General features: G+C 62.0%; 57 protein-coding genes (2 of these 57 running past the window's edge). 42 read left to right on the forward strand and 15 right to left on the reverse strand.

Going from position 1 to position 56,455, the window contains the following annotated elements:
* The 3 genes from QEO92_RS29825 to QEO92_RS29835 form a co-directional block, all read left to right on the forward strand.
* Positions 1 to 813, forward strand: the 3' portion of a protein-coding gene (locus QEO92_RS29825) for a helix-turn-helix domain-containing protein (protein ID WP_227705699.1). It extends 87 nt beyond the left edge of the window; the window shows 813 of its 900 coding nt (coding positions 88–900); its start codon lies beyond the left edge, outside the window; the stop codon is at positions 811 to 813.
* A gap of 141 nt (positions 814 to 954) precedes the next feature.
* The gene (locus tag QEO92_RS29830; RefSeq protein ID WP_037145272.1) at positions 955 to 1,488 is read left to right on the forward strand and encodes a DUF992 domain-containing protein; all 534 of its coding nucleotides are present in this window, start codon (positions 955 to 957) and stop codon (positions 1,486 to 1,488) included.
* Between the two features lie 166 nt (positions 1,489 to 1,654).
* Positions 1,655 to 2,560 carry a S1C family serine protease gene (locus tag QEO92_RS29835; RefSeq protein ID WP_227705700.1) on the forward strand — a complete coding sequence of 302 codons (906 nt, stop codon included), beginning with the start codon at positions 1,655 to 1,657 and terminating at the stop codon, positions 2,558 to 2,560.
* Between the two features lie 59 nt (positions 2,561 to 2,619).
* Here QEO92_RS29835 and QEO92_RS29840 read toward each other — a convergent pair whose 3' ends face one another.
* Positions 2,620 to 3,876, reverse strand: coding sequence for a glycerate kinase type-2 family protein (locus QEO92_RS29840; protein WP_227705701.1), 1,257 nt, complete (start codon positions 3,874 to 3,876; stop codon positions 2,620 to 2,622).
* A gap of 152 nt (positions 3,877 to 4,028) precedes the next feature.
* On the opposite strand from QEO92_RS29840, the gene QEO92_RS29845 reads away from it, so the two are divergent.
* A complete protein-coding gene (locus tag QEO92_RS29845) occupies positions 4,029 to 4,361 on the forward strand; it encodes a hypothetical protein (RefSeq protein WP_227705702.1) in 333 nt (110 codons plus the stop codon).
* An 8-nt stretch (positions 4,362 to 4,369) separates the two neighbouring features.
* On the opposite strand, the gene pcaQ is transcribed toward QEO92_RS29845, so the two are convergent.
* The gene (gene pcaQ, locus QEO92_RS29850; protein ID WP_227705703.1) at positions 4,370 to 5,296 is read right to left on the reverse strand and encodes a pca operon transcription factor PcaQ; all 927 of its coding nucleotides are present in this window, start codon (positions 5,294 to 5,296) and stop codon (positions 4,370 to 4,372) included.
* 94 nt (positions 5,297 to 5,390) lie between these two features.
* On the opposite strand from pcaQ, the gene pcaD reads away from it, so the two are divergent.
* The 11 genes from pcaD (at position 5,391) to QEO92_RS29905 (ending at position 14,655) form a co-directional block, all read left to right on the forward strand.
* Entirely contained in the window at positions 5,391 to 6,188 is a 798-nt protein-coding gene (gene pcaD / locus QEO92_RS29855; RefSeq protein WP_037145278.1) for a 3-oxoadipate enol-lactonase, read from the forward strand.
* A 2-nt stretch (positions 6,189 to 6,190) separates the two neighbouring features.
* The gene (gene pcaC, locus QEO92_RS29860; protein WP_037145980.1) at positions 6,191 to 6,607 is read left to right on the forward strand and encodes a 4-carboxymuconolactone decarboxylase; all 417 of its coding nucleotides are present in this window, start codon (positions 6,191 to 6,193) and stop codon (positions 6,605 to 6,607) included.
* Positions 6,604 to 7,344, forward strand: coding sequence for a protocatechuate 3,4-dioxygenase subunit beta (gene pcaH / locus QEO92_RS29865; protein WP_227705704.1), 741 nt, complete (start codon positions 6,604 to 6,606; stop codon positions 7,342 to 7,344). Before pcaC ends, pcaH begins: the two co-directional genes overlap by 4 nt.
* Before the next feature lie 3 nt (positions 7,345 to 7,347).
* Entirely contained in the window at positions 7,348 to 7,965 is a 618-nt protein-coding gene (pcaG, locus tag QEO92_RS29870; protein ID WP_037145282.1) for a protocatechuate 3,4-dioxygenase subunit alpha, read from the forward strand.
* A gap of 22 nt (positions 7,966 to 7,987) precedes the next feature.
* Positions 7,988 to 9,043, forward strand: a complete 1,056-nt coding sequence (locus tag QEO92_RS29875; RefSeq protein ID WP_227705705.1) for a 3-carboxy-cis,cis-muconate cycloisomerase — start codon at positions 7,988 to 7,990, stop codon at positions 9,041 to 9,043.
* Between the two features lie 153 nt (positions 9,044 to 9,196).
* Complete coding sequence (locus tag QEO92_RS29880) at positions 9,197 to 10,372, forward strand: ABC transporter substrate-binding protein (RefSeq protein ID WP_227705706.1); 1,176 nt, start codon at positions 9,197 to 9,199, stop codon at positions 10,370 to 10,372.
* 203 nt (positions 10,373 to 10,575) lie between these two features.
* Entirely contained in the window at positions 10,576 to 11,439 is an 864-nt protein-coding gene (locus QEO92_RS29885; protein ID WP_227705707.1) for a branched-chain amino acid ABC transporter permease, read from the forward strand.
* Positions 11,436 to 12,446, forward strand: a complete 1,011-nt coding sequence (locus tag QEO92_RS29890; protein WP_227705708.1) for a branched-chain amino acid ABC transporter permease — start codon at positions 11,436 to 11,438, stop codon at positions 12,444 to 12,446. The genes QEO92_RS29885 and QEO92_RS29890 overlap by 4 nt, the downstream gene beginning before the upstream one ends.
* On the forward strand, positions 12,443 to 13,207 hold the full coding sequence (locus tag QEO92_RS29895) for an ABC transporter ATP-binding protein (RefSeq protein ID WP_037145289.1): 765 nt from the start codon (positions 12,443 to 12,445) through the stop codon (positions 13,205 to 13,207). The genes QEO92_RS29890 and QEO92_RS29895 overlap by 4 nt, the downstream gene beginning before the upstream one ends.
* Entirely contained in the window at positions 13,188 to 13,904 is a 717-nt protein-coding gene (locus tag QEO92_RS29900; RefSeq protein WP_037145291.1) for an ABC transporter ATP-binding protein, read from the forward strand. The genes QEO92_RS29895 and QEO92_RS29900 overlap by 20 nt, the downstream gene beginning before the upstream one ends.
* A 118-nt stretch (positions 13,905 to 14,022) precedes the next feature.
* Entirely contained in the window at positions 14,023 to 14,655 is a 633-nt protein-coding gene (locus QEO92_RS29905) for a LysE family translocator (RefSeq protein WP_227705709.1), read from the forward strand.
* A 40-nt stretch (positions 14,656 to 14,695) separates the two neighbouring features.
* On the opposite strand, the gene QEO92_RS29910 is transcribed toward QEO92_RS29905, so the two are convergent.
* Positions 14,696 to 15,514: an alpha/beta fold hydrolase gene (locus QEO92_RS29910; RefSeq protein ID WP_227705710.1), complete on the reverse strand. Its 819-nt coding sequence runs from the start codon at positions 15,512 to 15,514 to the stop codon at positions 14,696 to 14,698.
* A 118-nt stretch (positions 15,515 to 15,632) separates the two neighbouring features.
* Positions 15,633 to 16,577, reverse strand: coding sequence for a LysR family transcriptional regulator (locus QEO92_RS29915; RefSeq protein ID WP_227705711.1), 945 nt, complete (start codon positions 16,575 to 16,577; stop codon positions 15,633 to 15,635).
* 264 nt (positions 16,578 to 16,841) lie between these two features.
* On the opposite strand from QEO92_RS29915, the gene QEO92_RS29920 reads away from it, so the two are divergent.
* From QEO92_RS29920 to QEO92_RS29935, 4 genes are all read left to right on the forward strand, one after another.
* Entirely contained in the window at positions 16,842 to 18,917 is a 2,076-nt protein-coding gene (locus tag QEO92_RS29920; protein WP_227705712.1) for a tripartite tricarboxylate transporter permease, read from the forward strand.
* A gap of 139 nt (positions 18,918 to 19,056) precedes the next feature.
* On the forward strand, positions 19,057 to 19,380 hold the full coding sequence (locus tag QEO92_RS29925) for an ArsR/SmtB family transcription factor (RefSeq protein ID WP_037145302.1): 324 nt from the start codon (positions 19,057 to 19,059) through the stop codon (positions 19,378 to 19,380).
* Positions 19,377 to 19,787 (forward strand): SRPBCC family protein, encoded by a 411-nt coding sequence (locus tag QEO92_RS29930; RefSeq protein WP_037145303.1) that lies wholly within the window; start codon positions 19,377 to 19,379, stop codon positions 19,785 to 19,787. Before QEO92_RS29925 ends, QEO92_RS29930 begins: the two co-directional genes overlap by 4 nt.
* A 40-nt stretch (positions 19,788 to 19,827) precedes the next feature.
* Positions 19,828 to 20,097, forward strand: a complete 270-nt coding sequence (locus QEO92_RS29935) for a hypothetical protein (protein WP_227705713.1) — start codon at positions 19,828 to 19,830, stop codon at positions 20,095 to 20,097.
* Between the two features lie 105 nt (positions 20,098 to 20,202).
* On the opposite strand, the gene QEO92_RS29940 is transcribed toward QEO92_RS29935, so the two are convergent.
* Both QEO92_RS29940 and QEO92_RS29945 read right to left on the reverse strand, forming a co-directional pair.
* Entirely contained in the window at positions 20,203 to 21,972 is a 1,770-nt protein-coding gene (locus tag QEO92_RS29940) for a thiamine pyrophosphate-binding protein (protein WP_227705714.1), read from the reverse strand.
* Positions 21,973 to 22,056: 84 nt separating this feature from the next.
* Positions 22,057 to 23,100: a Bug family tripartite tricarboxylate transporter substrate binding protein gene (locus tag QEO92_RS29945; protein WP_037145305.1), complete on the reverse strand. Its 1,044-nt coding sequence runs from the start codon at positions 23,098 to 23,100 to the stop codon at positions 22,057 to 22,059.
* A 238-nt stretch (positions 23,101 to 23,338) separates the two neighbouring features.
* Here QEO92_RS29945 and QEO92_RS29950 point away from each other — a divergent pair, with 238 nt between their 5' ends.
* Entirely contained in the window at positions 23,339 to 23,836 is a 498-nt protein-coding gene (locus QEO92_RS29950; RefSeq protein WP_227705715.1) for a TIGR02444 family protein, read from the forward strand.
* A 34-nt stretch (positions 23,837 to 23,870) separates the two neighbouring features.
* Here QEO92_RS29950 and QEO92_RS29955 read toward each other — a convergent pair whose 3' ends face one another.
* From QEO92_RS29955 to QEO92_RS29970, 4 genes are all read right to left on the reverse strand, one after another.
* Positions 23,871 to 24,455: a UbiX family flavin prenyltransferase gene (locus QEO92_RS29955; RefSeq protein WP_227705716.1), complete on the reverse strand. Its 585-nt coding sequence runs from the start codon at positions 24,453 to 24,455 to the stop codon at positions 23,871 to 23,873.
* Between the two features lie 21 nt (positions 24,456 to 24,476).
* On the reverse strand, positions 24,477 to 25,160 hold the full coding sequence (locus QEO92_RS29960; RefSeq protein WP_227705717.1) for a GntR family transcriptional regulator: 684 nt from the start codon (positions 25,158 to 25,160) through the stop codon (positions 24,477 to 24,479).
* Between the two features lie 128 nt (positions 25,161 to 25,288).
* Positions 25,289 to 27,589 carry a xanthine dehydrogenase family protein molybdopterin-binding subunit gene (locus tag QEO92_RS29965; protein WP_227705718.1) on the reverse strand — a complete coding sequence of 767 codons (2,301 nt, stop codon included), beginning with the start codon at positions 27,587 to 27,589 and terminating at the stop codon, positions 25,289 to 25,291.
* 102 nt (positions 27,590 to 27,691) lie between these two features.
* Positions 27,692 to 29,341 (reverse strand): UbiD family decarboxylase, encoded by a 1,650-nt coding sequence (locus QEO92_RS29970; protein WP_227705719.1) that lies wholly within the window; start codon positions 29,339 to 29,341, stop codon positions 27,692 to 27,694.
* Positions 29,342 to 29,600: 259 nt separating this feature from the next.
* Between QEO92_RS29970 and QEO92_RS29975 the strand changes: the two genes are divergently transcribed.
* From QEO92_RS29975 to QEO92_RS29995, 5 genes are read left to right on the forward strand one after another with little or no spacing between them, the layout of a single operon-like run.
* Positions 29,601 to 32,033 carry a xanthine dehydrogenase family protein molybdopterin-binding subunit gene (locus QEO92_RS29975; protein WP_227705720.1) on the forward strand — a complete coding sequence of 811 codons (2,433 nt, stop codon included), beginning with the start codon at positions 29,601 to 29,603 and terminating at the stop codon, positions 32,031 to 32,033.
* Positions 32,034 to 32,048: 15 nt separating this feature from the next.
* Positions 32,049 to 32,984 (forward strand): ABC transporter substrate-binding protein, encoded by a 936-nt coding sequence (locus tag QEO92_RS29980; protein ID WP_227705721.1) that lies wholly within the window; start codon positions 32,049 to 32,051, stop codon positions 32,982 to 32,984.
* Positions 32,985 to 33,005: 21 nt separating this feature from the next.
* Positions 33,006 to 33,674, forward strand: a complete 669-nt coding sequence (locus tag QEO92_RS29985) for an SRPBCC family protein (protein ID WP_227705722.1) — start codon at positions 33,006 to 33,008, stop codon at positions 33,672 to 33,674.
* 22 nt (positions 33,675 to 33,696) lie between these two features.
* Positions 33,697 to 34,188, forward strand: a complete 492-nt coding sequence (locus QEO92_RS29990) for a (2Fe-2S)-binding protein (RefSeq protein ID WP_227705723.1) — start codon at positions 33,697 to 33,699, stop codon at positions 34,186 to 34,188.
* Positions 34,189 to 34,206: 18 nt separating this feature from the next.
* Positions 34,207 to 35,022 (forward strand): FAD binding domain-containing protein, encoded by an 816-nt coding sequence (locus tag QEO92_RS29995; protein ID WP_227705724.1) that lies wholly within the window; start codon positions 34,207 to 34,209, stop codon positions 35,020 to 35,022.
* 124 nt (positions 35,023 to 35,146) lie between these two features.
* Here QEO92_RS29995 and QEO92_RS30000 read toward each other — a convergent pair whose 3' ends face one another.
* Together QEO92_RS30000 and QEO92_RS30005 are read right to left on the reverse strand one after the other, a co-directional pair.
* On the reverse strand, positions 35,147 to 35,644 hold the full coding sequence (locus QEO92_RS30000; RefSeq protein WP_227705725.1) for a MarR family winged helix-turn-helix transcriptional regulator: 498 nt from the start codon (positions 35,642 to 35,644) through the stop codon (positions 35,147 to 35,149).
* A 74-nt stretch (positions 35,645 to 35,718) separates the two neighbouring features.
* Positions 35,719 to 35,964 carry a hypothetical protein gene (locus QEO92_RS30005; RefSeq protein WP_052182566.1) on the reverse strand — a complete coding sequence of 82 codons (246 nt, stop codon included), beginning with the start codon at positions 35,962 to 35,964 and terminating at the stop codon, positions 35,719 to 35,721.
* Between the two features lie 206 nt (positions 35,965 to 36,170).
* Between QEO92_RS30005 and ggt the strand changes: the two genes are divergently transcribed.
* The 4 genes from ggt (at position 36,171) to modC (ending at position 40,552) form a co-directional block, all read left to right on the forward strand.
* Positions 36,171 to 37,763, forward strand: coding sequence for a gamma-glutamyltransferase (gene ggt, locus QEO92_RS30010; protein WP_227705726.1), 1,593 nt, complete (start codon positions 36,171 to 36,173; stop codon positions 37,761 to 37,763).
* 167 nt (positions 37,764 to 37,930) lie between these two features.
* Positions 37,931 to 38,725, forward strand: coding sequence for a molybdate ABC transporter substrate-binding protein (gene modA / locus QEO92_RS30015; protein ID WP_227705727.1), 795 nt, complete (start codon positions 37,931 to 37,933; stop codon positions 38,723 to 38,725).
* A gap of 58 nt (positions 38,726 to 38,783) precedes the next feature.
* A complete protein-coding gene (modB, locus tag QEO92_RS30020; protein ID WP_227705728.1) occupies positions 38,784 to 39,485 on the forward strand; it encodes a molybdate ABC transporter permease subunit in 702 nt (233 codons plus the stop codon).
* A complete protein-coding gene (gene modC, locus QEO92_RS30025) occupies positions 39,482 to 40,552 on the forward strand; it encodes a molybdenum ABC transporter ATP-binding protein (RefSeq protein ID WP_227705729.1) in 1,071 nt (356 codons plus the stop codon). Before modB ends, modC begins: the two co-directional genes overlap by 4 nt.
* Before the next feature lie 93 nt (positions 40,553 to 40,645).
* Here modC and QEO92_RS30030 read toward each other — a convergent pair whose 3' ends face one another.
* Positions 40,646 to 42,109 carry a sulfatase family protein gene (locus tag QEO92_RS30030; RefSeq protein ID WP_227705730.1) on the reverse strand — a complete coding sequence of 488 codons (1,464 nt, stop codon included), beginning with the start codon at positions 42,107 to 42,109 and terminating at the stop codon, positions 40,646 to 40,648.
* 16 nt (positions 42,110 to 42,125) lie between these two features.
* Positions 42,126 to 43,079, reverse strand: coding sequence for a dihydrodipicolinate synthase family protein (locus tag QEO92_RS30035; RefSeq protein WP_227705731.1), 954 nt, complete (start codon positions 43,077 to 43,079; stop codon positions 42,126 to 42,128).
* 166 nt (positions 43,080 to 43,245) lie between these two features.
* On the opposite strand from QEO92_RS30035, the gene QEO92_RS30040 reads away from it, so the two are divergent.
* The 13 genes from QEO92_RS30040 (at position 43,246) to QEO92_RS30100 (ending at position 56,394) form a co-directional block, all read left to right on the forward strand.
* The gene (locus tag QEO92_RS30040) at positions 43,246 to 43,974 is read left to right on the forward strand and encodes a FadR/GntR family transcriptional regulator (protein WP_227705732.1); all 729 of its coding nucleotides are present in this window, start codon (positions 43,246 to 43,248) and stop codon (positions 43,972 to 43,974) included.
* A 25-nt stretch (positions 43,975 to 43,999) separates the two neighbouring features.
* On the forward strand, positions 44,000 to 45,586 hold the full coding sequence (locus QEO92_RS30045) for an ABC transporter substrate-binding protein (protein WP_227705733.1): 1,587 nt from the start codon (positions 44,000 to 44,002) through the stop codon (positions 45,584 to 45,586).
* Between the two features lie 72 nt (positions 45,587 to 45,658).
* On the forward strand, positions 45,659 to 46,618 hold the full coding sequence (locus tag QEO92_RS30050; protein ID WP_227705734.1) for an ABC transporter permease: 960 nt from the start codon (positions 45,659 to 45,661) through the stop codon (positions 46,616 to 46,618).
* Positions 46,584 to 47,495: an ABC transporter permease gene (locus tag QEO92_RS30055; RefSeq protein WP_227705735.1), complete on the forward strand. Its 912-nt coding sequence runs from the start codon at positions 46,584 to 46,586 to the stop codon at positions 47,493 to 47,495. Before QEO92_RS30050 ends, QEO92_RS30055 begins: the two co-directional genes overlap by 35 nt.
* A gap of 10 nt (positions 47,496 to 47,505) precedes the next feature.
* Complete coding sequence (locus tag QEO92_RS30060; protein ID WP_037145329.1) at positions 47,506 to 48,423, forward strand: dihydrodipicolinate synthase family protein; 918 nt, start codon at positions 47,506 to 47,508, stop codon at positions 48,421 to 48,423.
* Positions 48,424 to 48,425: 2 nt separating this feature from the next.
* Positions 48,426 to 49,436 carry an ABC transporter ATP-binding protein gene (locus tag QEO92_RS30065; RefSeq protein ID WP_227705736.1) on the forward strand — a complete coding sequence of 337 codons (1,011 nt, stop codon included), beginning with the start codon at positions 48,426 to 48,428 and terminating at the stop codon, positions 49,434 to 49,436.
* A gap of 3 nt (positions 49,437 to 49,439) precedes the next feature.
* Positions 49,440 to 50,408, forward strand: coding sequence for an ABC transporter ATP-binding protein (locus QEO92_RS30070; RefSeq protein WP_227705737.1), 969 nt, complete (start codon positions 49,440 to 49,442; stop codon positions 50,406 to 50,408).
* Between the two features lie 287 nt (positions 50,409 to 50,695).
* Positions 50,696 to 51,718 carry a LacI family DNA-binding transcriptional regulator gene (locus QEO92_RS30075; protein ID WP_227705738.1) on the forward strand — a complete coding sequence of 341 codons (1,023 nt, stop codon included), beginning with the start codon at positions 50,696 to 50,698 and terminating at the stop codon, positions 51,716 to 51,718.
* A 35-nt stretch (positions 51,719 to 51,753) separates the two neighbouring features.
* Complete coding sequence (locus QEO92_RS30080) at positions 51,754 to 52,704, forward strand: substrate-binding domain-containing protein (RefSeq protein WP_227705739.1); 951 nt, start codon at positions 51,754 to 51,756, stop codon at positions 52,702 to 52,704.
* Complete coding sequence (locus QEO92_RS30085) at positions 52,701 to 53,519, forward strand: ATP-binding cassette domain-containing protein (protein WP_037145339.1); 819 nt, start codon at positions 52,701 to 52,703, stop codon at positions 53,517 to 53,519. Before QEO92_RS30080 ends, QEO92_RS30085 begins: the two co-directional genes overlap by 4 nt.
* Positions 53,516 to 54,517 carry an ABC transporter permease gene (locus QEO92_RS30090; RefSeq protein WP_227705740.1) on the forward strand — a complete coding sequence of 334 codons (1,002 nt, stop codon included), beginning with the start codon at positions 53,516 to 53,518 and terminating at the stop codon, positions 54,515 to 54,517. Before QEO92_RS30085 ends, QEO92_RS30090 begins: the two co-directional genes overlap by 4 nt.
* Before the next feature lie 10 nt (positions 54,518 to 54,527).
* Positions 54,528 to 55,607 (forward strand): phosphotriesterase family protein, encoded by a 1,080-nt coding sequence (locus tag QEO92_RS30095; RefSeq protein WP_407722188.1) that lies wholly within the window; start codon positions 54,528 to 54,530, stop codon positions 55,605 to 55,607.
* Between the two features lie 16 nt (positions 55,608 to 55,623).
* Positions 55,624 to 56,394 carry a glutamine amidotransferase gene (locus tag QEO92_RS30100; protein WP_037145344.1) on the forward strand — a complete coding sequence of 257 codons (771 nt, stop codon included), beginning with the start codon at positions 55,624 to 55,626 and terminating at the stop codon, positions 56,392 to 56,394.
* Positions 56,395 to 56,418: 24 nt separating this feature from the next.
* On the opposite strand, the gene QEO92_RS30105 is transcribed toward QEO92_RS30100, so the two are convergent.
* Positions 56,419 to 56,455, reverse strand: partial view of a PfkB family carbohydrate kinase gene (locus QEO92_RS30105; protein ID WP_227705891.1) — the 3' portion only. Its footprint extends 860 nt past the window's final position; 37 of the gene's 897 nt are visible here — the last part of the coding sequence; its start codon lies beyond the right edge, outside the window; the stop codon is at positions 56,419 to 56,421.

The raw sequence follows: 56,455 nt of genomic DNA on the forward strand, positions 1-56,455 counted from the left end.
TCGCGCAGCAGCGCGCACCAGTGGGAAATCGGCCGCCATCGCCACGAGAGCTTCCAGCAATTCCTGTACATTCGGAACGGATCTGGCGATGCAATCCTCAGCGCCTCGACCGTCACGCTCGTTCCCCCCTGCGTCGTTGCCGTACCGCCGGGCGTCAGCCACGGCTTCCGCTTCTCCCGCGACATCGACGGAATGGTGATCACTCTGGTCGCAGAGCGGTTGCGGCTGACCGCCGGACTTGCCAAACGGCCCGGCGACTGGCTGTCGACCCCTAGGATGATACCGCTGCCGGCTGGCGAGGATGCAGACTATCTCGACGAGACTTTCTCACGCCTGTTTGCCGAATTCGAGGCACAGCGCGCGAGCCGCAACGATCTCGTCGAAGCCTATCTGACGGCGGCGATCCTCATCCTCGGCCGGCTGGCCGGCGCCGATAGCAGTGGCGCTGCGGGCGACGTCAATCTCGCACGCGTCGAGGCGCTGAAGGACCTGATCGGCCGGCATTTCCGTGATCAGCTTCCGGCGGAGGCCTATGCGAAACTCCTGAACCTTTCCCCGACGCATCTGAACCGCGTGGTGCGTGAGGTGACCGGCATGAGCGTTCACGATCTCATCATGGCGCGCGTGGTCGACGAGGCCCGCCGCGCGCTCGTCTTCACCACGGCGAGCGTTCAGGCGATCGCCGATGGACTCGGCTTTTCCGACGCGGCCTATTTCTCCCGCTGCTTCAGGAAACGCACCGGCCAGACACCACGCCAATATCGCGAAGCGGAGCGTGCGAGCCTGCGGCAGGTGGAGAGCCTGGTTGAATAAGCTCACATTCCACGCGCGCCTGTGACAATTTGTGTGCTGCAACACGGGATCATTCTTCCGCCACATGCGTTGCCCATCGCTAGCTGGCCGGCTCGACCGAATCGCGATGGCCGGACCGCGAATAATTGAAGGAGTACAGGGATGAAAAGATTTACTGCCGTGGCGCTTGCCGCTCTTCCGGTTCTGACGAGCGCGGGAACGGCCTTTTCCGCCGACGTGATTTCCCGTCGGGACCAGGTTCCGGTCTATGAAGAGCCCGACCAGCGCGGTGGCGTGCGCATAGGCTATCTCGATTGCTCGATCGGCGGCGGTGTCGGTTATGTCCTTGGCTCCGCCAAGGAAGCCGATTGCGTCTTCACCTCTGCGATCGGCAGCGAACCGCTTGACCACTATACCGGAGTCGTCCGCAAGATGGGCGTCGACCTTGGTTTCACGACGCGCTCGCGCCTGATCTGGGCTGTCTTCGCCCCGACCGCCGGTTACCATCATGGTTCGCTCGGCGGTCTCTACCAGGGTGCCACAGCGGAAGCGACCGTCGGTGCGGGCATCGGTGCCAATATTCTCGTCGGCGGCACCTCGGGCTCCATTCACCTGCAGACGGTGAGCGTCACCGGCCAGCTTGGCCTGAACGTCGCCGCCACCGGAACGTCGGTGACTTTGACACCGGCAAGCTGAAGCTTGCAGGGACGCCGCTCTCCCTGAAAGGGGAGGACGGCGGGATATCCTGATAGGCGGAGGCCTTGCGTCATGCCGGTCACATTCATACCTTAGATAAGGTACGGTTCGGCCCTGCAGGCCCTTATGGGTTTCGGGTCGTCTTTCGCCCATCAGGAATTGCATCATGGATATCGAGAAAATTTTGCGGTCGGTCGTGGCCGTGCGCGCCTCAATTCCGGATAATGCCTTCACGGCAAATACGCTCGGCACCCGTCGGGAAGGAAACGGCGTCGTGATCCGCGACAACGGACTGGTGCTGACGATCGGCTATCTCATCACCGAGGCCGAGGAGGTCTGGTTGACGCGTCGTGACGGGCGCGTGGTGCCCGCCCATGCGCTCGCCTACGACCAGGAAAGCGGTTTTGGCCTCGTGCAGGCGCTTAGCCCGCTTGACCTTCCGGCGCTGGAAATGGGCGACTCCGACAGCGCGCAGGTCGGCGATCCGATCGTCTTTGCCGATGGTGAGGGTGAATATGTCCGCGGCAATATCGTCGCCAAGCAGGAATTCGCCGGCTACTGGGAATATCTTCTCGATGAAGCGATCTTCATCGCACCCGCGCATCCCTCCTGGGGCGGCGCAGCGTTGATCGATGCGGAAGGCAAGCTCATCGGCATCGGATCGCTGCGTCTGCAGATGAGCAAAGGCGGCGAAGTCGCCGACATCAACATGGCCGTGCCGATCAACCTGCTTCGTCCGATCCTCGACGATGTGCTGAACCGCGGCGAAATCAACAGGCAGCCGCGACCATGGCTCGGAGCCTTCTCAGCCGAGAGCAATGGCGAGGTCATTGTCATGAGCGTTACCGAGAACGGACCAGCCGCAAAGGCGGGATTGAAGCGCGGCGACGTGATTTCGGAGATCCGCGACGGCGAAGTCGACGGGCTTGCCGACTTCTACCGAAAGGTCTGGGAAAGCGGCCCTCCGGGATCGGAAATCCCCATGCGCATCCTGCGCGACGGCCGTGAAGCCTGGCTGCGGGTAAAGTCTGCGGACCGCAACGATTTCCTGCACAAGCCACAATTGCAGTAGCGGCTTGAGGCACGTCACCCTTTCCCGCGTGTGGCTTGCCCTGCCACAAGGAACAGGTATTACCTCACCAATATTGCCCGGAAATCGTTGACATTCGTGCCGGTCGGGCCGGTGGAAAACAGGTCGTCGATGGCGGAGAAACCGGAAAAGCTGTCATTGCCGTCGAGCAGCTTTCTGCCGTCCAGGCCCGCAATCCGCAGGCGACGCGTGCTCGTGCCGTCGGCAAAGGCGCCCGCATTGGTCTCCGATCCATCGATCCCGTCCGTATCGGCGGCAAGCGCAGTGATGTGGTGACCGTCGATCGCCAGCGCAAAGGCCAGGGCAAATTCGCCATTGCGGCCGCCCTTGCCCCCTTTGCTCCTGAGCGTAACCGTCGTCTCGCCGCCGGAAAGCAGCACGGCAGGCTTGGTGAAGGGCCGGTCGCGCAGCGCCACCTCGCGGGCGAGCGCCGCATGCACCAGCGCCACATCGCGGGATTCGCCTTCGACGGAATCGGAAAGAATGTGAGGCGTGACGCCGTGGGAGCGGGCGACCGCTGCCGCTGCTTCCAGCGATACGCCGGCAGAGGCGATGACATAATGTTCGTGGCGGGCAAAGACCGGATCATCCGGCTTCGGAGCGTCGGCCGCCGGCGAGTTCAGATGTGCGATCATTTTTTCCGACAGCATCAGCCGATACTGCTCGATAATCGCCAGCGCTTCCTGCCTCGTCGTGGCATCCGGAATGGTCGGACCCGACGCGACGAAGGCCGGATTGTCACCCGGAATATCCGAGACGATCAGGCTGACGACGCGGGCCTTCGTGGCTGCGGCGAGACGGCCGCCCTTGATGGTTGAAAGGTGTTTTCTGACCACGTTCATTGCGGAGATCGGCGCACCGGAGGCAAGCAGCGCCTCGTTGAGGGTGATCTCATCTTCAAGCGTCAAGCCTTCCGGCGGCGCGGGCAGCAGGGCCGACCCGCCGCCGCAGATCAGCGCGATGACGAGATCATTCTCGGAAAGGCCCGAGATCGCCCCGACAAGCCGCTTCGCACCGGCAAGGCCTGCCGCATCGGGCACAGGGTGCGAGGCTTCGAGGATCTCGATCGACTTCGTTTCGCAGCCATAGCCGTAGCGGGTCACGACGACGCCGGAGAGCGGGCCTGGCCATACGCTCTCGAGGGCAGCAGCCATTTGTGCCGCTCCCTTGCCGGCGCCGATGACGACGGTGCGACCGCTTTTCGGCGGGGAGGGCAGGTATTTTCTGATGCCGGTCAGGGGATCGGCGGCCTTCACCGCAGCGTCAAACAGCGCCTCCAGCAACTCCCGATCCTTCATCGCCTCTTTTCTCCTCTTTTCATCGCTCGGCCTTTTCGATCACGGTGGTTGACAGCCGTCAACCAGGCTTGATCGCCATGAGCCTTTCCGCCCGGAACAAAGCAGGTGGGTGTCGGTTGTCCTCAAGGCTCATCGAACGAAAGGAGCGAAGCATGACCGAGCATTTGAAGGAAGCAGGTTATTCCGGCCAGATCGATATCGGCGGCAGCCGGTCGCCCGTAACCTACAAGCTCAAGGCCTGCAGGGAGGATGACGGGGCTTTCCATGTCGCGGTGAGTCTGACGACGTCGCGCGACTGGCTGCTGAAACACGGCTTCCGCCGGCAGGCGACGCTGGTTCGCCAAGGCGGATATCAGATGCCGGTACATTTCGAGGAGACCCTGAACGTCGCCGACAATATTTCCGTCACGCTTCGCGCCGACGATGCGGTGATTGCATCGTTGGACGAACTGAAGAGGAAATTCCCCGAACTGCAGGCGGGCTGAGGTCGCACCTAGCGCCCCGGCATGATCTCGACAGCCGCCTGGCGAATCGTCTGCATGAGGATGGAAAGCGGTGCCGAAGGATTGGAATCGGCCCGTATGGTGAGGCCGACCGGTCCGCGGGTCTCGCTGGTATCGATCGGTAGTGGCGCGAGCGTGCCGTCAGCGACGTCCCCTGCGACGACGCCCGCTGAAATGATCCAGACCGCTTCGCTTGAGCGCACGAAAACTCTGCCGAAAGCATCGGAGATTGTTTCCACCTGGACGGGCAGGGTGGCAACGCCATTGGCAATGAGGAACTGTTCCACGGACGGCCGGATGATCGAGCCACGCGTCGGCATCAGCACCGGATAATCCGCCAGGCCCTCGAAGATCGAACGCCTTCCGTCGAGCAGGGGATGGCCAGGCCGGACGATGAAGACCACCTGCTCGGAATAGAGATGCTCGAAGGAAAGGCCTGCCATTTTCTCCGGCGAAGCCAATCGTCCGACGACCAGATCGAGATCTCCCACCCTGAGCTGTTCCATCAAAACGGCATTATCTCCCGTTACGATCTTTACCCGGCTGCCCGTCTTTTCCGCAAGGAAGAGCATCATCGCCCGTGGCATGATCCGGGTGGAGACGGTGGGCAATGCGCCGATGCGTACGGGCGGCGCGGAATCGAAGAGTTCCTGCGAGACGGAATCCATGCCCTGCCTGAGTGCCGTCAGTGCCGCGCCCGCATGCCGCAGGAAGACTTCACCGTAGCGAGTAATGCGGATGCCGCGCCCCTCGCGCTCGAAAACGGCGACACCCAGTGCCTCTTCCAGTTCGCGGATCGTCTTGGTCACAGCGGGCTGACTGACATTGAGGATTTCGGCCGCCCTGACGACGCTCTTCTGTCGGGCGACCTCGATGAATGTATACAGGTGTCGAAACTTGATTCGCGAATTGATCAAAATCAAATAACCTTGCGGTTAAGGAAACATGTTATAAATATCATTTTACTTAACCGAAAACTAGTGCAATCTATCAACGTGAGAGGAGGAGCAGATGCAATTTGTACACATTAATGACATTGCTATCCATTATGACATTCTGCGTGCGGGTGATGATAGGCCAGTCATCGTCTTCATCAATTCGCTCGGAACCGACAGCCGCATCTGGCATCACGTGCTGCCGAAGCTGGCTGAGGACTATACAATCCTCACTTATGACAAGCGCGGCCATGGTCTTTCCGGACTCGGCAACCCCCCGTATTCGATTGCCGATCATGCGGCCGATCTTGCCGGTCTGCTCGATCACCTGCAATTGTCGCAGGTCGTCGTGTGCGGCCTTTCGGTGGGCGGACTGATCGCCCAGGGTCTGTATGCCGCCCGGCCGGACCTCGTGAAGGCGCTGGTGCTTTCCAACACGGCGCACAAGATCGGTACCGCCGAAATGTGGGCGGCGCGTATCGCCACCGTCGAGGAAAAAGGCATCGGCAGCATTCTCGACGCGATCATGGAGCGCTGGTTTACCGAACCCTTCCGCAAGCCGGAGAATGCCGCCTACCAGGGCTATTGTCACATGCTGGTGCGGCAGCCGACCTTCGGCTACAGCGGCACCTGCGCGGCGATCCGCGATGCAGATTTTACCGAAGCCGCAAGCAAGATCACCGTGCCGGTGCTCTGCATCGTCGGCCGCGAGGACGGTTCGACACCGCCGGAGGTCGTCAAGTCGCTTGCCGATCTGATTCCCGGCTCCCGCTACGAGATCATCGAGGGAGCGGCGCATATTCCGTGCGTTGAAACACCTGCCGCCCACGCCGCGCTGATCCGCGGCTTCATTGAACAACTGGATAAGGAATGAATATGGCCGAGACTTCTACGCCGTCGGAACGCTATGCGCAGGGCATGAAGACGCGCCGCTCCGTGCTCGGCGATGCTTATGTCGACCGTGCCCAGGCAAACAGGACGCCGTTCGACCAGCCGTTTCAGGAGCTCATCACCGAAAGCGCCTGGGGTACCGTCTGGTCGCGCCCGCACTGGACCAAGCGCGAACGTTCGATGGTGACGATCGCGCTGCTTGCAGCGCTGGGCCACTATGACGAGGTGGCCATGCATATCCGCGCAACCGCCAATACCGGTGCGACAAAAGACGATATCTGCGAGGCCCTGATGCATGTGGCAATTTATGCCGGCGTTCCGGCCGCCAATCATGCCTTCAAGATTGCAAAAGCCACTTACGCTGAAATGGACGCGGAAAAGGCCGCGGGAGAGAGAAGATGAGAAACGCACCGCCTGAAACGACACCTTTCTTCCCTCGTGACAGGGAATGGCATCCACCGGCATTCACACCGGGTTACAAGACTTCCGTGTTACGCTCGCCGCAACGCGCGCTGATTTCGCTGGAAGGCACCAAGAGCGAGGTCACCGGTCCGGTCTTCGGCCACAACATCCTCGGCGAGTTCGACAACGACCTGATCGTCAACTACGCCAAGCCCGGCGAAATGGCGATCGGCGAACGCATCCTCGTCTACGGTCGCGTGCTGGATGAACGGGGCGTCGGCATTCCCGGCGCGCTGGTGGAGTTCTGGCAGGCGAACGCCGGCGGGCGCTACCGCCACAAGAAGGAAACCTACCTCGCACCGCTCGACCCGAACTTCGGCGGCTGCGGCCGCACCATCACCGACGAGAACGGCGGCTACGTCTTCAAGACGATCAAGCCCGGCCCCTATCCGTGGCCGAATGGCGTCAACGACTGGCGCCCGGCGCATATCCACTTCTCGGTCTTCGGCCACGGCTTCGCGCAGCGTCTGATCACCCAGATGTATTTCGAAGGCGATCCGATGATCTGGATTTGTCCCATCGTGAAGACGATCCCGGACGAGAACGCCATCAAGGGCCTGATCGCAGCCCTAGACATGAACAACACAATTCCTCATGACATGAGAGCTTACAAGTTCGACATCATCTTGCGCGGCCGTCGCTCGACATTCTTCGAGAACCGCAAGGAAGGTAACTGATCCATGGTCCAGCCGCTCACCTACTTCAAGGAATCTGCATCCCAGACGGCAGGTCCGTACGTTCACATCGGCTGTACGCCGAACTTTTCCGGCATCACCGGTGTCTACGAGACCGATCTCGGCTCCGGTCCGATGGTCAACGACAAGACCCGCGGCGAACGCATCACCATTCGCGGTTTCGTCTATGACGGCGCCATGACGCCGCTCAAGGACGCGTTGATCGAGATCTGGCAGGCGGACGCTGACGGCTTCTACAACAGCCCCTCGGAGACGCGCGGCAAGGCCGATCCGAATTTCCTCGGCTGGGCTCGCTGCCCTGGCGACATGCAGACCGGGGAATTCGTGTTCGAGACGATCAAGCCCGGCCGCGTGCCGTTCCGCGACGGTCGGCTGATGGCGCCGCACGTGACCTTCTGGATCGTCGCCCGCGGCATCAATCTCGGTCTCAACACGCGCATGTATTTCTCCGACGAGGAGCAGGCGAATGCCGAAGACCCGATCCTGTCGCGCATCGAGCACCGTGTCCGCGTGCCCACCCTGATCGGCAAGCGTGAAGGCGATACCGTCACCTTCAACATCTATCTTCAGGGTGAAAACGAGACCATATTCTTCGACATCTGAGATCGAAGAATCAGGGGCCCGTATGAGCGTTTCGGCTTTCGAACACCCGTTCCTGTCCGGTCTCGTTGGTGACGACGAGACCGGAAAGCTGTTTTCGGCGGAAGCCGAGATCGAAGCCATGCTTGCCTTCGAGGCGGCGCTCGCCAAGGCGGAGGCGGGTGCCGGCGTCATTCCCATGGATGCGGCGGAGCGCATCTTAACTGTCTGCGGCTCATTCAAGCCGGACATGGCAGGGCTTCACAAAGGTACCGGCCGCGATGGCATCGTTGTCGCCGAGTTCGTCAAGCAGCTCCGCGCGGCCGCCGGCGGCGAGGCGGCACAATACGTGCACTTCGGCGCAACCAGCCAGGATGTCATCGATACGGCACTGGTGATCCGCCTGAAGCAGGTCCGCGGCCTGTTCGATCAACGCCTTTCGGCTCTCGAAAAGGCCTTCGTGGCTATCGATCGGAATTTCGGCGCCCGCACGCTGATGGGCCATACCCGCATGCAGGCGGCAGTCCCGATCACCGTTTCCGACCGCATCCGCGCGTGGTGTGAACCGCTCGTCCGCCACCGCCGGCGGCTGGATGCCTTTTCCGAGCACGGTTTTGCAGTGCAGTTCGGCGGTGCCGCCGGCACGCTCGACAAACTGGGCGCCAAGGCGGCTGGTGTGCGCCAATCGCTTGCTTTCGAATTGTTGCTTGCCGATGCTCCGCAATGGCAGAGCCAACGGGATCGCCTGGCGGAATTCGCCGGAATCCTGGCATTGATCTCCGGCTCGCTCGGCAAGTTCGGCCAGGACGTGGCGCTGCTTGCGGAAATGGGCGGCGAGATGGAGCTTGCCGGCGGTGGCGGTTCCTCTGCCATGGCGCACAAGCAGAATCCGGTAGCGGCCGAGGTGCTGGTCTCGCTTGCCCGCTTCAATGCGGTGCAGCTTTCCGGCATGCAGCAGGCCATGGTGCATGAACAGGAGCGCTCAGGCGCCGCCTGGACCCTCGAATGGCTGATCTTGCCGCCGATGGTGATGGCGACGGGTGCGTCGCTGCGTCTTGCGGCAGAACTTGTCGATAACATACGCTCCCTCGGAAAGGGTTGAGGCGGCGGCGACACGGCTGTAAGCACGTGCATCAATAACTTTTCATGACTGACGTGCCTCGTGTTATTCTGGGTCGCCGTTAGGATAAGCAGGCATCCTGGCGTTGCGGCACCTGTCAAACGCAATCGAGGATGAGGTTTTAGGGAGGGCTTTATGAAGAGACTCATCATGACCGCATTCGCGATCGCCATTTTATCGAGTGCCGCATACGCCGATACGATCAAGATCGGCGTCATCGGTCCGTTCTCGGGGCCTTTTGCGTTGCAAGGCAAGAACTTCAAGGCGGGTATCGATGCCTGGCTCGCCGTCAATGGCAACGAGATCGGCGGCAACGATATCCAGATCGTCTATCGCGACGTGCCGCAGGCCGATCCGGCGCAGTCGAAATCGCTGGCACAGGAACTCATTGTGCGCGAGGGCGTGCAGTATCTCGCCGGCTTTTACTTCACCCCTGACGCCATGGCCGCAACGCCACTGCTGCAGCAGGGCAACGTGCCGATGGTCGTGATGAATGCCGCGACGTCCTCGATCGTTACCGCGAGCCCCTATGTGGTGCGGACGTCCTTCACCATGTGGCAGAATACGACGCCGATCGCGAAAGTGGCGAAGGACCAGGGCGTCACGAAGGTCATCACGCTGGTTTCCGATTACGGCCCGGGCATCGACGCGGAAAACGCCTTCAAGACCGCCTTCGAGAAAGAAGGCGGCCAGGTGGTCGAAGCGATCCGCATGCCGCTTTCCACCAACGATTTCGCTCCGCTGATGCAGCGCGTAAAGGATTCGGGCGCCGAAGCGCTCTTCAGCTTCCTGCCGTCCGGCCCACCGACGCTTGCCTTCGTCAAGGCCTATAACGACAACGGCCTGAAGGCGGCCGGCATCAAGTTCTTCGCGACCGGCGACCTGACGCCTGAATCCGACCTGCCGGCGCTCGGTGACGCAGCCCTCGGGCTGACGACGACCTATCATTATGCCGTGTCGCATGATTCTCCGGAGAACAAGGCATTCGTCGCGGCAGCCGAGAAGGCGATCGGCAACCCCGCAGAGCTTACCTTCCCGGCGGTCGGCGCTTATGACGGCATGTATGTTATCTCCAGGATGATCGAAGCGACCGGCGGCAAGAAAGACGCCAAGAAGGCCATCGAAGCCGTGAAGGGCCTTGCCTGGACAAGCCCGCGCGGACCAGTCGCCATCGATCCGGAGAGCCGCCATATCACGCAGAACGTGTACCTGCGTGAAGTCGCCAGGGACGAGAGCGGCAAATACATCAACAAGGAAATTCAGACGTTCGAGAAACAGGGCGATCCAGGCCTGGCTTTCGTGAAGAAGTAAGTTTGATTTCCAGCTCATCGCCCCTCATCCGGCTGCCGCCACCTTCTCCCCGCTCGCGGGGAGAAGGACTTGTGACGCACCGCTTTCCCGATCGAAGGCGCTGCTCGGGGGCACGTCCCCTCTCCCCGTGAACGGGGAGAGGGGTAGGGTAAGGGGCGTTTAGCCGCCAGAGAAATTTCGGCCGAATAAGGACACAACCACCCATGCAGACCGTGTTCAGCATAGCCGTCGATGCGCTGGCCTACGGCATGGTGCTGTTCGTGATCTCGATCGGGCTTTCCGTAACGATGGGACTGATGCGCGTGGTGAACCTTGCGCATGGGGCGTTCGCGATGATCGGCGGTTACCTTGCCTCCTATGCAGCGCGTGACCTGGGGCTCGGTTATGCAGCCGGTATCCTGATTGCCGTCGTCGGGACGGTCATCATCGCCATCCCCATCGAGCGCCTCCTCTACCGCCGCCTTTATGGCGCGACGGAACTGACCCAGGTGTTGATGACGATCGGCATCACCTTCTGCGTCATCGGGATTACCAACTTCATCTTCGGGCCGACGCTGAAGACCATCCCGTTGCCGCCGGCGCTGCAGGGTTCCGTCGATCTCGGCTTCCGCTCGATCGCCGCGCACCGGCTTTTCGCGATCGTCTGCGGGCTGATTGTCGCGACGGCTCTGTGGTTCCTGATCGAGCGGACCGCCTTCGGCATCCGGTTGCGTGCGGCGGTGGACAATGCCGTTATGGCCGCGGCTCTCGGGGTGCGCACCGAGATCGTCTACGCGGTGAGCTTTGCTGTGGCAATCGGGCTTGCCGCGCTCGGCGGCGTGCTTGGGGCCGAACTTCTTCCCGTCGAGCCTTATTACGCGCTGCGCTACATGGTGACCTTCCTCGTTGTGGTCTCGGTCGGCGGCGCGGGCTCCATTCCCGGCGCGCTTCTCGCCTGCCTGTTGCTCGGCACGATCGATACGACCGGCCGCTATCTCGCGCCGGAATACGGAGAATTCTTCTTCTATCTCGCAGTCATCGTGATCGTGACCCTCTTTCCGCGCGGGCTTCTGGGGCGGTCGAAATGACAGCGGCTTCCACGGATCACAGCTCTGCTGCCAACCCCTCAATCGCCCGGCGGCTTGCCGATGGCGGGTTGATCGGCACACTCTTGATCATCGTGATCGGGATGATCGGCTACTATCTCTTTCCGAACAATCTGGCGCTGCTGACGCGGATGACGGCGATTGCGCTCCTGGTCCTGTCGCTCGATCTGGTGACTGGATATTGCGGTGTGGCGACGCTTGGGCACGCGGCGCTTTTCGGGGCAGGGGCTTACGGAGCCGGCATTGCAGCGGCGCATTTCGGCATTAGCGAGCCATTGACCATGACGCTGGTCGGAGCACTTGCCGGCTCTGCCGCCGGCCTCGTCTCGGGCGTCGTCATCCTGCGGCCCCACGGCCTGGCGCAACTCGTTCTGTCGATCGCCGTCATCCATCTCTTCCACGAGGCCGCAAACAAGGCGTCGGCCTGGACCGGCGGCAGCGACGGACTTTCCGGTATCATGCCGGAGGCGGTCTTCGGTCTGTTCGAGTTCGATCTCTGGGGGCAGACGGCCTACATCTATGGTCTCGCCCTGTTGACCGTCGTCTTCGTGGCACTCAGGATCCTGGTCCGCTCGCCCTTCGGCATGCTGGCGCGCGGGGTGAGGGAGGATCGTATCCGCATCACCGCGATGGGCGCTTCGGTGAACTCGGTGCTGCTGCGCATGTATGTGATCTCCGGGGCCGTGGCCGGCATCGGCGGTGCATTATCGGCCATCTCCACGCAGGTCGTCGGGCTCGACAGCCTCTCCTTCACGCTGTCGGCCGAGGCATTGGTGATGCTGGTGCTCGGCGGCACGGGCTCGCTTTATGGGGCGATGATCGGCACGATGGTCTTCATGTGGTTCGAGGACACGCTGTCGGCCATCAATCCGTTCCACTGGCTCACCATCATCGGCGCATTGCTTGTCGCCGTCGTGCTCTTCGCGCCGAAGGGGCTTTATGGCTCCACCGCCGGTTTCGTCAACCGATTAAGGAGGAGGCGGGGATGAGCGTTCTCTTCGAGGTCCGGAATCTCAGAAAGAATTTCGGCGGGCTGGTTGTCACCAATGACGTGTCGCTTGCCATGGCGCCAGGCGATCGCGTGGCCCTGATCGGCCCGAACGGGGCGGGGAAGACGACCTTCGTCAACCTCGTGACCGGCAATCTCAGGCCCGATTCAGGCCATGTCTTCCTCGGTGGTGAGGATGTGACCCGGCTCAAGGCCGCCAAGCGCGTGCGGCGCGGCCTGATCCGCTCTTTCCAGGTGACGCGTCTCTTTCAGGACATGACGCCGGAAGAGCACGTGGCGCTGGCAATCCTGCAACGGGAGAGGCAGGCAGGAAAAATGTTCGGCCACTATTCCCGCAAGCCCGAGGTGATGGACGAAGTCAGGAAAATCCTGGACCGGCTCGGGTTGATCGAGCTTTCGCATCTGAAGGTGCGGGAGATCGCCTACGGTCAGCAGCGGCTCCTGGAGATCGCGTTGGCGATGGCGCTGAGTCCCAGGATGTTACTGCTGGACGAGCCGGCTGCCGGCGTGCCGCAGTCGGAAACCACGCGCATCGAGCAAGCGTTGAACAGCCTGCCGCCGGATCTTGCTGTGCTCATGATCGACCATGACATGGACCTCGTCTTCCGCTTTGCCCGGCGGGTGGTCGTGCTCGCGGCCGGAACGGTGATCTTCGATGGCTCGCCGAAGGATGTGACGCAGGACCAGCGCGTACGCGAAGCCTATCTGGGGAATTATGCGAATGCCGGCGGCACTGCTTGAGGTCAAAAATCTTTCCGCGGGTTATGGCCCGACGCGGGTGATCGAGGACGTTTCCTTCTCCGTGCCCGCCGGATCGAGGCTTGCTCTTCTCGGCCGCAACGGAATGGGCAAGACGAGCCTGCTGGCCACATTGGCCGGCCAGACGCGGCGCTATGGTGGCCAAATCCGCCTCGCCGGCGTCGACATCGCGGATGAGCCGAGCGCTGCCCGCGCGCTGGCCGGCCTGGGTTATGTTCCACAGACCCGGGACGTCTTCCCGACCCTGACAGTCGAGGAAAATCTCTTCGTCGGGTTGAAGGGTCGCCCGAAGGATGCGATCTCGGAGGCCTATGAGATGTTCCCGCGCCTGAAGGAGCGGCGGAGGAATCTTGGCAGTCAGCTTTCGGGGGGCGAACAGCAGATGCTTTCGACCGCCCGCAGCATCCTGGGCCAGCCGACCGTACTCCTGCTTGATGAACCGCTGGAAGGTCTGGCGCCGGTTATCTGCGAAGAGCTGATGGCGGCCTTCTCCAAACTCGCTCAATCCGGAGAAATGACCATCCTGCTCGTCGAGCAGCGCATCCAGAGCGCGCTGGATTTCGCCGACAATGTCATCATCCTCGAGCGCGGCCGCATTGCCTGGCAAGGCAGCCCGCAAGTGCTCGCCGCGGATCATGATGTTGTCGAGCGGCTGCTCGGGGTCGGCGGTTTGCATTGAAGAGTGCGAGATCCTCGGATGTCAAAAGACCGACAACAGATAAGATCGGTCCTGCGTCCTTGAAATCCCGGTTGGTTTCGTCGATGAAGAAGGCCCACCTTTCTCCGGAATCACCCCTATGCCCGACCTTTCCAGTCTCGCCGCCTTTGCTCTCATCGCTCTTGGCATGGTACTGACGCCCGGGCCGAACATGGTCTACCTGATCTCGCGATCGATCTCCCAGGGGCCGATGGCGGGATTGATCTCGCTCGGCGGCGTGGCGCTCGGCTTCGTCTTCTACATGCTCTGTGCCGCTTTCGGCATTACCGCGCTGGTCATGGCCGTGCCTTATGCCTATGACGCGCTGCGTTTCGCGGGCGCTCTCTACCTGCTCTATCTCGCCTGGCAGGCGGTGAAGCCGGGCGGGCGCTCGCCTTTCCAAGTCATGCAACTGCCGAAGGACAGTCCGAAAAGGTTGTTCGTCATGGGGCTGATGACAAACCTTCTGAATCCGAAGGCGGCAGTGCTCTATCTCTCACTGCTGCCGCAGTTTATCAATCCGGAACATGGCAGCGTGCTTTCCCAATCCATCGTGCTCGGCTTCACGCAGATCGCCATCAGCATCTCCATCAATGCGATGATCGCACTGATGGCGGGTGCTATCGCGCTCTTTCTTGCCCGCCGGCCCACATGGATCGTCGTCCAGCGCTGGCTGATGGGCACCGTCCTTGCCGCTCTTGCCGTTCGCATGGCGACGGAAGCTCGCCGCTGATTTCGGCCTGCCGCCCCTAGCCGGTCGTCGCAAGGGGACGTCAGGCCGTCTTGGCTGCCTTTGCCAATTCCTTCAGATGTCCGGCGATCGTGGTGGGCACTTCCAGCGGCGTGAAATGCCTGACACCGTCCATGATGAAGAGCGACGCACCGGGAATATTGTCCGCCATGTAGCGGGCCATCTCCGGCGGCGTCGCATAATCCTCCGTGCCAACCGCGACGCGGCAGGGGAAGGAAAATTTCGGCAGGGCGGCGCGGATGTCCGCATTGCCGAGCATCGCGCAGGTCGCGGCATAGGCCGATAGTTCGTTCTTCAGGAAGACGGCAATCGCCTTCTCCACGATATCCGGATTGGCCTCGCGGAAGCTATCGCTGAACCAGCGGGTCTTCTGAAAGCCGACAAGCGCGGCCATACCTTCGGCGAGCGCCTTGTCGGCGCGCTCCGCCCAGGCTTTTGGGGCGTCCTCTCCATAACATGCGGTGGTGTCAAAAAGACCGAGCGCTTCGACGCGCTGCGGATAACCGGCAGCAAAGGCGAGCGCCACGCATCCGCCCATGGAGGCGCCGGCGACGACGGCCGAGGACCAGCCGACATGATCCATAAGATCGGCGAGGTCATCGGCGAAAAGCTCGACACTATAGGGGCCGGCCGGCTTGTCGGAAGCGCCGTGGCCGCGGCAGTCGTAGATGAGGGCATCGGCAAAACCGTCGAGGGCGGCGACCGTCGGCTCCCAGAAGGTCTTGTCCATGGCAAGCGAATGCACGAGCGCGATGCGGCCCTGGCCACTTCCCTTGACGAGGCGGTAGGAGATTTTCGTGCCGTCGCGGGTGGTTGCGGTGCTGTTCAACGGATCGTTCACCTCGAAATCCTTCCGGTAGGGACCGTTTTGCGTCATACTGTATGACAATGATATAAGCAAATCGGACCGGAGAGACAACCGCCGATGTGAGGATTGCCGCACTTTGTGAAAGTATGGCCTAGCTGGCAGCGGAAAGTGCCAGCCCTTCCGCACCGGTCTCCTCGGCAAGCTGCCTGGCGACCAGCGCAAGTTGGCGGCGCAGCCATTTGTGGGCGGGAACATCCGTATGGACATCGCTCCATACGGCGGTGGCGAAGACCCGCATGTTCGGCACCGGCACGGGACAGAAATAGAAGCGCGACGGATCGAAGATCGGCACCATCTTCTCAAATACCATGACGATGAGATCGGAGCGGGAGACGATCGCCGGTGCGGCCAGGAACTGGTGAACCGTGGTGGCGACGCGCCGCTTGAGGCCCGCTTCTGCCAGGAATCGGTCTGCGCGGCTCACATCGCTCATGCCGGGCTTGACGGCGAGTTGCTCGGCGGCGAGGAATTCATCGAGCGTGATCGGCTGGCCCGCAAGCGGATGACCTTGCCTCATCATGCAGAGATATTTGTCTTCGAAGAGAGCTATGTGCTTGAAACGGCGCGGCAGGTTGGGGATGACACCGACCGCGAGGTCGATCTCGCTGTTGTCGAGAAGTGCCGGCAGTTCTTCGTTCGGGCGCGATTGGATCTTCAGGGCCACCTGCGGTGCGACGCGGGCGACATGCTCGATCAGAAGCGGCAGCATCACCACCGAGGCATGGTCGGAAACGGCGAGGTTGAAGGTCCAGTCCGGATCGTTGGGTTCGAAGACGGTCGGTTCGAGCGCCTCCTCGATCTGTCGCATCGCCGCCTGAATCGGCCCGGCGATTTCCAACGCCCGCGGTGTCGGCCGCATGCCGTCCGCCGTGCGCAGGAAAAGCCGGTCATTCAGCAGCAGGCGCAGGCGATTGAGCGCGTTGGAAAGCGCCGGCTGCGACATGCCGAGCTTTTCGGCGGCGCGGTTGACGCTGCCTTCCGCCATCATCGCGTCGAAGACCACCAGGAGCTTGAGATCGATGTTTGCCAAATTCATTTCAGTGATAATACTCTTTGCTTTTTGAATTTGCCAATGGCGGCGCTGTCAGATCAACATTGTCGTACAAAAATACAATACTACACAAGTGTTGCGATGAAACCTCGCGGGCGCCGGTGTATGCGTATTCGGGCGGTCCCTCGACCACGGCGTTTTGCTGGGGGATGCCGCCTCCGGTGATAGCTCCCGAAACGAGGGAGGAGGCGCATGAAAGCGTCTCACGAGCAATGAGCCTCGCGGATAGCGAGGCGGTGGAGGATATATATGCTTCTTGAACAGGCCATGGCGGCGTTGGGGGTCATCTTTGACCCGATGCGCTTCCTGATCATCATGCTGGGTTGTATACTCGGCCTTTTCATTGGGGTCATCCCCGGCATCGGCGGCCTGGCGGGCATGGCCCTGCTTTTGCCGTTCACCTACACGATGGACCCTTATACGGCGCTTGCCTTCTTGATCGGCATGTGGGCTGTGACACCGACGGCCGACACGATCCCGTCGATCCTGATCGGGGTGCCAGGAGCTGCAGGATCGGCAGCGACTGTGATGGACGGCTATCCCATGGCGCGCCGCGGCGAGGCCGGGCGAGCGCTCGGCGCTTCCTACACTTCATCGCTGATCGGCGGTATTTTCGGAGCCGTCCTGCTCGGCATCGCGATCCCGATCCTCAGGCCCTTCATGATGGCCTTCGGCACGCCGGAGCTTTTGGCGCTCTGCATCCTCGGCCTCACGCTGGTCGCGGCCGTCAGCCAGGGCAACATGATGAAGGGCCTGGTGGCCGCCTGTTTCGGTGTCGTCATCGCTTCCGTCGGCGACGAGGCGCAGACGGGTGAACTGCGCTGGACCTTCGATTCCATCTATCTCTGGGAAGGTGTTCCGCTCGAAGCACTGGTGCTCGGCCTCTTCGCCGTGCCGGAACTGATCGAGCTCGGCGCGGCGCGCCAGTCGGTTGCCCTCCATCGCAGCGAAAGCATTGTGCGCGACCAGTTCCGCGGCGTGCGCGACGCGATCCAGAACATCCGCCTCGTGTTCCAGAGCTCGTGGCTCGGCGCGATCCTCGGTTCGGTCCCCGGCCTCGGCGGCCCGGCGATCGACTGGATCGCCTACGGCTCGGCGGCGAAATCGGTGAAGGGCGGCACCGAGAGCTTCGGCACCGGCGACGTGCGCGGCGTCATCGCCTGCGAGGCGGCCAACAATTCCCGCGAAGGCGGCGCGCTCATCCCGACGCTTGCCTTCGGCATTCCGGCGAGCGCCACCATGGCGATCCTGCTTGGCGCCTTCATGATGCACGGCATCCAGCCGGGTCCGAAGCTGCTTACCGAACAGCTCGACATCACCTACACGATCGTCTGGAGCCTGATGATCGCCAACATTATCGGCGTGCTCATCTGTTTCGCTTTCGTGTCGCAACTCGCCAAGCTGGCATTGGTGCCGGCAGGCATTCTGGTGCCGACGGTGCTCGCCATCGTCTTCATCGGAGCCTATTCGGCGACCCGCGACATCGGCGACATCATCGTTCTCCTGATCTTCTCGGTGATCGGCTGGGCCATGAAGCGCTTCGGCTGGGCGCGTGCACCGGTATTGCTTGGCCTCGTCCTTGGAGGTCTGGTGGAACAATACCTGTTCATTTCGACCAGTCGCTACGGTTCGGAATGGCTGACACGTCCCGGCGTCCTTTTCATCCTGGCGATCCCGGTCCTCTACTTTGCCTACAGCGCGGTAAGGTTTTTCCTGAAGCGTCGCGAGCCTGCACTGGCCGCGGTCGGTGCAGCAGTCAGTGAGCCCGCCGCCCCGAAAGAAGCTCCGGTCGGACAGGTCTCCACGATCGACCGCATCATGCTGCCAGGCATGTGGGTCCTTGCCGCGATCCTGTTTGCCACGGCGCTTGCCACCTCGACCGAATGGGCGCTTGCTGCAAGGCTGATGCCACAGACGGTATCGGCCGTCGGCCTCATCGTCGTGATCTGCTCAGGCATCGGTATCTACATGAGAAAGCGCGCCGGCGAGACGATCCTCAAGCCGCGCAAGGCGAGCGAGGCCGATCCGCTGGAAGCGATGCCCGACCGTCAGCTTTACGCACGCATGGGCATCATGTTCGCCTGGGTGCTCTCGGTCTTCGTGGGTACGCTCCTGATCGGTCTTCTGCCGACACTGCTAGTATTCATGTTCGGCTATATGCGCTTCGAGGGCAGACAGCCCTGGATCCGCACGCTGGTGATTACGCTCGTCATCTGGGTTGCCATGTTCATCCTTTTCGACAAGCTGCTCGTCATGCCCTGGCCGCAATCCTATCTGGGCGACGCCTTCCCGCAATTGCGCACGATGGTCTCGGACATCATCTGAGCCACGGCCAACAATCGCAATGGAAAGGCCGGAGCATCGCTGCTTCGGCCTTTTCGTTTGTCTATCGTTGCCGCCGCTTGACTCATTCATAGCTCTGTGGCTATATGTAAATTCATAGCCGGCGAGGTATGGATTTCAAATGTCGAACGCTCATGACGTGCTCTTCAGAACGCTCGCCGATCCGACCCGGAGGGCTCTCTTTGAACGACTGTGCCGCGAAGGAGAAAAGACGGTCGGAGCTCTGACGGCCAGGGCCGGGGTCTCGCAACCGGTCGTTTCAAAGCATCTTGCTGTGCTGAAGCGTGCCGGGTTGGTGCGCGACCGCCATGAAGGTCGCCAGACGCACTATAGTGCGCAACTTGGCGCGCTGGCTCCTCTGGTCGACTGGACGAGCCAGATGGCCGGGTTCTGGCAGAGCCGGTTCGATGACCTCGAAGATCTACTCAAAAGGATGGACCAATGAACGAAACGTCGATCGAAACGCGCTCCGTCGTTGTCGAGCGGGAGGTAGCTTTTCCGCCGGAGAAGATCTGGCGCGCACTTACGCAACCACACCTGATCGAGGAGTGGCTCATGAAGAACGACTTCAAGCCTGTTATGGACCATCGTTTCAAGCTTAGCGCAGACTGGGGTTCCGTCGACTGCCAGGTTCTGGAAGTCGAGCCGAACAAGACTCTGTCTTACACATGGGGTGCCTATGGTCTCGAAAGTATCGTTACCTGGACTCTCACCCCTACGCGCACGGGCACCCATCTGCGCATGGAGCAATCGGGCTTCCGGCCGGATCAGCAGCAGGCCTATCAGGGCGCCAGACACGGATGGCAGAAGTTCCTCGCAAATCTGGAACAGGTGTTGGCTCGGACAGACTGAAATCTGTCTGGAGTGAGTGTGGAGAGAGGGGGGATTCCCATTGGATTGGAACAGAACTATTCGGCAGGTCCACCGCTGGCTGTCGATCATCTTTACGGCAACCGTCGTCGCAAACTTCGTCGCCATGGGGTTGGGGGAACCTCCCTTCTGGGTGGTCTATTCCCCCCTGCTGCCGCTCTTTTTGCTATTGTTCACCGGCCTGTATTTATTCGCGCTGCCCTATGCTGCCATCAGGCGCGGCGTACCGATGGATACGACTGAACTGAACGATCGGCATGGCAGATCTCAGGTCCCGGGGCGCGAGGCTTAATTTTACCCAAGGTTCATGTTTCCTTTGGAGCGGAGGCGGAAAACGCATGTAAAAAAGCCCCGCTCGGATAAGCGGGGCCTGTGCTTCCGGAACTCCTTTATCCGGTCAAGCAAGCTCGACCATCGGATCGCGACAATATTCCGGCGGCACGCGGACGTCGATCACCCAGGGCTTGCCGGCCTTCACCTTCTCGAGGCCGCGGATCAACGCGTCGGCAAGGTCGGTGATATCGGTGATCGGCCCCTCGCCATCGATGCCCTGCGCCTTCGCCAGCATCAGCAGGTCCGGAACCGGGTCCTGCAGGCGCTGGCCGACCCAGGCGTTTTCCGGCGGACGGCCGCGCTGGACCGCTACCTGCGCCTGATGGTGCTCGTCGTTGAAGTAGGAGTTGTTGTTGGAGATCACGTAGAGCAGCGGGATGCCCTGCGATGCCGCGCTCCAGAGCGCGGTATTGCCCATGGTGAAGTCGCCGTCACCAACGATCGCGATCGGCACGCGCGGGGACTTCATGTCGCGCAGCGCGAGCGCCGCGCCGATGCCGATGCTGGGGCCTGAGCCCACGCCGCCGCCACCATTATGGCCGAGATAGTCGTGTGGATGCTCGAGCTCGTTGGCATTGACCGGCCAGCCGAGCGGGCGCGATGTGAGGCAGACGTCCATGTCGCGCGTCACGCGGTTGAACACCTTGGCGAGGTCCATGAGGCTGATGTCGCCGGAGGTCCTCGACGGTTCGGCATCAATGCGCCGCCGCTCGTATGTCTTCGAGGCCGGCAGGCGCAGCGTGAGCGCTTCCAGCAGGCGCGAGACGGCGGTTTCCGGCACGGTCGGAATGTTGACGTCCACAGCCGGCAGGCCCTGGTAGTCCATGTTCCAGCCGCGATGGATGTTGAAGTCGTTCGAGACGCTGATGACCGAGGCGCTCGGGCTTCCGGCCGGGAAGACCTGGTTGATGGTGCCGGCGAGATCGAGCCAGTCCAGCGAAAGAACGGCGTCGGCTTCCATCAGGTGTTTCAGCAGGTTCTTCGACAGCTTCCAGCCGGTCTCGCCGATGAACAGCGGATGCGTGGTGGGGAAGCTGGTTGCCAGCTTCACATGGGTGAGCACTTTCGCGCCGATGAGTTCGGCGAGCTTGATGCGCTCGGCCCAGCCCTCTTCACTGCGCGAGGTACGGCCGCAGAGGATGACGGGGCGCTTGGCTCTCGCCAGGATTTCGACGGCCTCTTCGAGGTCACGGCGCGGCGGCTCGGGATCGGCAGGCGCCTTGAAGCGGGAGATGTCGTGCAGCGCAGGGACCTTTTCAAGCTCCATTTCCTGCACGGTGACATCGAGGTTCACATAGGTCGGGCCGGAGGGGCGGGCGGTCGAAAGCATCGTGGCGCGGCGGATCGATTCCACTGCGGCTTCCGGCGAGGCGGGTTCGTCGTCCCATTTGGTAAAGTCACGGACCAAGCCACCCTGGTCGATGGTGCAGTGGATCCACTCGATCCACGGCCGGCGCTTGGTGGCGTCGAGCGGGCCGGTGGCACCAATGACGACGACCGGCACGCGGTCACACCACGCGTCGAAAATACCCATCGTGGCATGCATCAGGCCGACATTCGAATGAACCGCAGCAGCAAGCGGCTTGTCGGTGATTTTCGCCCACCCTTGAGCGATGCCGATCGCATGCTCCTCGTGCATGCACAGAATGATCTTCGGATTTTCGTTGCCGAGATAATTGACCAGGCTGTCGTGCAGATGTCGGTAGCTCGCACCCGGATTGAGGCAGATATAGGGAAAACCCTGCTCCCGGATCGCCGCGGCGATCAGGTCGCTGCCATATTTCGGCGCACCGGTTTCAACCGGGACGAAACGCTTCGTGTCCTGGTGGTCCATGGACGTAATCCTTGATATTGGGAAGTGACGAACGCTTAAAGGCAAAGAAAAACCGCGCGACCGGAGCCGCGCGGCATATCGGGATCAGTTGTTGAAGCCGTCCGCGATCGCCTTCTGGAGCGTGGCGACAACGTCCGGCGGGGTCGTGATGATCTTCTCGACGACCGCATCCACATCCTTGCCGGCCATCGGCGCGATCGGGATCGAGCGAGCCTTTGCGTCAGCCAGGAAATCAGGATCCTTCATCAGTTCATCGAAGGCCTGGGAGAGCCCCGCGACGCGATCTTCCGGTGTACCGGGCGGGGTCATCAGGGCACGGCCGATATCGCCGCCCGCACCGAAGAATTCGATCGCCTGCTTCTTGGCCGGATCATTGGTGAGCTCGACGGCCGTTGGGGTGTTCGGAAGGTCTGTCAGGCGTTTTTCCGAGAACTGCACAACCGGAACGACATCGCCGGCAGCAAGCTGCTGGGCGTAATTGACCGACCAGTTGGCCCAGACGGTGGTCGTCAGATCGGCTTCGCCGCGAAATACGGCGAGCGCGCTGGCGGTCGCGCTGTCATAACCGCAGACCATATTGAACTTCGAGCCGATCAGTGACTTCAGCACGGCTCCGGTCTGGGCGCTCGATGTGGTGCGGCCGGAGCAGCTCACGTTGGCTTCGGTCTTCAGCGAGTCCTCGATCGATTTCACCGGCGAATCCTTTCGCGCCATCATGACCGAGGTGACGTCGGCAACGCGACCGATGAAACGCATCTTCGAAACATCCCAGCGGCTCTTCTTCGGATCGAGGACCTGATCCTGCGCCAGCGATTCCGGCAGGAGCGCAACCATGGTGCCGTCCTTCGGTGCTTTGGTATAGAAGTGCGCGGCCGCAAGCGAGCCGCCGCCGCCCGGCATGCCCTGGACGATCACGGTCGGATTGCCGGGAATGTGCTTGCCGAAATGCTGAGCGAGCAATTGGGCGTAAAGATCGTAGGAACCGCCGGGCGGATGGCCGATCAGGATCGTGACGGTCTTGCCGCTGTAGAAGTCGGAAACGGCATCGGCTTGAGCCGAGACTGCGCCGAAAATGGTGGCACAGGCCGTGGCTGCAGCGATGGTCAACAGGCGGATCGATTTGAGCATTGAGACTCCCTCCCTTGGACCGGCCCTCCCGGCACGGCCAGTTTATGGTCAGATACTATGATGATACTACTGTATGACAAAGAATCGGGCGACGCAACAGGGAAAGCGAGTGATGTTTCGCATTCTTAACAAATGCCCTCACGCCGGTTCGCCTTGGAGTTCCTTATTTTCCATCGAAACCTTGCCGCTTTCGGGGCCGGGCTGTTAAGCGGATACGGGCCGGAAAGGGAAGGGCGAAATGACTGACGATCGAATGGGACTGTGGGATTTCGCTCTACGTCTCTATGCCTCACCGGGCGTGGGCGATGCCTGTCTGACCTTGCACGACGAAAGCGGCGTCGATGTGCCGATGCTTCTCTTTTCGGCCTGGCTTGCAAAGCATTCCGCTGCGTTGACGGATGCGGAGCTTGAGCGCATCGACAAACGTGTCGCGGATTGGCGAAACGAGGTGGTGAGGCCACTGCGTGCCATCCGCCGTCGATTGAAGGGTGGGCCGCATCCTGCGCCGACGAAGGAAACCGACGCATTGCGCAACGAGGTGAAGAGCGTCGAGCTTGGTTCGGAAAAGATCGAACTGGCGGTGCTTGAGGCCGAAGGAGAGGCGCTGATTGCTGCAGGCTCGGGTGACGCCAGCGGAAACCTCGCACGCGTGCTGTGGCATTTCCGAGGGTCGGAACCTGACGCGAAGGCGACCGAGGCGCTTGGAATTGTCGAAAAGGCGCTGGCCGGCCTCTAAGCCGGCATCCGTAACCTGATGGCCATCCGGGACATCAATGTTGGCCCGGTGAGCCGGGGCCATCCTTCCAGCGCTTGACCATCGGCAGGTGGATGTCGAAGAGGTCGAGCGCACGACCAACGGTCTGGGTCACCATCTCATCGATAGAGGCCGGCTTGGAATAGAAGGCCGGTACCGGCGGCATGACGATCGCGCCATTCCGCGTCGCTTGGTCCATCAGCGCGATATGACCGGCATGCAGCGGCGTTTCGCGGAAGAGCAGCACGACACGGCGGCGTTCCTTGAGACAGACGTCCGCGGCGCGGACGATCAGTTCGTCATTGTAGCAATTGGCAATGCCGCTCAGCGTCTTCACCGAGCAGGGCGCGATCAGCATGCCGGCCGTGCGGAACGAGCCGGAGGAGACCGCCGCGCCGATGTCCTTGTAGTTATAGAGTACGTCGGCGAGCCCCTTGATCTCGTCTGCACTCATGTCGATCTCGTCGGTCGCCGTACGGAAGGCGGACGGCGAGATCACCGCATGGGTTTCGATATCCTCGACTTGTCTCAGCAGTTGAAGCGCCCGGACGCCATAAATGACCCCGGAGGCTCCAGTAATGGCAACGATGATACGGCGCATGGTGTTTATCCTAAACGGTTATCACGCCCCGTCGGCAGTCCGGAAAGCGGAGATCGCCGAATTGGCCACATGCTTTTCGGCAGCAGCCTTGGCGGCGGCCTTGTCGCGCTTGACGATCGCTGCGACGATGGTGTCGATCTCGCTGATGCTCTGGCTCTGGCGCTCCGGGCGCACCACCGAGCGGCGGCGCAGCGGCGAGGTCATCAGGGTCAGCTTCTTCAGCAGATCGAAGGCGATCGGATTGCGGGCACCGGTGCAGATGCGGTCGTAAAAATCGCGCTTGGCGGCGACGATCTCCTCAGCGTTACTGCCTCTGTAGGCTCTCTTCAGTACCTCGCTATGCGCTTTCAATGCCTGGACCTCGTCATCCGGCGCGTTTTCGATGAACTGTTCCACGATCAGCGGCTCCAGCACGCCGCGGATGCGGTAGATGTTTTCCGCATCCGAGCGGGTGACGGCGGCAACAGTGAGACCCCGGTTGTTGAGGTCGGTAAGAATGCCCTCGGCCTGGAGCTGGCGCAGCGCCTCACGGAGCGAAGTGCGGCTGACATTGAGCCTCTCGCAGAGATCCTTCTCCACGAGACGGGTACCCGGCTCCAGTGCACCGGTTTCGATCGCCCGCCGCAGGGAATTCATGATCTTGTTCCGCAGGGGGGCGGGCTCGTGAACGAGCGGGTTGAGAGGCTCTGCAAGCGGATTTGCCATATGTCTCCTCGAAGGCGGCGGTGTTCAAACCAATGTGATCACATGTCTGTCATACAAACAAACTCGCGCGCCGTCACCTCTCCGTCAAGTCGATATTTCCAACAAGATATATCGGGGCATGGCGCTGATTAATCCATATGTTGCATTTGCAGGCAGCGCCAGACCCGCTCGGGTGTTGCGGGCATATCGATATGCCTGACACCCAGCGGATGGAGCGCATCGGCGACGGCGCTGATCACTGCCGAGAGAGCGCCGACCGTACCCGCTTCGCCGGCGCCTTTGACGCCCAACGGATTCTGCTGAGTCGGAACCGAAAACCCGGCAATCTCCACGCCCGCCATGTCGCTGGCATGCGGCATGGCATAATCCATGAAGGTGGCAGACAGAAGCTGGCCAGAATTAGGGTCGTAGACGGCGTTCTCCATCAGAGCCTGGCCGAGCCCCTGCGCGACACCGCCGGTGATCTGGCCCTTGACCAGCAGCGGATTGACCATGCGCCCGACATCGTCGACGACGGTATAGCTGGTCAGCTGGACCTGTCCGGTGACCGGATCGATTTCCACTTCGCAGATATGGCAGCCGTTCGGGAAGGTGGCGCCTGTGTTGCTGACGAAGTTCTCCGCCGAAAGAGGCGCTGATTCGCCGGCTATCACCTCGGCGAAGGAAATCGTTCGGTCGGTGCCGGCGATACGGTATTGCCCGCTTTCGAAGAGGATATCCGCCTTGGCCGCCTCCAGTTGCTCGGCCGCCTGATCCCTCAGCTTTTCGATGATCGTGTCGGCCGCGGTCCAGATAGCGCCGCCGGCCGCGGCCAGCGTGCGCGAGCCGAACGTGCCGGTACCTTGCGGCACCTCATGGGTGTCGCCGGTGACGATTTCCATATCTTGCGTATCAAGTCCCAGCCGGTCGGCGATGACCTGCCGGAAGGCCGTACCATGGCCCTGGCCGCTGTCCATTGAACCAATATGGATGCGAACCTTGCCGCTCGGCGCGATTTCCACGCGGGCGAATTCCGGATTGGGCTTGGCGGCCGGGCCACCGGCGATCTCGATCGGATTGGCAATGCCGATGCCGCGCAGTTTTCCGCGCGCCTTGGCTTCCACCCGACGCGCTTCGAAGCCGCTCCAGTCGGCCATTTCGAGCGCCTTGTCGAGCACGCCGGGGAAGTCGCCCGAATCATAAGTGAAGATGAAGCCGCTCGAATATGGCATGGCTTCCTTCGGCACGAGGTTGCGGCGGCGCAGTTCCGCCCGGTCGATGCCCATCTCGTAGGCCGCAAGATCGATCATCCGCTCGATGATATAGGTCGCTTCCGGCCGGCCGGCTCCACGATAAGGCGCCGTCTGCTGGGTATTGGTGAAGACACCGTCGATCCTGGCATAGATCTTCGGCGTGCGGTAGACGCCGGCAAGGCCGCCGATATTGGCGACCGGTGGATGTACCGTCGCCGGCCCCAGATAGGCGCCGAGATTGGCACGCACATGCACATCGAGGCCTAAGAATTTTCCGTCGGCGTCGAGAGCCAGCGCAGCATCGGCCCACATGTCGCGGGCGTGCGCGTCGGACTGGAAGGATTCAAGCCGGTCGGCTGCCCAGCGAATCGTGCGGCCGGTCCGTTTTGCCGCCCAGAGGAGCGCCGGATATTCGGGATAACCGGCATTCTTCATGCCGAACGAACCGCCGCAATCGGACGCGACCACATGCACTTTGTCCGAGGAGACGCCGAGAATCGGTGCAACGTCGCCGGAAATGCGATGCGGCGCCTGCGTGCCGAGTTCGAGCCTGTAAAGACCGGCGGCATCGTCGTAAGAGGCGATTGCACCGCGCGTCTCGATTGGCGCGGCGGTGACGCGGGAAATTCTCAACCGCTGGCGGACCACGGTATGGGCGGAAGCGATGGCAGCGCTCACGCCCGCCTTGTCGCCTGTTTCGAAGGTGAAGCAGCGATTGTCGGGGAATTCATCCCAGACGAGCGGCGCGTCCGGGGAGACGGCTTCCAGCGGGTCGATTACCACTGACCGCTCTTCTATTTCGACCGTCACGGCTTCGGCGGCGGCAAGTGCTGCTTCCTTCGTCTCGGCGACGACCATGGCAATGGGGTCGCCGACGTAACGGACGGCACCGACGGCGAGCGGATAGAAGACCGGCACCCGCATTTCGCCGCCATCGGGGCCGGGATGCTTGCCCCGCGGCTGGATCGGCTGAAGGCCGGCCGCCTTCAGGTCCGCGCCGGTGAAGATACCGAGAACCTCAGGCATGTCGATCGCTGCTTCCGTATCGATCGAGACGATCCGGCCGGACGCGGCCTGCGACCTGACGAAGACGGCCATTGCCTCGCCCTTGGCCGCGAGGTCGTTCATATAGCGCCCGCGTCCGGTAATCAGCGCGTCATCCTCGAACCGCAATTGCGACTGGCCGATCTTCAACATGACTCCTCCCGAAAACGGAAATGCTTTGACTATCGATGGACGGATTCTCGAAAACGATAGCGGCCCGGACGACGTCTGAACCATCCGCGCCGCCGCGTTTCGTCAGCCCTTCTTGTCGGCCTTCGGGTTTTCGACGTCGCGGGCGGGCGTCTCCGGCTTCATGCCGCCCTTGCGGCGGGCGAGCGTGTTCTCGCCGGTCTTGCGCCAGTCCCCGGCGACCGCATCGTCGGCAAACCGGGTCCAGAGGTCGCTCCAGTCGCCCAGCGAATAGCCGTGCCATGGCGGCTGCGGTGTGAGGCGAGGAAGCTGCAGGTCTTCCCAGATCTGTCGCGCCTTGACCATGTAGGGCTCGGCTGGAAGGGCGAGCGGAGGCATTGGCGCCTTCAGCGTCGCATCGATCAGCATCGTACCCTCGGCGCTCTTCGAGCCGGATTTCGGCCCATGACCGCCGGAGCGGTAGGGCGTGATATGCACGTCGTCGATCATGTTGGCGCGATAGGCGAGCGACCAGAAGACGGCGTCCGCGTTGCGGCTGTCGATATCGTCGGAAACCGCGATGACGATCTTGCCGCATTGCGCCTGCAGCGTCGCCGCCCCCTGGAGGCCGCGCCAGATCTCCGATTGCGGCGCCGAGCGGTCGAATTCCAGGAAGATGACCTTGCGGATATTGGTGAGCGGCTCGTGCATCACGACGCGCCTGATGCCCTTGACGTTCAGCACCTTCTTCAGGTGGTTGAGGAAGAGCGGTTCGTAGGCGACGCGCTTCAGGACGCTCGATTCGCTCGGTGTCACCTGGGAGACGATCGAGACGAGGACCGGCTTCTTCTTGCGGGTGATCGCCGTCACCTGCATCGACATGTTGAAGTCCTCGAGTGCCACATGGCCGTGGCTTTCGCCGAACGGACCCTCCGGCTCCAGGAGCACGGGATCGATCAGGCCTTCGATGACGATTTCCGCATCGGCCGGCACTTCGAGGTCGATCGTCTTGCACTTGACGATGCGGATCGGCTCGCCGATCAGGCCGCCGGCAACGCCCAGTTCGTCCTGGTCGATCGGCAGTTTCTGCGGGCCGGTGAAGAGCACGGCCGGCGCGCAGCCGATGACGATGGCGCAGGGCATCGGCTTGCCCATCTTCTGGTATTTCAGCCAGTGCTGGTAGCCGCCGGCACCGGAGAGGCGGCTTGCCATGCGCACCCCGAGCCGGTCTTCCGCCTTCAGCGCCGCACGATAGGTGCCCATGTTTCGGATGCCGTTTTCCGGGTCGCGGGTGACGCAGAGGGTGGCGGTGAAATAGGGAGCGCTGTCGAAGCCGGGCGTGGAGATCGGTACGGGCAGGGAGCCGAGGCCTTTGCCCTCCCGCTTCAATTCGTCGCCGGTGACGACGACTTCCTGACAAGGCGCTTCCGTGACCATGACCGGATCGATGGGATGCTCCATGGCGTTGACCCAGACATCGCCGATCTCGTCTTCAGATACGCCGAGGCCTGCCGCATAGATCGCCGGCGAAGCGGCCAGCACGCCGACGGCGACGGGAATGTCATACTTCTCGCCCTTGGCGCCCTTCACGTCCGTAAACAGGAATCCGCGGCGCTGCTCGTCCGGCAGGCCGCCCTGAAACTGCCAGCGGGCAAGCGGATGCAGTTCGCTGTCCTTGTCGATCGGCACCTGGATCCTAGTGAGGAGGCTGAGGGCCTCCAGCCGCTGCAGGTGTTCCTGCAGGTCGAGGGGCGCCTTGCGCGCGAAAGTCGTCATTTAAGTTTCACTCCCAAACCTGCGCCTGGCACCCCTCCCAAGGAGAGCGGAAAGCAGGCGTCATTCCTTAACTGAAGGCATCGAGCCGGATGAGGCAATCACCCTCAGGTCGAAAGGGGTGATCTTTTCGATTGCATTATACTGCCATATTGTCATACATTAATACGAAGAGCAACAGCATCTCGCAGAGCGGGGTGAGAGCTCGGAGACATGTCGGCGGAAGGGAGAAACCGTCGTGATTTCAAAGAGAAGAGGTTTCATGAACAGGCCGTTCAAGACCGCCGCGTCCGAAATGATCGTGCATCCGCTGAAGCAGCCGAAGCCGGATTCGGCAAAGCTTTCGCCCGAAATGAAGCTGGTGCAGGAGGCGCTGTTCAAGCATGTCGGCAAGCCGATTCCCCGCAAGGAAGACGGCCGCCTGATCACCGGCAAGGGCCGCTTCTCCGACGACTTCTCGCTGCCCGGACAGACCTATGCGGCGATCGTGCGCTCGCCCTATCCGCATGCCCGCATCCTCGGCATCGACAAGACGGAAGCTTTGGCGAGCGAGGGCGTGCTTCTGGTCCTGACCGGCGAGGACATCCTTGCCGACGATATCAAGCCGATCCCCCACAATCCCATTCCGTCCACCAATTTCGACATGAAGCTCAGGGCAAAGGACGGCAGCGCGGCATTTACCGGACCGCATTACCTTCTTCCTGCGGACAAGGCCCGGTTTGTCGGTGAGGCCGTGGCGATCGTCGTGGCGGAGACCGCCGCCCAGGCCGCCGACGGTGCCGAAAAGGTTCTCATCGACTGGGAAGAACTGCCCTATGTCACCGATACCGCCAAGGCCGCCGAGCCGGCCGCCCCGACCATCTGGGACGAGGTGCCGGACAATGTCTTCATCGACACGACCTTCGGTGATATCGAAGGCACGAACGCCGCCTTTGCGGAGGCCGACCATGTCGTAAAGGCGGAATTCCATATCCACCGCGTCACCGGCGTCACCATGGAGCCGCGTTCCTCGCTCGGCTCCTACGATCCGGAGACGAAGCGTTACACGCTTTATGCCGGCAGCGGCGGCGCCGTGCGGCAGAAGAACGAGCTTTCCAAGGTGCTCGGTATCGAGCCGAAGGACCTGCGCGTGCTTTCCTTCGACGTCGGCGGCAATTTCGGCACTCGCAACCGCGTCTATGTGGAATTCGGCCTGGTTCTCTGGGCGTCCGCCAGGATCGGCCGGCCGGTGAAATATACTGCGACCCGTTCGGAATCCTTCCTCACCGATTATCAGGGCCGCGACCTCGTGACCAAGGTGGAGCTGGCCATCCGCAAGGACGGCAAGTTTCTCGCCATGCGCGCCGACAACCTTTCGAATGTCGGTGGTCGGGCCGTGTCGCTGTCGCCGCTCAGCAAGGGCTCGGGCCTCATTACCGGTTCCTACGACATTCCCTATGCGACCTTGCGTGCCCGCGCCGTCTTCTCCAACACGATGTGCACCCAGGCCTATCGCAGCTCCGGCCGGCCGGAAGTGACCTTCGCGATCGAACGCCTGGTAGAGCTTGCCGCAGACCAGCTCGGTTTCGACAAGCTGGAGCTGCGCCGCAAGAACCTCATCCCGCCGTCCGCCATGCCCTATACCAATGCGGTCGGCTCGGTTTACGACAGCGGCGAATACGAGAAGAACATGGACCGCGCGCTCGAGCTCTCCGACTGGGCGTCGTTCGACGCACGCAAGGTGGAAGCCGCCAGGCGCGGCAAGCTGCTCGGTCGCGGTTTCGCCAACTATGTCGAATCCTCGATCGGCACGCCGAAGGAGCGCGCCGAGATCGAGATCAAGGACGACGGCACCATCGAAGTCATCATCGGCACCCAGCCGAGCGGCCAGGGCCATGAGACGAGCTTTGCCCAGGTCGTGGCGGACATGATCCAGGTTCCGGTCGAAAAGGTGTGGATCGTGCTTGGCGATACCGATATCGTCAGCGTCGGCGGCGGCTCGCATTCCGGCCGCTCCATGCGCCATGCCGGCACTGTCATGGCCATGGCTTCCGCCGATCTTCTGGCGGAAGGAAGGAAGCGCGCCGCCGATCTGCTCGGCTCGACGCCCGACTGGATCGATTTCGAAGGCGGCGTCTTCAAGCTCCGCAACTCTAACCAGACGATCGACATTTTCGATCTCGGCCGCCGCACGCGCGCCTCCCATGGCAAGCTGCGCGTCGTCAAGGACAACGAAATGCACACCCCGGTCTTCCCGAACGGTGCCGCTGTCTGCGAGGTCGAGATCGACCGCGACACCGGCCATGTGCAGATCGTCCGTTATACGACGATCGACGATGTCGGCCGCTGCATCAACCCGCTGATCGTCCACGGCCAGACCCATGGCGGCATTGCCCAGGGCGTCGGCCAGGCCATGTGGGAACTCTGTGCGATCGATCCCAACAGCGGGCAACCGCTCGCCGGCTCGTTCATGGACTACGGCCTGCCTCGCTCCGACACCATGCCGAGCTTCAAATGCGAAATTGCCGAAGTGATTTCGCCGACCAATCCGCTCGGCATCAAGGCGGGCGGCGAGGGTGGCACCACGCCGGCGCTCGCGACTGTCGTCAACGCCGTGGTCGATGCGCTTTCGGAATTCGGCGTCAAGGACATCCAGATGCCCGTCACGCCGGCCAATGTCTGGCGCGCCATGAACAGCGGACGCAAGGCGTCCTGAGGAGGAATTTATCTTATGAGTGATTTGAAGACCGTCCGCGTCATCGCATTCCCGGGCGCACCGAACCTGCCGACCTTCGCGGCGATCGAACAGGGCTTCTTTGTGGAAGAAGGCCTGAATGTCGAAATCTCGCTGACCCCGAGCTCGGTCGCCCAGGCGGAGAAGACTGCCGCCGGCGAGTTCGACATCGTCTTCACCGCCTTCGACAATGTCGTCGCCTATGGTGAAGGCCAGGGTGCGACGACGGAGGGTGTCAATCCGGACTATGTCGTGCTGATCGGGGCCACACAGCTGGAGCTCGCGATTGTCACCGCGCCCGAGGTCAAGACCTACGAGGATCTCAAGGGACGCTCGATCGCGCTCGATGCGCTGACCACCGGCTTTGCCTTCGTGCTCTTCGAGATGATGGCCCGCAGCGGCCTTGGCCGCGACGACGTCACCTTCGCCGCCGTCGGCGCCACCCCGCAGCGCTGGCAGTCGGTCAAGGCCGGCGAACATGCCGCGACGCTGACGATCGAGCCCTTCACCAGCATCGCCAGACGTTCCGGCTTCAACGTGCTCGACGTCTCCTCGAACCATTTCGACAGCTACCAGGGCGGTGTGATCGCCGCCCGCCGCGCCTATGCCGCCGAAAATCCGGAACCGGTGAAAGCTCTCATTCGTGCCTATCTGAAGGGGCTTGAATGGACGCTTAACCCAGCCAACCGTGAAGCCGGTGCCGCCCTGCTGCAGGCCAAGATGCCGGATATCCAGCCGGCGGCGGTCCCTTCGATCATGGCAAGTCTGCTTTCGCCGCGCTCCGGTCTCACTCCGGGCGCAAAGATCCTGCCCGAAGGCATGAAGGCCGTCCTGGACCTTCGCTCCCGCTACGGATCGGGAAACACACCGCTGACCGATATTTCCAAATATCTTGACCTCTCGTTCTACGAATCGGTCACAGGCAGCAAATGACGGACAGGGAGGAGTGAACCTATGGATCTCAAGGGCGAATATCGCATCGCCGCGCCGCGCGAGCACGTCTGGGCGCTGATCAACGATCCGGCTGTGCTGAAGGCCTGCATTCCCGGCTGCGAAAGCCTGGAGGGCACGCCGGAGACCGGTTTTGCGGCCCGCGTTACCACGAAGATCGGCCCGGTGAAGGCGACGTTCGCCGGCGAGGTGACGCTGTCGAACGTGACAGCGCCGGAAAGCCTGACGATCTCCGGTGAGGGCAAGGGCGGGGTCGCCGGCTTCGCCAAGGGCGGCGCCGATGTGCATCTCACCGAAGATGGTGCCGATACCGTGCTCACCTATCTCGCCAAGGCGCAGGTGGGCGGCAAGCTCGCCCAGCTCGGATCGAGGCTCATTGATTCCACGGCAAAAAAACTCGCCGACGAGTTCTTCGAAAAGCTTGCAGCACGCGCCGTCATGGTTGATCATGCAACCGATGCCGGTGTAGCGGAGGCTATCGCGACGGCGGCTGTTGCCGCGCCTGTCATGTCAGCTGCAGCACCGGCACCCATCCCACCTGCGGCTCCCGAAGCTGCCGGACCGGTTGTTGCACCCGCAGCGCCGGCCGGGCAGCGTGCGAGCCGTTTGCCCTATATTATCGCCGGCGTCGTTGCTGTCGCCGTCATCGTTGTCGCGGCGCTTGCCGCCTGAGTCTTTTTGAGAGGAGGGGCTCATGTCCCGCATCACCATTACCGTCAACGGCAAGCCGGAGACACGAGAGGTCGAGGACCGCACGCTGCTCGTGCAGTTCATCCGCGAGCATCTGGGGCTGACCGGCACCCATGTCGGCTGCGACACCACCCAGTGCGGTGCTTGCACGATCCATCTCGACGGAAAGGCCGTGAAGAGCTGTACGGTTCTGGCCGTCGCCGCCGATGGTTCGGAAGTGATGACCATTGAAGGTCTTGCCGAAGGCGGCAAGCTGCATCTGGTGCAGCAGGCCTTCCACGAACATCACGGCCTGCAGTGCGGCTATTGCACGCCCGGCATGATCATGGCCTCGGTCGACATGATCCGCCGCCATGACGGCATGCTCGACGAACACACCGTCCGCCACGAGCTGGAAGGCAATCTCTGCCGCTGCACCGGCTACCACAACATCGTCAAGGCGGTGCTGGACGCGGCGGAAAAACATCGCGCGGCGCATGCCGTCGCGGCCGAATAATCGGGAGGGGACAAGGCCATGTACGCAACGACCTACCACAAGCCGAAGACGCTTTCCGAAGCCATCGACCTCTACGAGAATTCCGAAGAGCCGTCCTACCTCTCCGGCGGCCATACGCTGATCCCGACGCTGAAGAGCCGGCTTGCCGCGCCGCAGCACCTGATCGACGTGCGCGCCATTCCCGAACTTTCCGGCATCGAAGTGACGGCCGACAAGGTCATCATCGGCTCGGCCACCAAGCATGCGGTCGTCGCCGCCTCGAAGGAGGTCAAGGCGGCCATTCCGGCACTGGCCGGCCTTGCCGGCTCGATCGGAGACGTGCAGGTGCGCCATATGGGTACGATCGGCGGTTCGACCGCCAATAACGACCCGGCCGCCGACTATCCTTCGGCCGTGCTGTCGCTCGACGCGATCGTCCACACCGACCGCCGCGCCATCCCGGCCGCCGACTATTTCCAGGGCCTCTACACGACGGTGCTGGAGCCCGGCGAAATCCTCGTCCGCGTCGAGTTCAAGATTCCGGAAATCGCCGGCTATGCGAAATTTCGCAATCCGGCCTCGCGCTATTCGATGGCGGCCGCCTTCGTATCCAAGCACCGGGACGGGCATGTCCGCGTGGCGATCACGGGTGCCGGCAACGAAGGCGTGTTCCGCTGGACTGAGGCCGAAGAGAGGCTCAACGAGAGCCTCACAGTCGAAGCATTGGACGGCCTGACCATCGATCCGTCGCAGATGATGGGCGACATGCATGCCCCGGCCGATTATCGCGCCCATCTGGTGGCGGTGATGACCCGCCGCGCGGTGCAGAACCTCGGCGGCACGCATATTCTCTGAAGCAGATCTCTCAAGATCGCACAGGCTGGCGAGGGAGACTTCGCCGGCCTTTTCAATTCAAACGATGCGGATTCCAATCTGTGGCGCCGGTCCGGAGGGAACGCGCACATATCGGGCACAGTCGTCAAAAATCTCGCTCTGCCCCAAGCGCGGCGGCAACCCGGCCGAGTACAGCGATAAGCACAGCCTTGTCCTCGCCTGCAATCTCATCAAGGCGGCGGTCATGAGCCTTGGCGATGATATGCAGCCGCTCTTGCATTTGCCGGCCTTCCTCCGTCAGCCGGACGTTGTAGCTGCGCTGGTCCTCCGGATTTCCGCGCCGTTCGATCAATCCCCGCGTCACCAGTCCCTTAAGGCTCGACGTCAGCGTAGACCGGTCGCGCCCGCAGATTCGGCTGAGTTCCGACGGCGTCATGCTTTCCTTCTCCGCAAGCACCGTCAACAGCGAATACCAGCCGGGCTTCAGGTCCGCTTTCCCGGCCGCCCTGGCAAAGGCCTGGAAAGACGCCTCCTGGGCCACGCGCAGGTGGTAACCAATGAGATTCTGGAAAATGGCAGGAATGAGATCCTTGTTCTCTGCCGGCATCTCCCCGACCTGCCGTTCCGATGATTTCACCGACATTGTCCGTCCTCCGTCACCGAAATCTATCAGGAACCAGGGGCACAGCAAGCTCGCGGATATCGAAACCGGGCGGATCAGGGTCTGCCGATGGCCAGCGCTTTCCGTTTGCGGCGAATGGACATCCATATGGCGAAGAAGATCACCATCAGCACGATCCAGAGAAACGGGAAGACCAGGAACACCGCCGTATAGGCACAGGCACCTTCGAAACAGGAGCCGGTCATTTCGAAAGCAGCCATCAGAATGGCGGCGATGCCCGCAACCGCACCCGTGCCGAGAATGCCCACGAGGGCGATGAGCCCATTGACCACATATTTCATTACCCCGTCTCCCTTTATTCGCAGAATGGCAGGTAGGGGACGGGCGTCAAGTCGGCCGTGGTCGGCAAAATTAGCGGGTTGCTGCGGAATATCAGCCATCTCAAAACGACAACCAGGGCCTTGATGACTGGCCTTCGGCGTGGTCTCTTGAGTGGATAACAAGCCGTGACAGGGCATTCGCCCGCTTTTCCAACGATGAGAGCGCCATGAGAGACTTCGAATTACCCGGCCGTTCGCTGGCCGTCGGCCGCAATGCCATGGCGGCAACTTCCCAGCCGCTGGCAACACTGGCGGCAATCGACATCCTGCGCAGCGGTGGCAACGCGATCGATGCGGCGGTTGCCGCCTGCGCCGTGCAATGCGTGGTGGAAGCCGGCTCGACCGGTATCGGAGGCGATTGTTTCGCGCTTCTCTCGCTCGGCGGAACGGACAAGATCATCGCCTATAACGGTTCCGGCCGCGCACCGGCCGCCGCGACCGTCGAGCACCTCCGCTCGCTCGGCATTACCAGCCTCACCCGCACCTCACCGCACACGATCACCGTGCCCGGTGCCGTGGATGCCTGGACACGGCTCGTCGCCGACCACGGACGCATGAAGATGGCCGACATCCTTTCGCCGGCGATCAAACTTGCCCGCGACGGTTATGCGCTGCCGCCGCGCTCGGCGTATGACCTCGCCGCGCAGGAAGAGATGCTGAAGGGAGACCCGACTGCAAGCCGCACTTTCCTCGTCGATGGCAAGGCCCCGCCCGCCGGCTCGATCCGATATCAGCGGGAACTCGCCGATACGCTGGAGGCGATTGGGCGGGAGGGCCGGGATGCCTTCTATCGGGGTCCGATTGCCGAGGATCTGGTTCGCTACCTGAACAGCATCGGCGGACTTCACACGCTCGAAGATTTCGCCACTGCGAAAGGCGAATATGTCACGCCGATCAAGACGACCTTCCGCGGTCACGAAATCCATGAGTGCCCGCCGAATGGGCAGGGCATCATCGCGCTGATGATCCTCAAGATCCTTTCGCATTTCCCCGGCAAAGGCGACCCGCTCTCTCCCGAACGGCTGCATATCGAGGTCGAGGCGACCCGGCTGGCCTATGCCGCCCGCAACCGCTTCCTCGCCGACCCGGCCAAGGTGGACGTGCCGGTCGACTATCTGCTTTCAGATGCGCTCGCCAAGGAACTGGCCGGCATGATCGATCCCACTAAGGCGATAACGGACTTGCCGAAGTTCGACGAAGTGCCGCACCGGGATACGATCTACCTTTCGGTGGTCGATAGCGATCGCAACGTGGTCAGCTTCATCAACTCGATCTTCTTCGTCTACGGCAGCGGCCGCATGGACCCGAACCACGGCGTCATGTTCCACAACCGGGGCTTCAGCTTCTCGCTCGATCCCAACCATCCGAACGCAGTCGCTCCCGGCAAGCGGCCGATGCATACGATCATCCCCGGCATGGTGACGAAGAATGGACGTGCCGTGATGCCCTTCGGCGTCATGGGTGGCCAATACCAGGCGATGGGCCATGCGCATTTCCTCTCCAAAGTCTTCGATTACGGCATGGACCTGCAGAGTGCGATCGACCTGCCGCGCCTCTTCCCGCTGCCCGGCACCAACCAGGTCGAGATGGAACATCGGCTGCGCGATACGATCGGCCGGGACTTCGAACGGCGGGGTTTTCAGGTCAAGGCGCCGGAATCGCCGATGGGTGGCGCTCAGGCGATCTGGATCGACTGGGAAACCGGCGTATTGCGGGGCGGTTCCGACCCCCGCAAGGATGGCATGGCGCTCGGCATCTGACCTCTCGCCCGAACGTTTCAACGCCGCTGCGACGCAATCCGTTGCGGCGGGCGATTGCTGTTCAACACATCCCGCCGACCAAGATATTTCATGGAATATAACGCTGGCCAAAACTTCATCCCCGATATATTCAGGAAGATATCTCGTTGAGGATTGGAGAGGGAACCATGACCATTAGCCGTCGCTCCTTGATCAGGATCGCCATTGCTTCGGCGACCGCCGCCTTCCTGTCGCTGGCCGGCCTTGCCACGCCCGCCGTTGCACAGGAAAAGGTGACCGTCTTTGCTGCCGCCAGCATGAAGAACGCGCTCGACAACGCCAACAAGGCCTGGAGCGCCAAGGGGGGCAGGGCGGTGGCCGTCTCCTACGCGGCAAGTTCGGCGCTTGCCAAGCAGATCGAAAGCGGCGCGCCGGCTGACATCTTCATCTCGGCTGACCTCGACTGGATGAAATACGTTGCCGACAAAAAACTCGTGAAGGAAGAGACCCGCTCCAACTTCCTCGCCAACCGGATCGTGCTGATCACCGCGAAGGACAAGGCCGCACCGGTCGATATCAAGCCGGGCCTCGACCTTGCCGGTCTGCTGAAGGGCGGCAGGCTCGCCATGGGCGAGCCGAGTTCCGTTCCGGCCGGCAAATACGGCAAGGCCGCGCTCGAAAAACTCGGCATATGGGCCTCGGTCGAAAAGAGCGTCGCCGGGGCCGAGAGCGTGCGCGCCGCACTCGCCCTCGTATCGCGCGGCGAGGCGCCATACGGCATCGTTTACCAGACGGATGCGACAGCCGATCCGGGTGTCGCAGTGGTCGGCACGTTTCAGGAAGACACCCATCCGCCGATCATCTACCCGATCGCCATTCTTTCGGAATCCAGGTCTTCGGATGCCGCCGCCTACCTCGAATACCTGAAGTCGGAAAAAGCTGCGCCTTTCTTCGAGAAGGAAGGCTTTACGGTTCTGAAGTAAGTCGGGTTAAGGTGGCTCGCGCTCCCTTGCGGGAGCCGCCTTCCTTTGGGGGTAGCGTTTGGACTGGCTGGTATTGAGCGACGAGGAATGGACGGCCGTCAGGCTCAGCCTGTGGGTGTCCAGCGTGGCGATGGTCGTCAGCCTTCCCTTCGGCATTCTCATCGCCCATCTGCTTGCCCGCGGGAAATTCTGGGGCAAGTCGATCCTGAACGGGGTCGTGCACCTGCCGCTCATCCTGCCGCCGGTCGTCACCGGCTTCATCCTGCTCATCGTGTTCGGCCGGCGCGGCGTCATCGGCGCTTTTCTTGACGAATATCTCGGCATCGTCTTTTCCTTCCGCTGGACGGGTGCGGCGCTTGCCTGCGGCGTCATGGGCTTTCCGCTGATGGTGCGCTCGATCCGACTGTCGATCGAAGCGGTCGACCACAAGCTCGAAGAAGCGGCCGGTACGCTCGGCGCCAGTCCTGCCTGGGTGTTCCTCACCGTAACGCTGCCGCTCATCCTGCCCGGCATCATCGCCGGCATGATCCTCGCCTTTGCCAAGGCCATGGGCGAGTTCGGCGCGACTATCACCTTCGTTTCCAACATTCCGGGCGAGACGCAGACGCTGTCGGCGGCGATCTATACCTTCACCCAGGTGCCGGGCGGTGATCTCGGCGCCATGCGGCTCACATTGGTCGCGATCGTCATCTCCTTTGCCGCGCTGCTCGCCTCCGAGCTCATGGCCTATCTGATCGGCAGGAGGGTCGACATCGAATGACCCTTGTCGTTGAGGCACAGCAGAAACTCGGCGGATTCACGCTTGATGCCGGTTTTACATCGGAAGGCGGCGTGACGGCGCTGTTCGGCCGTTCAGGCTCGGGAAAGACCTCGCTGATCAGGGTGATCGCTGGGCTCCTGCGGCCGGACCGCGGCCGGCTGATAATCGACAACGAGGTGCTGCTCGATACGGAAAACCGCATCTTCGTGCCGAAGCACAGGCGACGCTTCGGCTATGTCTTCCAGGAAGGCCGGCTTTTTCCGCATCTCACCGTCCGCCAGAACCTCGTCTACGGCCGCTGGTTTGCATCGAAGGCTGCGCGGGGGGAGGACTTCGACCACATCGTCGACCTCCTCGGGATCGGCGCGCTGCTCGACCGGCGGCCGGGCAAGCTGTCGGGCGGCGAAAAGCAGCGCGTCGCGATCGGCCGGGCGCTTCTGTCGGCGCCGCGCCTGCTCCTGATGGACGAGCCGCTCGCAGCCCTCGACGAGGAGCGCAAGGCGGAAATCCTGCCCTATCTCGAACGGCTGCGCGATGAGACCACGACGCCGATCGTCTATGTCAGCCATTCCGTGGCTGAGGTGGCGCGGCTTGCCGACCGGGTGGTCATGATGCGAGACGGCAAGGTCGAAGCGGTCGGCACTCCGTCGGATATCCTTGGCGGCTCATCCTTGCCGTCATCCGACCGCCGTGAAGCGGGTGCGGTTCTCTCCGGCACCGTGCAGTCGGTCGACACGGAACATCGTCTGGCAAACATTCGGCTTTCCACGTCGCATCTGATGGTACCGAATGCCCATGTTGAAGCCGGACGTACAGTCAGGGTGCATATTCCCGAACGCGACGTGATGGTGGCGATAAGACGGCCCGAGGGCCTGAGCGCTCTCAACATCCTCGATGGCCATGTCGCTTCGATGGAGCCGGACGGCGAGGGCATGGTCCGCATCCGCATCCGCTGCGGCGAGGATATGCTTCTCGCCCGCATCACCGCGCTCTCCGCGGAGCGCCTCGACCTCAAGCCTGGAAAGTCGGTCTTCGCTGTCATCAAGACGGTGGCACTGGAGCGCTAGCGCTATCGTTCCTTCCGCCGCTGGGCACGCTCGCCTGCACGCTTGCGGCGCACTGGCTCTCCAGCCACTGAAGCATGTTACGGATTGTCGATCTTATTTGATTCTGTTTTGCAGCCGCTGCGCTGCATTGGGGATGGAGGACGTTGCTCGCGGTGCTGCCATCATCGCTTCATTCTGCAGAAACGAGGCGATGTCGCCCAGCAGCTTGAGTTCAACTTCCGCATGGACGGGATTGCCTGAAAGATTGACGGTCTCCTGTGGATCGGTTTCAAGATCGAACAGTTCCCGCTGGTTTAAGCCGCCACTGGCATAGAACGTGAGCTTAAAGCGTTGGTCTCTCGCCATGGTCGCGTGCATCGGCGGGTTCCAGAAACTACCGCTGTCGTTCACGCCGGAATTGCGGTAGGCGCAGATCGCACTGCTGCGCCAGGCTGCATTCCGCAATGCCATGGCCACCAGATCCTCGCTCTCAAGGCAGGATCGCGTATCGAGGCCTGCCGCTGCGAGACATGTGGCCGCCACGTCGCGGCCTTGCGCGAGCGCGGTGCATCGGGTGCCGGCAGTGAGGTGGCCGGGCCAACGCAGCATGAGCGGCACTCCGGTGGTAGGCTCGTAGAGTGCAACGCCCTTGATGAAAAGCCCGTGATCGCCAAGCTGGTCGCCGTGGTCGGATAGGAAGATGACCAACGTGTCTTGGGCAAGGCCTGCGTCGTCCAATGCCGTCAAAACACGGCCGACCTGCACATCGAGGAAGGCAATGGAGGCGGCATAACCAAGACGGATCTTGCGTATCTCCTCCGGAGAGAAGTCTGCGAAACGTCCGAGATAGGAACCCTGCTGTTCCCGACGAACACATTCGGGTTGCGTCGTACGCGAAACGACGGGGTCCGGAATCTTCGCGGCATCGATGCAATTCCTGAATGCGAGGGGGTAATCCTCATAGGGATCATGCGGGTCGAACAGGCTCATTAGACAGAAGAAGGGCTGCTCTTCCTCCTTCATCGACTGGACAAAGGATATGGTTCGGTCAGCCGCCCATTTGCTCATGTGCAGGGCTTCGGGGTGATGAAGTTCCTTCCGGCCGTTACTCCGAAGGGCGGCGAGGAAGTCGGGCGCCGTCTCGCGAAGCCAGGCCGCATAACCGTTGAAAGGGCTCTGAATCGAGACAGACGGTTCCAGACACCATTCGTAAATATCGAAACCGTCATGCGGATGCCGTTGATGTTCTTCCTGGACACGGCTGCTGACATGCAGCTTGCCGAAAAGCGCAGTCCGATAGCCGGCCTCCTGTCGAAGCCGTTTGGTGAACAGCACCTCGTCCGGCGGCAGGTTGTCATGCACCCGCTGCACCGCGTGGCCCGGCACGGGTTTGCCGGTGAAGATGCTGGCCCGTGAAGGCGTGCAGATCGGATTGTCGACCGTGCAGTGCTCGAATACCGCTCCAGCTTCGCCCAGTCGGTCGAAGTGAGGTGTCGGAATCCAGTCGCAGCCGTAGATGCCGAGCGTGTCTCGGCGCTGCTGGTCGGTCATGATCATCAGAATGTTGGGCGGTGTCACGGTACTTACCTCAGGATCACAGCATGATTTCCGGAAGGGCGGCTTTGGCTTTTTCCCGCAGCTCGGGAACAACCGCGGGATCGATCCAGCGATACGGCCGGCGCAGCCGGGTGCCGACATCCGCCCATCCCCCGATCGCGGCCAGCAGCTTGTCCAGTGCTGCGTTGGAATAGCCATGCATCCCTGCGAAGGGCGCTATATGGTCCTCCAGGAAGGCGCGCAGCCGCCGCTCTATATTGAGCGCCTGATTGAGGCCGTCGGCCATGGACGAGGTCCATTGCTGTGCGCCGGATGGGCTAAGGCAGGCAACGTTCGAGAAAGCTCCGACCGCAACACCCTGTTCGACGCCTGTCGCGAGGTGATGCCCGGGGACATAGATTCCCCATGTATCGAGATGTCGGCGGGCCTGTTCGTACCACGAGGAATCCCCGTCTCCAAGTTTCACACCGATTACCTGTGGGACCGGTTTGAGAAGGGTGGCCAGTTCGGCGGGGGCAAAGACGCGCTTGGCATGCGGCGGCTGATAGAGAACCAGCGGCACCGAGCCGGCAGCCTCGGCGGCCATCGTCAGGAAATCGGAAGCTTCCACTGTCGTCACGGGCCACCAGTCCGGAAGGATTACCTGAATTGCCTCCGGTCTCATGTCTGCTGCACGGCGTACGCGTTCCAGGGATATCCGGGAATCGGGCTGGCAGGCGCCGATCACGAAGGGCATTCCCGCATCGCTGCAGCGATCAGCCAGCAGTTGTTGGATTTGGTCGAACTCCGCCTCCGTCTGATTGTGGAATTCACCGGCGGTGCCGTTGGAGTAAATGCCGTCCACTTTGGCGGCAATCAGTCGGTCGATTTCACAGGCAAGACGCGCGAAATCGATCGAGTCGTCCTCATTGATCGGCAGCAATAGCGTCGCCCAGTTTCCTCGAATACGACCCCAGCCGCCATCTCGCCGTTCGAATTTTGTGAGTGCCACACCCGCCTCCCTGTTTCGGCATGCACCTGAGGCCGCTCCCCAATCTGCGCCACCGCCGGCGGCAAGCCGGCCTTCTCTGCCAATTCCATTTATAGACTTGCAAGATATCCTACAAGTCGATATACCTCAACCATATTGGAAAGCCGGATCGCTAAAGGAGTCCTTCTTGGCCAAGCCGATAAAGCCGCTGGAGCGCCCGCCACTTCTGCATGTCAGCGTGCAGGAAAGCCTGCGCAGCTATATCGAGGACAACAATCTGACGGCTGGCGCGGCTCTGCCGCCGGAAACCTTCCTGGCGCAACAACTGGGCGTCGGGCGCAACTCCGTGCGCGAGGCAATCAAGGCGCTGGAATCGGTCGGTATCCTTGAGACGCGGCGCGGCATTGGCGTTTTTGTCAAGGAATTCTCGTTTGCGCCGCTGCTGGATAATCTCGCCTACGGGCTACAGGCGTCGTTGCGCGATGTGGAGGAGCTGCTGGAAATCCGCCGCGTGCTGGAAACCGGCCTCATCGACAAGACCATACAGATGATCCGTGAGGACGACGTCGCCGAGCTTCGGCGTCTTACTGACCGCATGCGCCAGCGTGCCGAACGTGGCGAGAGTTTCGCCGAAGAGGATCAGCAATTCCATCAGCTCCTGTTCCGCTGCCAGAACAACAAGATGCTGAGCACGCTGATCGATATCTTCTGGTCCGCTTTCTACAAGGCCTCGGGCTTTGCGAACCTGGCAAGCCCTACGCCTCTGGCGACCTGGCGCGATCACCATGAGATCGTCGAAGCCATTGCGGCAAGGGATATCGGGGCCGCCCGGAAGCGCCTGAGCGACCACTATTCAGGGATCGGGAGAGTCATTGCGAAGAACCGGCCAGAGGAGGTCGAGCCGGTTCCGCAATAAACGAAATACACAAGAGGAGGAGAACATGAATCGACGGAATTTCGGCCGCCTTCTGGCGGCGGGAGCCTTGCTTTTTTCAACGATTACCGCAGTGATGCCTGTGCCGGCCATGGCACAAGCGGGCAAGACCATTGTCGGTGGTTTCGACGTGGGGCCGGGCGGCTTCCAGGGCAATTTCAACCCGCTGACCGCCACCGCTGGCTTTACATGGCTGAACACCTATTTCGAGCCGCTGGTCATCTATACGTCGGACTTGTCGAAGCTTACCGGCGCACTGGCTTCGGAATTCGCCGTCGGCCAGGACAACCTGACCTACACGTTCAAGCTCGTCGATACGAAATGGCATGACGGCAAGCCTTTCACCTCGGCCGACGTCAAGTTCACTCTCGAACTCGCCAGGAACGCCGAGAGCGGCAGCATCTTTGCGGCGCGGCTTGCCGGTATTGCCTCGGTCGAGACCCCGGATGAACGCACGGCGGTCGTCAAGCTCAGCAAGCCGAACTCGGCGTTTCTGTCCGTACTGTCGCAGGTCATGATACTGCCGCAACACACGCTATCGTCAGTGCCTCTCAAGGAAGTCGCCAAGAGCCAATGGTGGTCGACCCAGCCGGTTGGAACGGGTCCGTTCAAATTCGTGAAATACGTCAGCGATCAATATGTCGAAATGGCCGCCTATGAGGGTTACCGGGGAGGCAAGCCGAAGGCGGATCGCCTGATCAACCGCTATTTCGCCAATCCTGCCGCGGCTGTCGCGGCGCTGAGAGCGGGGGAGATCCAGTTCACCTTCGCCGAACCGGATGATGCAAATACCTTCAGCGGCAACGACAGTTTTCGGGTCATCGAAGGCGATTCCTATGTGGTCAACTATATCGGTTTCAATCACCGGGCCAAAATCTGGGATGACCTTCGCGTGCGGCAGGCTGTCATGTATGCCATCGACCGGAATGCGATCGTCTCCAGCCTTTTCGGCGGTGCAGCCAAGCTCGCCAATTGCGGCTATGTCGCGCCGCAGCTCCTTCCGAAGGACCTGACCGGCTATGCCTACGATCCCCAGAAGGCAAAGGACCTGCTGGCGGAAGCGGGCTGGGACAAGATCAACGGCGACAAGTCGATTCCGTGGCTGACCTATTACAATACACCGCAGGTCGCCAATGTCATGGCTGCGGTCCAGGCCATGCTGGCGCAGGTCGGCATCAATGTCGTCCCGCGGGCGCTCGATGTCCCGAGCTATAACGGCATCGTGCGCAGCGAAAAGTGGCAGGACTTTCCGATGATTTATGCCGGGCTGCAGAACGGGCCCAATCCGGCATCGCTCAATATCGGGTTGAACGCCGCCCAGATACCTCCATCGGGCAACAATATCATGCGCGTCGAAATGCCTGCGCTTACCGAGGCCTTGGACACGGCAATGGCGGAAACCGATCCGGCAAAAGCGGACGTCAAGTGGCAGCAGGTCTGCAAGGAAATGAATGCCGGGCTTCCCTGGGGGCCGATGTGGGTTGCGAGCCGCTATGGGGTCGCGTCGAGCAACCTCAAGGACTTCTTCTGGACGCCCGCTCCCGCCGGTGGTCCGTTCATCTCCCATCCGGAGAAGTGGGATATCGCTCCGTGATGAGCCTGTGAACCCAGATGCGGACGGCGTTCAAAACCCGTCCGCATCTCCTGCGGATCCTGTTGGTGAAACATGCTGCAATACATTCTCCGCCGTACTGCTGTCGGCCTGTTGATGCTGCTGGCCTTGACGGTTCTCATCTTCACATTGCTGCGGCTCACTCCCGGTGACCCGATCGATGCGTATGTCAATCCGTCGGTCCCCATGTCGGCATCCGATCTCCAGATACTTCGTACGCGCCTCGGCCTCGACCAGCCCTTGCCGGTGCAGTATTTCGCCTGGCTCGGGGCGGCTTTGACGGGCGATTTCGGCTATTCCATACAGTACAACGGCCAAGCGGTGCTGCCGCTCGTCCTCAGCCGTATCGGCCCGACGATCCTTCTGATGTTCAGCGGGCTCGCGATCGCGGTCATCGTCGGAATCGCAACCGGCATCTTTGCTGCGGTCCGGCGCAACAAACTGGCTGACCTCTCGCTCTCGACGGCGGCCTTCGTCGGAATTTCGAGTCCGGCCTTCCTGACTGCCCTGCTCGGGCTCTACGTATTTGCGGTGGTCCTGCGGTGGGTGCCGGCCGGCGGCATGCTGACGCCTGGCGCGCCTTTCTCGGTCGGCGATCTGCTTGCCCATCTCATCCTGCCCGCCACCCTGCTGTCGATCGGTCATGGCGCGCTGATCATGCGATACATGCGCTCTTCCCTGCTCGAAGTGCTGTCGCAGGATTATGTGCGCACGGCTCGCGCCAAGGGCGTCCGCGAATTCTGGGTCATCGTCAAGCATGCGGTCCGCAATGCACTTCTGCCGGTGATCACGCTGATCGGATCGACGATCGGCATCGCCATCGGCGGCGCGATCTTCATCGAAAGCGTGTTCGACTGGCCGGGCATGGGCCTCCTGATGATCAACGCCGTGGTCCGGCGCGACTATCCCGTGATCATGTGCGCGACACTTCTCACCGGAGCCTGCGTCATTCTCGTCAACCTGCTGACCGACATCGCCTATGCCGCTGTCGATCCGCGCATCAAGGTGGCATGAGATGGCGAGCTTGACACATACCCGCTCGGCAGGTCCCATCCGACGCGCCCTGTCCCGGTTTTTTGAGAACGGTGCGGCCGTCGCAGGCCTGGTCATCCTCGTTCCGATCCTTCTGCTCACGCTCACCTATGATTTCTGGTGGCCCTACAAGCCCAATGACATCGATCTCTTGGCGATGAACCGGGGGCCGTCATCGGCACACTGGCTCGGAAGTGACGGCGTGGGCCGGGATATCATGGCGCGGCTGCTGCAGGGCGGGCGGACCTCGCTGCTGGTCGCGACCGTCTCGATGGTGATCTCCACCTTCATCGGCTTTTTCATAGGGGCCTTGGCCGGCTTTGCAGGGCGTTTCGTCGACGGCGCCACGATGCGGTTCGTGGACCTCGCCATGACCTTGCCGCCGGTCATTTTCCTGCTGGTGCTCGCCTCGATCGTGGGCAGCGGCATTGTCCCGACGATCTTAGTGATCTCGCTGCTATCCTGGCCGGTCCTTTCGCGCATGGTACGGGCCCGGCTGCTGGAATTGCGCGAGCGCGACTTCGTCGTGGCGTCGCGCGGCATGGGCGCCGGCCTCTGGCATCTGCTGATCCGCCATGGTCTGCCCAATACGATCGATATCCTCGTCGTTTATGCCACTTTGCAGGTGGCGAGCGGGATCCTGCTGGAGGCGGGCCTTTCCTTCCTTGGCCTCGGCGTCACGCCTCCGGAAGCGAGTTGGGGCAACATGCTGAACGCCGCCCGCGCCACGCACGTACTCGAAAATTATCCGTGGCAATGGATGTTTCCCGGCGGAGCGCTCGTCGTGACCGTTCTCGCCATCAACTTCGTGGGCGACGGGCTTCGGGATGCCTTCGACCCGCGCTCCGAACTCAAGTGAAAGGTTAGAAATGCCTCTCTTTACCGGCGTCATCCCACCCGTCGTCACCCCGCTCACCGCGGCTTTCGAAGTGGACCGTCCTTCATTCACACGTGTCATAGACCACTTGCTCGAGGGCGGGGTGCATGGCCTGTTCGTGCTTGGCTCGACCAGCGAGGTTGTCTTTCACGATGAAGCCGTGCGGCGGCGCATCATCGAACATGCGGTCGAACAGGTGCGCGGCCGCGTGCCGATCCTGGTCGGCGTGATCGACCCCACGACGGAGCGCGTCATTGCCCATGCAAAGACGGCACAGTCCGCAGGCGCCGACGCAATTGTCGTTACGGCTCCGTTCTATGCGCGTACCAATCAATCCGAGACCATCGATCACTTCCGTTACATAAGGGAGGCGGTCGACCTGCCGGTGATCGCTTACGATATCCCCGTCTGTGTCCACACAAAACTCGAACGTCGCACCACTGTCACGCTGGCACGCGAGGGGACGATCGTCGGCGTCAAGGATTCGAGCGGCGATGACGGCAATCTTCGCTTTGTGATGGCGGACACCGCCGATCTGGCGGATTTCTTCGTCATGACCGGATCGGAGATCGTCGCCGACAGCGTCGTGAACATGGGAGCGCATGGCATCGTGCCCGGCCTCGGCAACGTCGATCCGCACGGCTATGTGCGCCTGTGGAACCTCTGCCAGGCGGGTGATTTCGTTGCGGCACGCCGGGAACAGGAGCGGCTTTGCCGGCTTTTCGAGATGGTGTGGGTCAGCCTGCCGCGGACGAGTGCGGGTTCAGCCGGAGTAGGCGCCTTCAAGACCGCCATGCGCAGGCTCGGGATCATCGACACCAACATCATGGCCCGTCCGCAGCGATCCCTCAACGACGAAGAGGCGGCCATCATCGATGGCATCCTGCGTCAAACAGGCCTTCTGGATTGATGATGAGTGCAGAGCCGATCCTCGAAATCTCCGGACTAACGACAGTATTCCGCATCGGCGACCGCGAGATTGCCGCCGTCCGCGATCTCAGTCTCACTGTCGCGACGGGAGAAACCGTCGCGCTGGTCGGTGAGTCCGGCTCGGGAAAGTCGGTAACGAGCCTCTCGATCATGGGGCTGCTGCCGCGTGGTGTCGGCCGCATCGCGGCGGGAAAGGTTCAACTGAGGCGGAAGTCGGGAGAATTCGTCGAACTGCAAAGCCTCGGCGGCGAGGCGCTGCGCCGTGTGCGCGGCAACGATATCGGCATGGTGTTTCAGGAGCCGCTGACCAGCCTCAATCCGGTCTATACGATCGGCGAACAGATTGCCGAACCGATCCGCATCCATCTCGGCAAGTCCCACCGGGAAGCCTTGGCGGATGCCATCCAGCGGCTGGAGGATGTCGGCATTCCCGATCCGCGGCGGCGTGCCCGGCAGTATCCGCATGAGCTTTCGGGCGGCATGCGGCAGCGGGCGACCATTGCCATGGCGCTCGCCTGCAATCCGACGCTTTTGATCGCCGACGAGCCGACAACGGCTCTTGACGTTACCATCCAGGCGCAGATCCTCGACCTGCTCGGCCAGCTCCAAAAGGAACGCGGGATGGGCATGCTGTTCGTGACCCATAATCTCGGGGTCGTCGCCGAGATCGCCGATCGCGTGGCGGTCATGTACGCCGGTTCGCTGGTCGAGACCGGCAGCGTGGCGCGCGTCTTCTCCCATCCACGCCACCCTTACACCAAGGGGCTGATGCGCTCGGTGCCGCGGCTTGGAAAGGCGACGCTTCTCAAGGAAGCGGGAACGCCGCTGCCGACAATCGCGGGATCGGTTCCGAGCCTGATGAACCTGCCGCAGGGCTGTCCGTTCGCTCCACGCTGTCCTTATCGGATAGAGGCCTGCTCCGAAGCCTATCCGAAGCTCGCCGATGCCGGTGAGGGCCAGCTCAGCCGCTGCATCCGTTGGCAGGAGATCTGACCGATGTCACACGAATTTTTCCTTGAGGTCAGTGGGCTCGGCAGGGATTTTGCTCCGGTGGCATTTGCGCGCGGGCCGATCGTCCGCGCTGTTCAGGACGTCTCCTTCAGGATCAGACGCGGTGAGGTCGTCGGCCTTGTCGGCGAATCCGGCAGCGGCAAGACGACGATCGGCCGCATGGTCGCGCAACTGATCGAGCCCACTTCCGGAAGCATCCGTTTTGATGGCGTCGAGACGGCAAGCCTGACGCGTCGCGAGCTCCGCCGCCTGCATGCGCGCGTGCAGTACATTTTTCAGGATCCCTTCGCCAGCCTCTCGCCACGAATGACGATCGGCGAAATTCTCATGGAAGGGCTCGATATTCAGCGGATCGGCAGCAAGTCGGAGCGGGCCGCGAAAGCCTCTGAGGCGCTCGCGTCGGTAGACCTGCCGCCTGATGCGATTTCGCGCTATCCGCACGAATTTTCCGGCGGCCAGCGGCAGCGCATCGGTATTGCGCGGGCGCTGACGCTCGCGCCCGACCTGATCGTCGCCGACGAGCCCGTATCGGCGCTCGATGTTTCCATCCAGGCGCAGATCGTCAACCTGCTGCGTGACCTGCAGATGCGGCTCGGCCTTACCATGCTGTTCATCGCGCATGACCTTGCCGTGGTTGAATACGTCGCCGATACCGTGATCGTGCTCTATCTCGGGCGGATCATGGAAATGGCGCCGAGCCGGGCGCTTTACGCCAGCCCGCAACATCCTTACACGAGCGCCCTGCTTTCGGCCGTTCCGTCGCCCGATCCTTCAAGGCACACCACCCGGCAAATCCTCAAGGGCGATATTCCAAGCCCTGCGAACCCTCCCAGCGGCTGCGTTTTTCGCACGCGTTGTCCGGTCGCGATCGAGGCCTGCGCGAGCGTCGTGCCGCCGCTCCGGGAAGGGGCGAAAGGGCATTTCAAGGCGTGCATCCGCGACGATCTCGACTGATCCGGCAAACAGGAAAGGTTTCTCCATGATGAAGAACTTGCTCCTTATCGGCGTCGATCAGCTTCGCGCTCAGCCTGCGGATGGCTGAGGGCATTCTGGTCGCCCGCCCGGTGTGATGATCGCCGGCAAGCCCGGAGCCTACGCCGCCGCCAGAAGAGAGAAATCATCCTCAGCATCGAACATCGTTCCACAAAGGACTTGAACAACGCTTGACAGCTTTGAAACAGGATGCATTGTAAAGCGGTTTAGTAAAGCGCTTTACAAAATTAGTAGGATAACGGTTTCCGATGTCTCCCAAGCGAGCAACCAGCCTGAAAGATGTCGCCGAAGCGGCGGGAGTGTCGGTAACGACTGTCTCCCGGCTTCTGAACGGCTCGCTCGAGCTTCCCTCGGAAACAAAATTGCGCATTGAGAAGGCCATTCGGGACCTCAAGTACGAACCTAATCCGCATGCTCGCAGGCTGAGCCGCGGCCGCTCGGATACGATCGGTCTCGTCGTTCCGGACATCGCAAACCCCTTCTTCGCGACCCTCGTTTCGGCGGTCGAGGAGGAGGCCGACAAGCGCGGCCTCGCGCTGTCGCTTTATGCGACCCTCAACCGTCCCGGCCGCGAAATCTCCTACGTGACTGCGCTCGGCCGCAACCATGTGGATGGTCTTCTCTTCATAACGAACCACCCCGACAATGGCGAACTAGCTTCGCTGATCAACCAGACAGGCAAGGTCGTCATCGTCGACGAAGACGTGCCGGATGCCGTGGTGCCGAAGCTGTTCTCCGACAATGACCATGGCGGTTATCTCGCGGGGCGGCATCTCGCCGATCACGGGCATCGGCGCGTCATCTATGCCGGCGGCCCTCGGGAGATGATCAGCACCCGTCGTCGCTCACAGGGTCTCGAGCGCGCGCTGAAGGAGCGGGGTGAGCCGTTTCAGGTGATACGCTACGAGGGCAGCTACACCGTGGAATTCGGCCGCGAAGCCGCACGCCGCTTCCTCGATGAAAGCATGCCGGCGACGGCAATCTTCGCCAGTTCCGACGAGATTGCGATCGGCCTCATCGAGGTCCTGCGTGCCCAGGGCGTCTCGATCCCCGATGAAGTCTCGGTCGTCGGTTTCGACGACGTCGGGCCGCTGCACCTTTTTGCTCCACCGCTGACCGCGATACGCCAGCCCGTCCGGGCGCTTGGCGAACGCGCTCTGGCGCTGCTTCTGGAAACAAACTGGCAGGAGCCGGAAAGCCTGGCTTCCGAAGAGCTTCTGCCGGTCGAAATCGTCGTGCGGAACTCCGTTGCGCCGCCGTCGAAATCATAACAGCAACGACCCTGAACCAAACAGAGGATGAACACATGACTATTCTGACACGCAGAATGTTGACCACCGCCCTGGCAGCGACCGCCTTTGCCGGCATTTCGCTCGGCTCCATGGCCCAGGCCGCTGAAAAGACCTTCGCTCTTGTCCAGATCAACCAGCAGGCGCTGTTCTTCAACCAGATGAACGAAGGCGCACAGAAGGCAGCGGATGCCGCCGGCGCCAAGCTTGTGATCTTCAACGCCAACAATGATCCGGCTGCTCAAAACAGCGCGATCGAAACCTACATCCAGCAGAAGGTCGACGGCCTTGCGGTCGTTGCGATCGACGTCAACGGCATCATGCCTGCGGTGCAGCAGGCCGCTGCCGCCGGCATTCCGGTCGTCGCCATCGACGCCATCCTGCCGGAAGGCCCGCAGAAGGCGCAGATCGGCGTCGACAACGCCAAGGCCGGTGCGGACATGGGCAAATTCTTCCTCGATTACGTGAAGAGCGACATGGACGGCAAGGTGAAGTACGGCGTCGTCGGCGCTCTGAATTCCTTCATCCAGAATGTGCGCCAGGAAGGTTTTGAAAAGACCGCCAAGGGCGTCGAAGGCGTGGAGACGGCCGGTGTCGTCGACGGCCAGAACATCCAGGACAACGCTCTCGCCGCTGCCGAGAACCTGATCACCGGCAACCCGGACATGACGGCCGTCTACGCCACGGGCGAACCGGCGCTGATGGGTGCCATTGCCGCCGTCGAAAGCCAGGGCAAGCAGTCCGACATCAAGATCTTCGGCTGGGACCTCACGGCGCAGGCGATCGCCGGCATCGATGCCGGCTATGTGACCGCCGTGATCCAGCAGGATCCGGCCGCCATGGGCGCGGCAGCGGTCGACGCTCTGAAGAAGATCGCGGACGGCGGCAGTGTCGAAAAGACGATCTCCGTGCCGATCACCATCGTCACCAAGGAGAACGTCGAACCTTACCGGGCCGTTTTCAAATGATCTCCGAAGGACAGCTCCCAACCGCTGTCGCAGGAGCCGGGGGAGGAGATATCCTCTCCCGGCAGTCCGGCGAGGGTGCCGTTCGCCAACCCAGGGTTTCGCTCAGGGGCATCCGCAAGACATTCGGTTCGCACCAGGCGCTGCGCGGCGTTGACCTCGATATCTACCCGGGCGAGTGCCTTGGCCTCGTGGGCGACAATGCCGCCGGCAAGTCGACGCTCACCAAGGTCATCTCCGGCACCTATATCCCGGATGACGGATCCATCTCGATCGAGGGGCAGGAGGTTCGCTTCAGCGGACCGGCCGACGCCCGCGACCGCAACATCGAAATGGTGTTCCAGGATTTGAGTCTTTGCGACCATGTCGATGTCGTCGGCAATCTCTTCCTCGGTCGAGAGCTGACGAAAGGTCCCTTCCTTGACCGCTCCCGCATGATGACCGAAGCGCGTGCCATGCTCGATGCACTCGAAATCCGCATTCCGCGCCTCGGCGCCAAGGTCGAGAAGCTCTCGGGTGGCCAGCGCCAGGCGATTGCGATTGCCCGCGCGGCCTCCTTCAATCCCAAGGTCCTCATCATGGACGAGCCGACTTCGGCCCTGGCCGTCGCCGAGGTGGAGGCCGTGCTCAACCTGATCAACCGGGTGAAGGCCAAGGGCGTCTCGGTCATCCTGATCACCCATCGCCTGCAGGATCTTTTCCGCGTCTGCGATCGTATCGCCGTCATGTACGAAGGCACCAAGGTGGCGGAACGCGACATCGGCAAGACCGACCTCCAGGATCTCGTGCAACTGATCGTCGGAGGGCAGAAACATTGACCGCCTATACCGAACGCGCGGCCGGCTCTCCGGTCGCAGACTTCCTTTCCGAACACGCACAGGTCCTGTCGATTGCCGTGTTCTTCCTCGCCTGCCTCATCTTCTTCTCCGTCACCACCGACACGTTCCTGACGCTTGGCAACATCCTGAACGTACTGCGTCAGGCCGCTCCGATCCTCGTCGTGGCGGTGGCGATGACCCTCGTGATCATCACCGGCGGCATCGACCTGTCGGTCGGCTCGCAGGTGGCTCTGGTCAATGCGGTTGCCGCGATCATCCTCGCCATGGGCTATCCGTGGCCGGTCGTGGCGGTGGGCATGCTTGCCTTCGGTGCCTTGCTCGGAATGGCGCAAGGATGGTTCGTCGCATACCAGGGCATTCCGGCCTTCATCGTGACGCTTGCCGGTCTTTCCATCCTGCGCGGCTTTGCGCTCTATCTGACCCAGGGCTATTCGATCCCGATCAAGGACGTGCCCGGCTTCTTTGCGATCGGCCGGGGTGAATTTCTGGGCATGCCCGTGCCGGCGCTGATCGCAATCCTGGTCGCCGTTGTCGGATACGTCATCATTGCCTATACGAAATACGGCCGGCAGGTCGTTGCCGTCGGCTCGAACCTCGAAGCGGCCCGTCGTGTCGGCATGCCGGCGAAATGGATCGTGGCTTCGGTCTACATGGTGTCGGGCATCGCTTGTGCACTGGCGGGCTTGCTGATCGCCGCGCGCCTGGGCTCCGGCTCGTCCAATGCGGCGGTCGGTTTTGAACTGCAGGTCATCGCGGCCGTGGTTTTAGGCGGCACGTCGCTGATGGGTGGTCGCGGCAGCATTCTCGGAACGGTGCTTGGTACGCTTACGATCGCCGTCATCGGCAACGGGCTGATCCTGATGCACATCTCGCCCTTCTTCACGCAGATCGTGACGGGTGCGATCATCCTCGTGGCGATCTGGCTCAACACGAAGATCTTCACCACCAACTTCCGCTTCGGCAAAAAGAAGGCGTGAGGGAGCCATGATGAGAGAACGTTCCGAAGCGCACGTTCATTCGGGCAAGGTGATGACGGTGAGAGGGCCGGTCTCCGTCTCCGATCTCGGCATCACTCTTATGCACGAGCACATCCTCAACGACTGTCGCTGCTGGTGGCATGCGCCCAAGACGCCGGAGCGGCAGTACCTGGCCGAAAGCTTCGTCTGCATCGAGATCCTTGGCGAACTGCGCCAGGATCCCTTCGTCAACAAGCACAATATCACGCTGGACGACGAGCCGCTCGCCATCATGGAACTGAAGGACTTCGCCAGGCACGGCGGACAGACGGTGGTCGAGCCCACCTGCCAGGGGATCGGCCGGAACCCGCAGGCCCTGAAGCGCATATCCGAGGCCTCGGGGCTCAATATCGTGATGGGTGCCGGCTACTATCTCGGCTCCTCGCATCCCGCCAGGGTGGCGGAGATGACAATCGACCAGATCGCCGACGAGATCGTGCAGGAGGCAATTGTCGGCGTCGACGGCACCGACATCAAGGTCGGGCTGATCGGCGAAATCGGCGTGTCGTCGGATTTCACCGACGAGGAAGAGAAGTCGCTGCGGGCGGCGGCGCGCGCTCAGGTCCGCACGGGGCTGCCGCTGATGGTACACCTGCCCGGCTGGTTCCGCCTCGGCCACAAGGTGCTGAATATTGCGGAAGAGGAGGGGGCGGAGCTTCGCCACACGGTACTCTGCCACATGAACCCGTCCCATGACGACCTTGGCTATCAGGGCGAGCTCGCCGCGCGCGGCGCATTTCTCGAATACGACATGGTCGGCATGGATTTCTTCTATGCCGACCAGCAGGTGCAGTGCCCGAGCGACGAGGAGGCTGCGCGCGCCATCGTCAAGCTGATCCAGCGCGGGCATATCGACCGCATCCTGCTCTCCCACGACGTCTTCCTGAAGATGATGCTGACGCGCTACGGCGGCAATGGATACGCTTACATCCTCAAGCACTTCCTGCCACGATTGAAGCGGCACGGGGTCGCTGACGCGCAGCTCGACATTCTCATGCGGGACAATCCGAGATCGGTGTTCGAGGCCAAGGCCTCACCGCCAAAACGATGACAGAAATGGAAAGACCATGACCAAGAAAGTCCTCCTCGTCGGCGAGAGCTGGGTCAGCTCCGCCACCCATTACAAAGGCTTCGACCAGTTCGGCAGCGTCACCTTCCATCTTGGTGCCGAGCCGCTGGTGAAGGCGCTGGAAGGCAGCGAATACGAACTCACCTACATGCCGGCGCATGAGGCGGTGGAGAAGTTTCCTTTCGATATGGACGGTCTCGACGCCTACGACGCGATCATCCTATCGGACATCGGCGCCAACTCGCTGCTGCTGCCACCGGCGGTCTGGCTGCATTCGAAGACCGTGCCGAACCGCCTGAAGCTGATCAAGGCGTGGGTCGAGAAGGGCGGCGGCCTGCTGATGGTCGGCGGCTATTTCTCCTTCCAGGGCATCGACGGCAAGGCGCGCTGGCGACGCACGGCGGTGGAAGACGTGCTGCCGGTGACCTGCCTTCCCTATGACGACCGCGTCGAAATTCCGGAAGGGGCCACCGCCGTCATCACCAATGCGGATCATCCGACGGTGGCCGGCATGAGGGGCGATTGGCCGCTGTTGCTCGGCGTCAACGAGGTTGAGGTACGCGATCGCGCCGACGTGGACGTCGTCGCCCGCCTGCCGGAAGACCAGGGCGGCCATCCGCTGCTCGTCACCGGACGTTTCGGCAAGGGACGCAGCGTCGCCTGGACCTCCGATATCGGGCCGCACTGGCTGTCGCCGGCATTCTGCGAATGGGAAGGCTATGGTCGCCTCTGGAAGAACATTCTCGGCTGGCTGAGCGCGGATCGCTGAGGCGACCGCGGCTTCCGACACGGGTCAGCGGGCTAGGATCGCCCGCAACTCGTCGCTGGTT

This window comes from Neorhizobium petrolearium (assembly GCF_029854435.1).
GTDB classification, from domain to species: Bacteria; Pseudomonadota; Alphaproteobacteria; order Rhizobiales; family Rhizobiaceae; genus Neorhizobium; species Neorhizobium petrolearium.

Coding starts and splice junctions, on each gene's coding strand:
- ggt (WP_227705726.1), top strand. CDS start 36,171: ATGAGAGACTTCGAATTACCCGGCCGTTCGCTGGCCGTCGGCCGCAAT.
- QEO92_RS30075 (WP_227705738.1), top strand. CDS start 50,696: ATGTCTCCCAAGCGAGCAACCAGCCTGAAAGATGTCGCCGAAGCGGCG.
- QEO92_RS29900 (WP_037145291.1), top strand. CDS start 13,188: ATGCCGGCGGCACTGCTTGAGGTCAAAAATCTTTCCGCGGGTTATGGC.
- QEO92_RS30055 (WP_227705735.1), top strand. CDS start 46,584: ATGCCGCTGTCGATCCGCGCATCAAGGTGGCATGAGATGGCGAGCTTG.
- QEO92_RS29840 (WP_227705701.1), bottom strand. CDS start 3,876: ATGAAGGATCGGGAGTTGCTGGAGGCGCTGTTTGACGCTGCGGTGAAG.
- pcaD (WP_037145278.1), top strand. CDS start 5,391: ATGCAATTTGTACACATTAATGACATTGCTATCCATTATGACATTCTG.
- QEO92_RS30000 (WP_227705725.1), bottom strand. CDS start 35,644: ATGTCGGTGAAATCATCGGAACGGCAGGTCGGGGAGATGCCGGCAGAG.
- modC (WP_227705729.1), top strand. CDS start 39,482: ATGACCCTTGTCGTTGAGGCACAGCAGAAACTCGGCGGATTCACGCTT.
- QEO92_RS29980 (WP_227705721.1), top strand. CDS start 32,049: ATGAGTGATTTGAAGACCGTCCGCGTCATCGCATTCCCGGGCGCACCG.
- QEO92_RS29925 (WP_037145302.1), top strand. CDS start 19,057: ATGTCGAACGCTCATGACGTGCTCTTCAGAACGCTCGCCGATCCGACC.
- QEO92_RS30005 (WP_052182566.1), bottom strand. CDS start 35,964: ATGAAATATGTGGTCAATGGGCTCATCGCCCTCGTGGGCATTCTCGGC.
- QEO92_RS29845 (WP_227705702.1), top strand. CDS start 4,029: ATGACCGAGCATTTGAAGGAAGCAGGTTATTCCGGCCAGATCGATATC.
- QEO92_RS29920 (WP_227705712.1), top strand. CDS start 16,842: ATGCTTCTTGAACAGGCCATGGCGGCGTTGGGGGTCATCTTTGACCCG.
- QEO92_RS30100 (WP_037145344.1), top strand. CDS start 55,624: ATGACCAAGAAAGTCCTCCTCGTCGGCGAGAGCTGGGTCAGCTCCGCC.
- QEO92_RS29915 (WP_227705711.1), bottom strand. CDS start 16,577: ATGAATTTGGCAAACATCGATCTCAAGCTCCTGGTGGTCTTCGACGCG.
- QEO92_RS30070 (WP_227705737.1), top strand. CDS start 49,440: ATGTCACACGAATTTTTCCTTGAGGTCAGTGGGCTCGGCAGGGATTTT.
- QEO92_RS30080 (WP_227705739.1), top strand. CDS start 51,754: ATGACTATTCTGACACGCAGAATGTTGACCACCGCCCTGGCAGCGACC.
- QEO92_RS29970 (WP_227705719.1), bottom strand. CDS start 29,341: ATGACGACTTTCGCGCGCAAGGCGCCCCTCGACCTGCAGGAACACCTG.
- QEO92_RS30095 (WP_407722188.1), top strand. CDS start 54,528: ATGAGAGAACGTTCCGAAGCGCACGTTCATTCGGGCAAGGTGATGACG.
- QEO92_RS29835 (WP_227705700.1), top strand. CDS start 1,655: ATGGATATCGAGAAAATTTTGCGGTCGGTCGTGGCCGTGCGCGCCTCA.
- QEO92_RS29995 (WP_227705724.1), top strand. CDS start 34,207: ATGTACGCAACGACCTACCACAAGCCGAAGACGCTTTCCGAAGCCATC.
- QEO92_RS29830 (WP_037145272.1), top strand. CDS start 955: ATGAAAAGATTTACTGCCGTGGCGCTTGCCGCTCTTCCGGTTCTGACG.
- QEO92_RS29990 (WP_227705723.1), top strand. CDS start 33,697: ATGTCCCGCATCACCATTACCGTCAACGGCAAGCCGGAGACACGAGAG.
- QEO92_RS29885 (WP_227705707.1), top strand. CDS start 10,576: ATGCAGACCGTGTTCAGCATAGCCGTCGATGCGCTGGCCTACGGCATG.
- QEO92_RS29950 (WP_227705715.1), top strand. CDS start 23,339: ATGACTGACGATCGAATGGGACTGTGGGATTTCGCTCTACGTCTCTAT.
- QEO92_RS30065 (WP_227705736.1), top strand. CDS start 48,426: ATGAGTGCAGAGCCGATCCTCGAAATCTCCGGACTAACGACAGTATTC.
- QEO92_RS29960 (WP_227705717.1), bottom strand. CDS start 25,160: ATGGCAAATCCGCTTGCAGAGCCTCTCAACCCGCTCGTTCACGAGCCC.
- pcaC (WP_037145980.1), top strand. CDS start 6,191: ATGGCCGAGACTTCTACGCCGTCGGAACGCTATGCGCAGGGCATGAAG.
- QEO92_RS30085 (WP_037145339.1), top strand. CDS start 52,701: ATGATCTCCGAAGGACAGCTCCCAACCGCTGTCGCAGGAGCCGGGGGA.
- QEO92_RS29975 (WP_227705720.1), top strand. CDS start 29,601: ATGAACAGGCCGTTCAAGACCGCCGCGTCCGAAATGATCGTGCATCCG.
- pcaH (WP_227705704.1), top strand. CDS start 6,604: ATGAGAAACGCACCGCCTGAAACGACACCTTTCTTCCCTCGTGACAGG.
- QEO92_RS29905 (WP_227705709.1), top strand. CDS start 14,023: ATGCCCGACCTTTCCAGTCTCGCCGCCTTTGCTCTCATCGCTCTTGGC.
- QEO92_RS29880 (WP_227705706.1), top strand. CDS start 9,197: ATGAAGAGACTCATCATGACCGCATTCGCGATCGCCATTTTATCGAGT.
- QEO92_RS30050 (WP_227705734.1), top strand. CDS start 45,659: ATGCTGCAATACATTCTCCGCCGTACTGCTGTCGGCCTGTTGATGCTG.
- QEO92_RS29945 (WP_037145305.1), bottom strand. CDS start 23,100: ATGCTCAAATCGATCCGCCTGTTGACCATCGCTGCAGCCACGGCCTGT.
- QEO92_RS29875 (WP_227705705.1), top strand. CDS start 7,988: ATGAGCGTTTCGGCTTTCGAACACCCGTTCCTGTCCGGTCTCGTTGGT.
- QEO92_RS29895 (WP_037145289.1), top strand. CDS start 12,443: ATGAGCGTTCTCTTCGAGGTCCGGAATCTCAGAAAGAATTTCGGCGGG.
- QEO92_RS29955 (WP_227705716.1), bottom strand. CDS start 24,455: ATGCGCCGTATCATCGTTGCCATTACTGGAGCCTCCGGGGTCATTTAT.
- QEO92_RS29940 (WP_227705714.1), bottom strand. CDS start 21,972: ATGGACCACCAGGACACGAAGCGTTTCGTCCCGGTTGAAACCGGTGCG.
- modA (WP_227705727.1), top strand. CDS start 37,931: ATGACCATTAGCCGTCGCTCCTTGATCAGGATCGCCATTGCTTCGGCG.
- QEO92_RS29890 (WP_227705708.1), top strand. CDS start 11,436: ATGACAGCGGCTTCCACGGATCACAGCTCTGCTGCCAACCCCTCAATC.
- QEO92_RS29930 (WP_037145303.1), top strand. CDS start 19,377: ATGAACGAAACGTCGATCGAAACGCGCTCCGTCGTTGTCGAGCGGGAG.
- QEO92_RS30045 (WP_227705733.1), top strand. CDS start 44,000: ATGAATCGACGGAATTTCGGCCGCCTTCTGGCGGCGGGAGCCTTGCTT.
- QEO92_RS30060 (WP_037145329.1), top strand. CDS start 47,506: ATGCCTCTCTTTACCGGCGTCATCCCACCCGTCGTCACCCCGCTCACC.
- QEO92_RS29985 (WP_227705722.1), top strand. CDS start 33,006: ATGGATCTCAAGGGCGAATATCGCATCGCCGCGCCGCGCGAGCACGTC.
- QEO92_RS29965 (WP_227705718.1), bottom strand. CDS start 27,589: ATGTTGAAGATCGGCCAGTCGCAATTGCGGTTCGAGGATGACGCGCTG.
- pcaG (WP_037145282.1), top strand. CDS start 7,348: ATGGTCCAGCCGCTCACCTACTTCAAGGAATCTGCATCCCAGACGGCA.